This window comes from Exiguobacterium sp. SH3S3 (assembly GCF_004337115.1).
Taxonomy (GTDB): domain Bacteria; phylum Bacillota; class Bacilli; order Exiguobacteriales; family Exiguobacteriaceae; genus Exiguobacterium; species Exiguobacterium aurantiacum_A.
Genome location: NZ_SJUU01000001.1, coordinates 284,803 through 341,431, shown reverse-complemented (window position 1 = coordinate 341,431; position 56,629 = coordinate 284,803). Strand labels below are relative to the sequence as shown.

At 53.1% G+C, this 56,629-nt stretch carries 63 protein-coding genes (2 of these 63 running past the window's edge); 6 read left to right on the top strand and 57 right to left on the bottom strand.

What is annotated here, in order from left to right; all coding sequences use genetic code 11:
• The 5 genes from EVJ28_RS01735 to EVJ28_RS01715 form a co-directional block, all read right to left on the bottom strand.
• Positions 1–423, bottom strand: the 5' portion of a protein-coding gene (locus EVJ28_RS01735) for a 3D domain-containing protein (protein WP_131458596.1). The gene continues 285 nt to the left of window position 1, outside the view; only the first 423 of its 708 coding nucleotides appear in the window; the start codon lies at positions 421–423; its stop codon lies off the left edge, out of view.
• Between the two features lie 225 nt (positions 424–648).
• Positions 649–1,113: a GDYXXLXY domain-containing protein gene (locus EVJ28_RS01730; protein WP_131458595.1), complete on the bottom strand. Its 465-nt coding sequence runs from the start codon at positions 1,111–1,113 to the stop codon at positions 649–651.
• A complete protein-coding gene (locus EVJ28_RS01725) occupies positions 1,110–2,294 on the bottom strand; it encodes a DUF2157 domain-containing protein (protein ID WP_131458594.1) in 1,185 nt (394 codons plus the stop codon). Before EVJ28_RS01725 ends, EVJ28_RS01730 begins: the two co-directional genes overlap by 4 nt.
• Positions 2,295–2,311: 17 nt before the next feature.
• Positions 2,312–2,488: a DUF2187 family protein gene (locus EVJ28_RS01720; RefSeq protein ID WP_016509936.1), complete on the bottom strand. Its 177-nt coding sequence runs from the start codon at positions 2,486–2,488 to the stop codon at positions 2,312–2,314.
• 65 nt (positions 2,489–2,553) lie between these two features.
• Positions 2,554–3,180, bottom strand: coding sequence for an NUDIX hydrolase (locus EVJ28_RS01715; protein WP_131487865.1), 627 nt, complete (start codon positions 3,178–3,180; stop codon positions 2,554–2,556).
• A gap of 95 nt (positions 3,181–3,275) precedes the next feature.
• Here EVJ28_RS01715 and EVJ28_RS01710 point away from each other — a divergent pair, with 95 nt between their 5' ends.
• Positions 3,276–4,814: an FAD-dependent monooxygenase gene (locus tag EVJ28_RS01710; RefSeq protein ID WP_131468026.1), complete on the top strand. Its 1,539-nt coding sequence runs from the start codon at positions 3,276–3,278 to the stop codon at positions 4,812–4,814.
• A 34-nt stretch (positions 4,815–4,848) separates the two neighbouring features.
• Here the strand turns inward: EVJ28_RS01710 and EVJ28_RS01705 are convergent, their stop codons facing one another.
• The gene (locus EVJ28_RS01705; RefSeq protein WP_236633386.1) at positions 4,849–5,100 is read right to left on the bottom strand and encodes a hypothetical protein; all 252 of its coding nucleotides are present in this window, start codon (positions 5,098–5,100) and stop codon (positions 4,849–4,851) included.
• 94 nt (positions 5,101–5,194) lie between these two features.
• Between EVJ28_RS01705 and EVJ28_RS01700 the strand changes: the two genes are divergently transcribed.
• Positions 5,195–5,482 (top strand): hypothetical protein, encoded by a 288-nt coding sequence (locus tag EVJ28_RS01700; RefSeq protein ID WP_236634006.1) that lies wholly within the window; start codon positions 5,195–5,197, stop codon positions 5,480–5,482.
• 30 nt (positions 5,483–5,512) lie between these two features.
• On the opposite strand, the gene EVJ28_RS01695 is transcribed toward EVJ28_RS01700, so the two are convergent.
• From EVJ28_RS01695 to recU, 8 genes are all read right to left on the bottom strand, one after another.
• Entirely contained in the window at positions 5,513–6,088 is a 576-nt protein-coding gene (locus EVJ28_RS01695; protein ID WP_070327404.1) for a nuclease-related domain-containing protein, read from the bottom strand.
• 18 nt (positions 6,089–6,106) lie between these two features.
• The gene (gene gpsB, locus EVJ28_RS01690) at positions 6,107–6,403 is read right to left on the bottom strand and encodes a cell division regulator GpsB (protein WP_051121542.1); all 297 of its coding nucleotides are present in this window, start codon (positions 6,401–6,403) and stop codon (positions 6,107–6,109) included.
• A 5-nt stretch (positions 6,404–6,408) separates the two neighbouring features.
• Positions 6,409–6,954, bottom strand: a complete 546-nt coding sequence (locus EVJ28_RS01685; protein ID WP_131487863.1) for an SLOG family protein — start codon at positions 6,952–6,954, stop codon at positions 6,409–6,411.
• A complete protein-coding gene (locus EVJ28_RS01680) occupies positions 6,951–8,108 on the bottom strand; it encodes a ribonuclease H-like domain-containing protein (protein WP_131443307.1) in 1,158 nt (385 codons plus the stop codon). The genes EVJ28_RS01685 and EVJ28_RS01680 overlap by 4 nt, the downstream gene beginning before the upstream one ends.
• Positions 8,105–10,354 carry a DEAD/DEAH box helicase gene (locus tag EVJ28_RS01675; RefSeq protein ID WP_070327406.1) on the bottom strand — a complete coding sequence of 750 codons (2,250 nt, stop codon included), beginning with the start codon at positions 10,352–10,354 and terminating at the stop codon, positions 8,105–8,107. Before EVJ28_RS01675 ends, EVJ28_RS01680 begins: the two co-directional genes overlap by 4 nt.
• An 18-nt stretch (positions 10,355–10,372) precedes the next feature.
• Positions 10,373–10,933 carry a hypothetical protein gene (locus EVJ28_RS01670; RefSeq protein WP_236634005.1) on the bottom strand — a complete coding sequence of 187 codons (561 nt, stop codon included), beginning with the start codon at positions 10,931–10,933 and terminating at the stop codon, positions 10,373–10,375.
• An 89-nt stretch (positions 10,934–11,022) separates the two neighbouring features.
• Positions 11,023–13,623 carry a transglycosylase domain-containing protein gene (locus EVJ28_RS01665; RefSeq protein WP_131487861.1) on the bottom strand — a complete coding sequence of 867 codons (2,601 nt, stop codon included), beginning with the start codon at positions 13,621–13,623 and terminating at the stop codon, positions 11,023–11,025.
• Positions 13,624–13,643: 20 nt separating this feature from the next.
• Complete coding sequence (gene recU, locus EVJ28_RS01660; protein ID WP_083273961.1) at positions 13,644–14,240, bottom strand: Holliday junction resolvase RecU; 597 nt, start codon at positions 14,238–14,240, stop codon at positions 13,644–13,646.
• Between the two features lie 351 nt (positions 14,241–14,591).
• Between recU and EVJ28_RS01655 the strand changes: the two genes are divergently transcribed.
• On the top strand, positions 14,592–15,443 hold the full coding sequence (locus tag EVJ28_RS01655; RefSeq protein WP_083273962.1) for a DUF3800 domain-containing protein: 852 nt from the start codon (positions 14,592–14,594) through the stop codon (positions 15,441–15,443).
• Between the two features lie 41 nt (positions 15,444–15,484).
• On the opposite strand, the gene EVJ28_RS01650 is transcribed toward EVJ28_RS01655, so the two are convergent.
• The 15 genes from EVJ28_RS01650 to bshB1 all read right to left on the bottom strand — a co-directional run bounded on the left by EVJ28_RS01650 (position 15,485) and on the right by bshB1 (position 30,501).
• Positions 15,485–16,717 carry an MFS transporter gene (locus EVJ28_RS01650; protein ID WP_131469600.1) on the bottom strand — a complete coding sequence of 411 codons (1,233 nt, stop codon included), beginning with the start codon at positions 16,715–16,717 and terminating at the stop codon, positions 15,485–15,487.
• Between the two features lie 151 nt (positions 16,718–16,868).
• Positions 16,869–17,528, bottom strand: a complete 660-nt coding sequence (gene nth, locus EVJ28_RS01645; protein ID WP_131456097.1) for an endonuclease III — start codon at positions 17,526–17,528, stop codon at positions 16,869–16,871.
• Positions 17,528–18,115, bottom strand: a complete 588-nt coding sequence (locus EVJ28_RS01640; protein WP_070327409.1) for a DnaD domain-containing protein — start codon at positions 18,113–18,115, stop codon at positions 17,528–17,530. Before EVJ28_RS01640 ends, nth begins: the two co-directional genes overlap by 1 nt.
• 61 nt (positions 18,116–18,176) lie before the next feature.
• On the bottom strand, positions 18,177–19,478 hold the full coding sequence (gene asnS, locus EVJ28_RS01635; RefSeq protein ID WP_131456099.1) for an asparagine--tRNA ligase: 1,302 nt from the start codon (positions 19,476–19,478) through the stop codon (positions 18,177–18,179).
• Between the two features lie 20 nt (positions 19,479–19,498).
• Positions 19,499–20,686 carry a pyridoxal phosphate-dependent aminotransferase gene (locus EVJ28_RS01630; protein ID WP_131467745.1) on the bottom strand — a complete coding sequence of 396 codons (1,188 nt, stop codon included), beginning with the start codon at positions 20,684–20,686 and terminating at the stop codon, positions 19,499–19,501.
• A 22-nt stretch (positions 20,687–20,708) separates the two neighbouring features.
• The gene (locus EVJ28_RS01625) at positions 20,709–21,188 is read right to left on the bottom strand and encodes a hypothetical protein (RefSeq protein WP_131487859.1); all 480 of its coding nucleotides are present in this window, start codon (positions 21,186–21,188) and stop codon (positions 20,709–20,711) included.
• A complete protein-coding gene (locus tag EVJ28_RS01620; protein WP_016509977.1) occupies positions 21,185–21,370 on the bottom strand; it encodes a YpmA family protein in 186 nt (61 codons plus the stop codon). Before EVJ28_RS01620 ends, EVJ28_RS01625 begins: the two co-directional genes overlap by 4 nt.
• Before the next feature lie 64 nt (positions 21,371–21,434).
• Positions 21,435–24,245 carry an ATP-dependent DNA helicase DinG gene (gene dinG / locus EVJ28_RS01615; RefSeq protein WP_131440160.1) on the bottom strand — a complete coding sequence of 937 codons (2,811 nt, stop codon included), beginning with the start codon at positions 24,243–24,245 and terminating at the stop codon, positions 21,435–21,437.
• A gap of 116 nt (positions 24,246–24,361) precedes the next feature.
• Positions 24,362–24,745, bottom strand: coding sequence for an aspartate 1-decarboxylase (gene panD, locus EVJ28_RS01610; RefSeq protein ID WP_131456107.1), 384 nt, complete (start codon positions 24,743–24,745; stop codon positions 24,362–24,364).
• A gap of 5 nt (positions 24,746–24,750) precedes the next feature.
• Complete coding sequence (gene panC / locus EVJ28_RS01605; RefSeq protein WP_131456109.1) at positions 24,751–25,581, bottom strand: pantoate--beta-alanine ligase; 831 nt, start codon at positions 25,579–25,581, stop codon at positions 24,751–24,753.
• A complete protein-coding gene (panB, locus tag EVJ28_RS01600; RefSeq protein ID WP_070327416.1) occupies positions 25,578–26,414 on the bottom strand; it encodes a 3-methyl-2-oxobutanoate hydroxymethyltransferase in 837 nt (278 codons plus the stop codon). The genes panC and panB overlap by 4 nt, the downstream gene beginning before the upstream one ends.
• Before the next feature lie 214 nt (positions 26,415–26,628).
• A complete protein-coding gene (locus tag EVJ28_RS01595) occupies positions 26,629–27,591 on the bottom strand; it encodes a biotin--[acetyl-CoA-carboxylase] ligase (RefSeq protein ID WP_131487857.1) in 963 nt (320 codons plus the stop codon).
• The gene (locus EVJ28_RS01590; protein ID WP_131487855.1) at positions 27,564–28,703 is read right to left on the bottom strand and encodes a CCA tRNA nucleotidyltransferase; all 1,140 of its coding nucleotides are present in this window, start codon (positions 28,701–28,703) and stop codon (positions 27,564–27,566) included. Before EVJ28_RS01590 ends, EVJ28_RS01595 begins: the two co-directional genes overlap by 28 nt.
• Complete coding sequence (bshA, locus tag EVJ28_RS01585) at positions 28,700–29,821, bottom strand: N-acetyl-alpha-D-glucosaminyl L-malate synthase BshA (RefSeq protein ID WP_131456115.1); 1,122 nt, start codon at positions 29,819–29,821, stop codon at positions 28,700–28,702. The genes EVJ28_RS01590 and bshA overlap by 4 nt, the downstream gene beginning before the upstream one ends.
• The gene (gene bshB1, locus EVJ28_RS01580; protein WP_131487853.1) at positions 29,818–30,501 is read right to left on the bottom strand and encodes a bacillithiol biosynthesis deacetylase BshB1; all 684 of its coding nucleotides are present in this window, start codon (positions 30,499–30,501) and stop codon (positions 29,818–29,820) included. The genes bshA and bshB1 overlap by 4 nt, the downstream gene beginning before the upstream one ends.
• Positions 30,502–30,614: 113 nt before the next feature.
• On the opposite strand from bshB1, the gene EVJ28_RS01575 reads away from it, so the two are divergent.
• Positions 30,615–31,490 (top strand): YitT family protein, encoded by an 876-nt coding sequence (locus EVJ28_RS01575; protein WP_016509982.1) that lies wholly within the window; start codon positions 30,615–30,617, stop codon positions 31,488–31,490.
• Between the two features lie 60 nt (positions 31,491–31,550).
• Here the strand turns inward: EVJ28_RS01575 and EVJ28_RS01570 are convergent, their stop codons facing one another.
• From EVJ28_RS01570 to prsW, 27 genes are all read right to left on the bottom strand, one after another.
• Positions 31,551–32,015, bottom strand: a complete 465-nt coding sequence (locus tag EVJ28_RS01570) for a GreA/GreB family elongation factor (protein WP_131487851.1) — start codon at positions 32,013–32,015, stop codon at positions 31,551–31,553.
• Between the two features lie 50 nt (positions 32,016–32,065).
• Positions 32,066–32,749: a zinc metallopeptidase gene (locus EVJ28_RS01565; protein ID WP_070327422.1), complete on the bottom strand. Its 684-nt coding sequence runs from the start codon at positions 32,747–32,749 to the stop codon at positions 32,066–32,068.
• 38 nt (positions 32,750–32,787) lie between these two features.
• Positions 32,788–33,405 carry a DUF1405 domain-containing protein gene (locus EVJ28_RS01560; protein WP_131487849.1) on the bottom strand — a complete coding sequence of 206 codons (618 nt, stop codon included), beginning with the start codon at positions 33,403–33,405 and terminating at the stop codon, positions 32,788–32,790.
• A gap of 88 nt (positions 33,406–33,493) precedes the next feature.
• The gene (locus EVJ28_RS01555; protein WP_070327424.1) at positions 33,494–34,288 is read right to left on the bottom strand and encodes a menaquinol-cytochrome c reductase cytochrome b/c subunit; all 795 of its coding nucleotides are present in this window, start codon (positions 34,286–34,288) and stop codon (positions 33,494–33,496) included.
• Between the two features lie 33 nt (positions 34,289–34,321).
• Positions 34,322–34,993 (bottom strand): menaquinol-cytochrome c reductase cytochrome b subunit, encoded by a 672-nt coding sequence (qcrB, locus tag EVJ28_RS01550; protein ID WP_016509980.1) that lies wholly within the window; start codon positions 34,991–34,993, stop codon positions 34,322–34,324.
• Positions 34,994–35,009: 16 nt separating this feature from the next.
• Positions 35,010–35,513 (bottom strand): QcrA and Rieske domain-containing protein, encoded by a 504-nt coding sequence (locus tag EVJ28_RS01545; RefSeq protein WP_131465232.1) that lies wholly within the window; start codon positions 35,511–35,513, stop codon positions 35,010–35,012.
• Positions 35,514–35,623: 110 nt separating this feature from the next.
• On the bottom strand, positions 35,624–36,064 hold the full coding sequence (locus EVJ28_RS01540; RefSeq protein WP_236634004.1) for a DUF2487 family protein: 441 nt from the start codon (positions 36,062–36,064) through the stop codon (positions 35,624–35,626).
• A gap of 166 nt (positions 36,065–36,230) precedes the next feature.
• Entirely contained in the window at positions 36,231–36,764 is a 534-nt protein-coding gene (locus EVJ28_RS01535; RefSeq protein WP_016509965.1) for a ReoY family proteolytic degradation factor, read from the bottom strand.
• 24 nt (positions 36,765–36,788) lie between these two features.
• Complete coding sequence (locus EVJ28_RS01530; RefSeq protein WP_131487848.1) at positions 36,789–38,060, bottom strand: tetratricopeptide repeat protein; 1,272 nt, start codon at positions 38,058–38,060, stop codon at positions 36,789–36,791.
• A gap of 35 nt (positions 38,061–38,095) precedes the next feature.
• The gene (gene aroA / locus EVJ28_RS01525) at positions 38,096–39,346 is read right to left on the bottom strand and encodes a 3-phosphoshikimate 1-carboxyvinyltransferase (protein WP_131456125.1); all 1,251 of its coding nucleotides are present in this window, start codon (positions 39,344–39,346) and stop codon (positions 38,096–38,098) included.
• Positions 39,346–40,395, bottom strand: coding sequence for a 3-dehydroquinate synthase (locus EVJ28_RS01520; protein ID WP_131456128.1), 1,050 nt, complete (start codon positions 40,393–40,395; stop codon positions 39,346–39,348). Before EVJ28_RS01520 ends, aroA begins: the two co-directional genes overlap by 1 nt.
• Positions 40,389–41,552, bottom strand: coding sequence for a chorismate synthase (gene aroC / locus EVJ28_RS01515; protein ID WP_131465238.1), 1,164 nt, complete (start codon positions 41,550–41,552; stop codon positions 40,389–40,391). Before aroC ends, EVJ28_RS01520 begins: the two co-directional genes overlap by 7 nt.
• A 10-nt stretch (positions 41,553–41,562) precedes the next feature.
• Positions 41,563–42,342, bottom strand: coding sequence for a CheR family methyltransferase (locus EVJ28_RS01510; RefSeq protein ID WP_070327943.1), 780 nt, complete (start codon positions 42,340–42,342; stop codon positions 41,563–41,565).
• 117 nt (positions 42,343–42,459) lie between these two features.
• A complete protein-coding gene (ndk, locus tag EVJ28_RS01505; protein WP_131456130.1) occupies positions 42,460–42,876 on the bottom strand; it encodes a nucleoside-diphosphate kinase in 417 nt (138 codons plus the stop codon).
• Between the two features lie 91 nt (positions 42,877–42,967).
• Positions 42,968–43,903 (bottom strand): polyprenyl synthetase family protein, encoded by a 936-nt coding sequence (locus EVJ28_RS01500; RefSeq protein WP_236634003.1) that lies wholly within the window; start codon positions 43,901–43,903, stop codon positions 42,968–42,970.
• 30 nt (positions 43,904–43,933) lie between these two features.
• Positions 43,934–44,635: a demethylmenaquinone methyltransferase gene (locus EVJ28_RS01495; RefSeq protein WP_035386712.1), complete on the bottom strand. Its 702-nt coding sequence runs from the start codon at positions 44,633–44,635 to the stop codon at positions 43,934–43,936.
• A 20-nt stretch (positions 44,636–44,655) separates the two neighbouring features.
• Entirely contained in the window at positions 44,656–45,228 is a 573-nt protein-coding gene (locus tag EVJ28_RS01490) for a heptaprenyl diphosphate synthase component 1 (protein ID WP_131456134.1), read from the bottom strand.
• A gap of 127 nt (positions 45,229–45,355) precedes the next feature.
• The gene (locus EVJ28_RS01485; protein ID WP_198010937.1) at positions 45,356–45,631 is read right to left on the bottom strand and encodes an HU family DNA-binding protein; all 276 of its coding nucleotides are present in this window, start codon (positions 45,629–45,631) and stop codon (positions 45,356–45,358) included.
• A 107-nt stretch (positions 45,632–45,738) separates the two neighbouring features.
• Entirely contained in the window at positions 45,739–46,440 is a 702-nt protein-coding gene (locus tag EVJ28_RS01480; protein ID WP_201738317.1) for a hypothetical protein, read from the bottom strand.
• Positions 46,441–46,452: 12 nt separating this feature from the next.
• Complete coding sequence (locus EVJ28_RS01475; protein ID WP_233589594.1) at positions 46,453–46,632, bottom strand: DUF2768 domain-containing protein; 180 nt, start codon at positions 46,630–46,632, stop codon at positions 46,453–46,455.
• A gap of 101 nt (positions 46,633–46,733) precedes the next feature.
• Positions 46,734–47,777: an NAD(P)H-dependent glycerol-3-phosphate dehydrogenase gene (locus tag EVJ28_RS01470; protein ID WP_131456138.1), complete on the bottom strand. Its 1,044-nt coding sequence runs from the start codon at positions 47,775–47,777 to the stop codon at positions 46,734–46,736.
• 17 nt (positions 47,778–47,794) lie between these two features.
• The gene (gene der / locus EVJ28_RS01465; RefSeq protein ID WP_035386714.1) at positions 47,795–49,105 is read right to left on the bottom strand and encodes a ribosome biogenesis GTPase Der; all 1,311 of its coding nucleotides are present in this window, start codon (positions 49,103–49,105) and stop codon (positions 47,795–47,797) included.
• Positions 49,106–49,234: 129 nt separating this feature from the next.
• A complete protein-coding gene (gene rpsA / locus EVJ28_RS01460; protein WP_070327437.1) occupies positions 49,235–50,383 on the bottom strand; it encodes a 30S ribosomal protein S1 in 1,149 nt (382 codons plus the stop codon).
• Between the two features lie 141 nt (positions 50,384–50,524).
• On the bottom strand, positions 50,525–51,148 hold the full coding sequence (locus tag EVJ28_RS01455) for a lysophospholipid acyltransferase family protein (protein WP_131456140.1): 624 nt from the start codon (positions 51,146–51,148) through the stop codon (positions 50,525–50,527).
• Entirely contained in the window at positions 51,145–51,822 is a 678-nt protein-coding gene (cmk, locus tag EVJ28_RS01450; RefSeq protein ID WP_131487875.1) for a (d)CMP kinase, read from the bottom strand. Before cmk ends, EVJ28_RS01455 begins: the two co-directional genes overlap by 4 nt.
• Before the next feature lie 74 nt (positions 51,823–51,896).
• The gene (locus tag EVJ28_RS01445; protein ID WP_070327440.1) at positions 51,897–52,562 is read right to left on the bottom strand and encodes a flagellar brake protein; all 666 of its coding nucleotides are present in this window, start codon (positions 52,560–52,562) and stop codon (positions 51,897–51,899) included.
• A gap of 19 nt (positions 52,563–52,581) precedes the next feature.
• Entirely contained in the window at positions 52,582–53,238 is a 657-nt protein-coding gene (gene prsW / locus EVJ28_RS01440) for a glutamic-type intramembrane protease PrsW (protein WP_131456142.1), read from the bottom strand.
• Positions 53,239–53,346: 108 nt separating this feature from the next.
• Here prsW and EVJ28_RS01435 point away from each other — a divergent pair, with 108 nt between their 5' ends.
• Positions 53,347–54,318 carry an asparaginase gene (locus EVJ28_RS01435; RefSeq protein ID WP_070327442.1) on the top strand — a complete coding sequence of 324 codons (972 nt, stop codon included), beginning with the start codon at positions 53,347–53,349 and terminating at the stop codon, positions 54,316–54,318.
• A gap of 28 nt (positions 54,319–54,346) precedes the next feature.
• Positions 54,347–55,357 carry a YpdA family putative bacillithiol disulfide reductase gene (locus EVJ28_RS01430; protein ID WP_131456327.1) on the top strand — a complete coding sequence of 337 codons (1,011 nt, stop codon included), beginning with the start codon at positions 54,347–54,349 and terminating at the stop codon, positions 55,355–55,357.
• 76 nt (positions 55,358–55,433) lie between these two features.
• Here EVJ28_RS01430 and EVJ28_RS01425 read toward each other — a convergent pair whose 3' ends face one another.
• On the bottom strand, positions 55,434–56,629 hold the 3' portion of the coding sequence (locus EVJ28_RS01425) for a Glu/Leu/Phe/Val family dehydrogenase (protein WP_131456144.1). It continues 73 nt past the right edge of the window; 1,196 of the gene's 1,269 nt are visible here — the last part of the coding sequence; the start codon falls outside the window, past its right edge — the gene reads right to left on this strand; it ends in the stop codon at positions 55,434–55,436.

Sequence of the window (56,629 nt, the reverse complement as noted above, 5' to 3'; positions counted from 1 at the left end):
TGTCGACTCAGCTTGAATGACGCGCCCGCTGTTTGTCGAGACAGGTTTCGCCACAGCGTTTGTCGTGGCTTGCTCTGCTTTCGCTTCTGCCTGGCGCTTCGCTGCTTCTGCAAGTCGCGCTTTCTCAGCCGCGACCCGCTTTGCTTCCGCCAACCGTTTCGCTTCCCGCTCTGCCTGCTGCTTGGCTTTTTCTTCTGCCACTCGTTTCTCTTCCGCGAGTCGCTTCTCTTCCGCGAGTCGCTTTTCGCGCTCGATTTTTTGTTGGCGCTCAAGCTCGATCGCAATCCGTTCCAACTCCAGCGGGTTTTGTACGATTTTCTGTTCTGTTCCGATTCCAATTTGAGCGGCGTCGGCAGTCGTAGCAACTACGAACGTACCGGCGACGACAAACAGAAGCGTCATCATATATTTCAAATATTTCATAGTGATTAGGTCAGCCCTTTCTCGTCTTCTAACGAACAGGAGTAAATTTACCATGCCGTCTCGAACCCGAGAAGTGGTTTTGACGAAGTGAAATATTGCTGACATATGAACGAACGTTTAGTTACAGATTGTAACAATTGCCGAAAACGTTGCTATACAAGCGACCTAACAAAAAAATTACAGATCGGTTACAAACGTCCTCGTAACAAATCTGTAATCTGTTTGTCATTCTGTTTCAGCTGTAATCGGGCGTAAATCATGGGCCCGGACCATCCCCCAAGGCGCCACATCGACTTCAACTTCGAACGTTTTCGCACCTTCGATCACAGCTTTCTCGTCCTCGGCGACACGGTATGAACTCATGTCGGTGATGAAGACTTGGCGATCGTAATATTCAGCCCGCGTCCCACCAAAGAACGGTCGGGAGCTGACCCGGTCGATTGTGGCAAAACCAGCGTCATCCGTTTTGAATGAGACGTAGACCGTCCCGGAATCGACATCTTGTCGCCCTTGCAACGAATCAAACTCGAGATAGACGTAATCCCCAAAAAATGGGTCATACGGCTCGTACGACGTCGCTTTGAACGTATACGACTGGCCGAACCAAGACACCGCATAAACGAGCAAGATAAAACCGATGGCAATCAATACTTGTACGATCGGTACAAGCCAAGGAGTGATTCGTTTCATGTCCGAGCATCCCCTCTCGTACGGCTACGCCACCACAACGCGAGCGACAACGCGAATACGATCAACGCCCCGATCAAGAAGAAGAGCGAGATGTCGAGCCGATCCCAAACATAAATGAAATAAATCGTCATTTGGACAAGTAAGAAATAGATGAACGCCAAAACGATCGGTTTCCGCTCATGGTCTTGCATGATCAAGTAAGCGAGCGCCACCACTTCAAGCAAGATCGCGAGTAAGATACCTGAATCTTCGAATAGCGAGAACGGGATGACCGCGAGTAGGCTCACCCACAGCAAATCGGGGCGACGATGTGTCAAGTACACAGCCACGAGGACGACGGAAAGCAGCGTGGCCTCGATGACGGACGGCTGACGTTGAGACAACCAACCCTCGGTCGCATTGACCAAGTAACCGATGGACAAGATGGCAGCGACGAACAAGAAGAGATACTGCCACTGAGCCCGCTCCCGGTAGACGAGGAACAGGATATGCAGTGCTGCGAGTGCCCAAAGCGGCCAAAACCGTCCCTCGTAATCGATATACTGACCGATCGTGAGCAACAGTCCGTAAAAGCTGAACCAGGCGAAAATCCGGTCAAGCTCGTTATCACCGTAATGGAACCAAACCCACGTCACGAGCAGGCCGAACAGGATGAGTGTGATCCCGATTCCTTGAAAGCTGTTCGTGACCGCTAAAAAAGCGGCTAGCGCTGCGATGAACGTGAAGATCGGGTGCTTATAGATCAGTTTGTGCAGGACGGCGACAGCAAAGAATAGCCAAAACAGAAGCGGTAGTTGCGAGGAAAGATTATACGTTGTGAAGATGACAATCATCGTGGCGACGAAGAAAACGACGCCGAGGACGCGGAACAACGTCACATACCGAGGGGCTTTCACTTGAAGCCGCTCCGCTGCTACGTACATCCCGAGCATGAAGACAAGGAATATGGATACTTTGACGAGGTCTGGGATCGCTTGCCAGTTGGCGGCGACAAAACTGAATAGACTAAGGGCGAGCAGGATTGATCCGATAATGACAAGAATTGGCGGTTTGTGCTCACGTTTGTCACTAACCGCCAATTTCTTATATTCAAAATCAATCAACCGTTGACCGGTCGTTTCATCTAGCAAACCCGCCTCTTTCCATTCACGAACTTTTTTGTCAATGGACACCTGAATCATCCCTTTCGGTTAAAAGGTCAGCTGGCGCGTTCGATCAATTCCAATTCTTTTTTCAACAAAACTTGTTTCTCAAACTCGAGGCCGAGCTGTTGATATTCCTCCATGATGGAAACGTCCCCGATGACCGTATTCGTTAATACGGCAGTCACTTCTGCGACCCATCCTTCACGAGTTGACTTGACGATATCACCCACAGCGAATTCTAAAGACACACCCATTCACTTCCAATCTTAAATTTGTTTTTATCATTATAACTAAATTATATAGGTTTGAATACGTTTTCTTTTGTACATTTGATGAATTGTGACAAAATTTTTCCAGTCAATCCCCAAATAATGTAGTCTTCATGTTCGTAAAAAGGTTCTCTCATTTTAATTACCCGTTTTTCATACGCTTTAGCGTTCGCCATTCGGTCAAACGGAATATTTTGATCCGGATTCATCGTCCATTCCATCTCGCCGTGAAACGGATCAATTAACAGTAACGTTTCGACAGGAACGGTGAACAGATGATCGACTTCATCCGTTTGACGTACGTCCGGAACTGTCGGAATCATCCCGACGAACGGATAGATGAGTTGACGGTGCGGCGTGGCGAGCGGCTGTAAGCGACCGATGACCTCGATCGTCTCGAGCGGTACCTCGAGTTCTTCACTCGTCTCTCGGACCGCGGCCTCGACAGGTGTCTCCCCTCGCTCGAGCCGACCTCCCGGGAACGAGATCTCTCCAGGTTGGCGGCGCATCGTATGGGCCCGGACTTCAAAGACGACGTGCCAGACGTCATCGATTCGCGTCAACGGGATCAAGACGGAGGCGGTCTGTTCATAATTCTCTTCCATCGAGAAACTTTCTCGTAATTTCGCTTCAGTAACCCATGATTGTTTCATGATTTTCAACCTCGCTCTCTCTGTTTTACAGTTCCACCAGCGTCTCCTCGTTTAAACGTGGCAAATGTCGGAAATATCATTATTAATGATAGGAGATGGTGGAATTGGTTCAACAAGTTGATATATTGATCGTCGGGGCGGGGCCGACAGGACTCACACTCGCTTTGACATTAGCCAGATATGGAATCTCTTTTGAAATCATCGATCGAAAAACGACGCCTTCGAACAACTCACGGGCCATCGGGATTCAGCCGCGAACGATCGAAGTGTTTTCACGCCTTGATGTCGCCAAAGAAGTACTCAGTCGCGCCAGAACTATCGAAAAAGGAAACTTATACTTTTCTGGGCAGTGGACGGCCAAACTCGAGTTCTCACGTCTCGTCACGCCTTACCCGTTCGTCACGCTATTGCGACAAAACGAGACCGAGGCCATCTTAGAACAGGCGTTGAACGACCACGGGCACTACGTTCAACGCGGCGAGTCACTCGTCTCGTTGACCCACTATCCGACACGTGTGCTCGCCCATCTCGAATCCGACTCGAACCGTACGATCGAAGCCAAGTATATCGTTGCGGCCGATGGCGCCAACAGTTCGATTCGCCGTATGCTCGCGCTCCCGTTCAGCGGGAAGTCGTTCAAAGAGTCTTGGGTATTGGCCGATATGAAGGCGAAATGGAACATCTCCCGTGAAGAAGTACACATCTTTTTCTCGGACCGTGGCGTGTTAGAAGTGTTCCCGCTGACGGATGACACGATCCGGATTACCGGTAACCTCGCGAGCGACGAATCATTCAGCGAGGCCGAGTTGCACGAATTGGTCGAACAACGGAGCCACATGCCGGTAGAGATCGACGAGGTCGAATGGTTTTCGCTGTTTAGGGTGCACAATCGCATGGTCGACTCGTTCATCCATAACCGTGTCATCTTAATGGGCGACGCGGCGCATATCAATTCGCCCGTCGGCGGCCAAGGGATGAATACGGGCATCGCCGACTCGTTCAACCTCGGCTGGAAGCTTTGGCTTCATCTGAAAGCAGGGGCGCCGTTCAGTGTCGTCGACACGTACCGGGACGAGCGTGAACACGTCGCCAGAAACGTCTTGCAGACGACGAACGTCGCGACCGAAGTGCTCCAAACGACGCTCCCGATCTTATTGCCGTTTCAAGCAGTCGGAGCGGACGTGTTCACCCGCGTCAATTTGATTAATGAAAAGATCACCGAACGGATCGCCCAGCTCCACTTGTCTTACCCTGGACACTCACGTGTACCGTTCATCCGGGTCGCCGAAGGAAAGATCTTTCCCGAGATCGAGATGATCCGATCCGATGATGGCCTTCGTCAAAAGATCTCTGAAGTCGCCGATGGCCGCTTCCAAGTGCTCGTCCTCGATGACGGCAAACGTGACCCAAGTGAGTTATATGAGTACTTGAACGCTCATCAATCATTCTTCCAAATCATCACGTTGTCTAAAACAAGCCGTCCTTTCTTTGACCAAGGCAACGAACTAGCGAAATCCTTGTTCATGCGTCGGGGCGTCCTCGTCATTCGACCGGACGGATACCTGCTGCATAAACAGCGTCATATGCGACCTGAACCGCTACGTGACAAACTGTCGGTCTGGTTACCGTCTTAAGTCAAAAGCTCCACTCGTGAGAGTGGAGCTTTTGTCAGGATGGTGCATTGTAATAAAGTGTCCCCGGTTTCGATAGGGTCAAGTCATAAAACGCCTCGAACGCTTCCACGTCCTCTAATTTCCGAAAATCGACTTTGTCCGTCTGTTCGTTCGGAATCGCAACGATGATGCCATCGACCGTCGATTTGATCATGCCCGTCTGTCCGTTATGGATTCGAATGTAGAGCACGTGCTCACTTTGCAGTAATTTTACGGCTTCACGCCGTGATTGTATCGTCGTTTTCACAGTCATCCCTCTCTTCTTTTCGAGTATACGGTCCGCCGCTGTTGCTTTCAACCGTTTCCCCCTTTAAAATTGTGTAAAGAAGGGGTTGAATGTGTTGGAAACTATATTGATTATCGCGCTTGGCGCGCTGTTCGTCATCCTCGTGACAATCCGGACGATTCGTAACTTGCAATGGGTCCGCTTTGGTGAGGCGTTTGGGAAACAAGGTGAGGAGTTACTCGAGGATTACACCTACTTGACGGAAAAAGGCGTCACGTGCCGAATCGAACAGGGCTTGCCGACCGGGCGCTTGTTTAAACCGCTCGCCAAAAACCTTGATGACCGGGTCGCTTTGTTCGTGCACCGAAATGATGAAAAAAAAGCAAAAGAGCTACTAAAGTAAAAAAGGTGCCGCGGCACCTTTTTACTTATTTTACTTATGTAACTGGCGCTCTGAACAATAATAAGCGATTTGCTTGATTGTCGCCTCTGATAGGAGCTCGAGTTTCGTCTTGGCGATGACTTTGTCGATCGCTTCGAACGAGTCTTCACAGTTCGCTTTAACACGTTCGACTTTAAGACGTGACGCTTCTGGAAAAATTAAAAATGACGTGACCGGTACGGCCTTGCCGCATTCTTTTTTTAATAGGCTCCGAACTTGTTTCGTCATCTGCTCGAGTCCTTCGACTGGATGCGGATAGATGTTTTTCCACCCGAGTGAGGTTTCTAACCGACACTCTCGGTTCGTCACATGGACGGCCGTCGTCGTCCGATTGATTTGGACTAAAAAGACGCCTTTCGGTCCGACGAGCACGTAGTCGAGCACGTTGTCACCGATTTCGACCCGTTCAATCATCATCCAATCGAAGCGACACGTGTGCCGAATGATTTCTACGATCTCATCCGTATACGATTTCGGCGGCAAGATGACCTCTTCTTTCGTTCGGAACAATCCTTTCGTCTGTCGTTTCACCGGCTCTTTCTTGACGGCCGTCAACACTTGTAACATCTATTCCACCTCCTCTCGTTATTCGCTAGGTCCGACTTGTTTTCCGAAGACGGCCTTTTCTAAGTTTGAAATCCGACGCAACATATCGTAGTTCGAGGCGACAGGTTGGGCCGGTTTCACCGGCTCGGTCGGTTCGCTTGAACCGCGGCGCAACGATTCGTTTTCTTGTCGCAAACGTTCGATCTCTTTCGCCATCTTCTCATAGTCCCGGATGACGACGTCTAAAAATTGGTCGACTTCTTCTTGCGAGTAGCCGCGGAGGGCCGTCTTGAATTCTTGTTTATAGATTGCTTCGGCTGTTAATTCGGTTTGCATAGTCTTCACTCCCACTGTTGTTCCCACTGTTTTTCTTCCTCGATCACACGCAGGTCGTCTTGTGTGATCATGAATAGTTCCATCTGGTGTTTTCGTTTAGCCCCTTCAACGAGGAAACGGGGGCTTCCTCCCGTCTCTTCGTCATACAACGTAATTAATCCTGCTGCCTTGTCTAAAAAGACCGCTGTTTTTGCGCGCAGCTGACTCGGGTCTTCATAAGGACGTTGCGTGAGCGGTTCAAAAAAATCGGCTTCGAGCCGCAACTGGCTGAATAACTCTTGTTCATACGGCTTATACCGTTCTTCCATCTCTAAAAATGGCGGAAACACCGCGATTTTAATCGGGTGTGTTTCTCTTAACTCTAACAATACTTGTCCTGCCCACAATTCACAACCGTTCGTTCCACTGAAGATGAACCATTCGGCCCCGAGTTCGATTGCTTCTGTGATCTTTCGGCGGTACGCTTCTTGGATGATCTCGATGCCGGGATGGTCGGCTTTGAAGATCCCAAGCTCATGGGGCCGATACCCGGTAATCGCAACAACTTTCATAACCTCTTCCTTTCTAACCGAGCTAGACGATGGTTGAGCGCGTGTTGCTGTTTTTGGACGGTCTGTTTCAAGACCGTCTTTTGCTGTTCCACGATCGCAATCGCCTGCTCGGTATATCGAATGGCTGACACGACATCTTTTTGCTGATGTTCTGCATACTTGGCTAGCTCGACCAACGCCTCGGTCGTCCCGACTTCTTTGAAAAGAGGAAGCGCTTCGACGATGCGGCCGGTCCGCTTTAACAGCAGCGCTTGACGCATTTTCGCCCGTTTTGTCGGTTGCTCGATCCGTTCATACTGTTTGAGTGCCTCGTCCGTACTCCCTAGATCGTTCAACCAATGGGCCCGCTCTTCTCCAAACGTCGGCTCGTCTGCTTCGACGAGGTGACAGAGCCGCTTATAAAGCGACACGAGGCTCAAGCAATCGGCGTGATGGTGCTCGATGACCGGTTGTAAAATATCAGGGTCCCGCTCTTTGACGTATTGAAAGTAATGCATCGGGGCGAGAAAACCTGGCAGATCGTCCGTTCGGGCATGTCCAAAATGGGCCTCGACCGCTTTTAACGAGACCGACTCGAGTGTCGGCTTCAACAGACGCCTTGACGCATGCAACAGATCGACATGACCGACGGCGGGCAACGCCTTCACTTTCGTCCGGACGAACGTATGACGCGTCTTGATTTGCGGCCAATCGAACGATTTTCCATTGTACGTCACGAACCGGACCTCGTCGCCGATGTCATTGAGAAAGTGATAGTAGAACGCGGTCTCAAACGCCGGGTGCGGCAATACGTACTGAATCATCTCGAGATGGTCTGGCTTGAAGCGGGCGAACCCGATCAAAAAGATGGATGTCCCGGCACCACGGAGCCCGGTCGTCTCCGTATCCATGAACAACACTTGGTCATACGGCACGTCGACCGTGAAGAACGGATGGTCTGCCGTCCCGAGGGCACGTTTCGCCGCGTCGAACGTAAAGTCGTGATACGTTGCTTCAAGCGGGTAAATCTCTTTCAAGCGCACGCACCACTCGCTTTCAAACGTCAGGATCTCGCCACCTCGCGCAATCCACTTGGCTTGCTCCGCGTCATCTGGTGTGACCGTCGCTTGTTTCGGTTCATTTGTTTTGATGAGTCGTGATAGCTTCGCTTTCATATCGTTCCTTTCAATGCGGTCAACTGATTGACAACTTGGTCTTTAAAGTCACCGTAGCCGATCATCCCGACGCAACGTGGGCATCCGCTCACACACGGACAATCCTCGACCGTGCGGATTGCTGCGTCTAAAATTTCAGCGGCGTCTCGGAAGAGCGCTTCACTCAAGCCGATACCGCCCGGATAGCGGTCGTACAAGTAGACGGTCGGTTTATTCGTATGGGTCGCTTTCATTTGAATCGTCGTGAACAAGTCGAGCGTGTCGCACATCAAGTAGAGCGGGGCGAGCCGGCGCAACAAGTCGCTGACGGCCTCGAGCTGATCTTCCATATCGGCTTCCGAGTAAGCGAACCGGTCATCGAGCGTGAACCAAGTCGACGTCGTATGCAGCTCCCGTTCCGGCAAGTGGATCGGACCAGATCCGATATTCTCATGCGTCCCGAACTTGATCTTCTTGAACAGCGTCGCCATCGCGATGACCGACACTTCACCGAACGTCTTGGCACCGCTCGTCTTATTTTCTTCTAGCACCTTTAACTCCACGGCCAAGTTCGCGTCTGTGTAGTAATCGACATCGACGCGCCGCACGTACGCTTTCTTCTCTTCAAAATCGAGTTTCTCGACTTGATATTGCTCGGCCCCATGCAAATAGATCGCCTCGTCGTGAAGCAGCGTCATCGCACTGAACGTGTCCATCTCGCCGATGACTTGATGTTTCGCCGTCTGGTCGACGATGACGACGTTCTCTTGATCGCTCGTCCGCAGCGAGATGTCGTGGGCCGGGAAGGCGTCCGTCATCCAATAGTATTTATTAGCGCGCTCATGCAAGATTTGCGCGTCCGTCAAGAAATCAAGGATATCCTCGGTCTCGACCGTACCGAAGCGTTCCCCTTTTTGGAACGGGAGTTCGAAGGCGGCGCACTTCATATGATCGACTAAAATGATCAAGTTGTTCGGGTCAAGACGGGCCGCCTCAGGAGATCGCTCTAAAATCAGGTCTGGTTGCTCGACGACGAGTTGGTCGAGTGATGACGACGAGGCGACGAAGATGACGAGTGATTCCGACTGGCGACGGCCGGCTCTTCCTGCTTGCTGCCAGAGCGAGGCGACGGTGCCGGGATATCCGTTCAATACGCACGCTTCGAGTTGACCGATGTCAACACCGAGTTCGAGCGCGTTCGTCGAAACGACGGCTTTGATTTCACCGTTCCGGAGCCTGCGCTCAATCTCACGCCGTTCTGACGGAAGATAACCGCCCCGATAACCGACGATCGACTTCGGTCCGAGTTCACGTCTCGTCAATTCTTGCAAATACGTCAATAGCACCTCGACACGGACCCGTGACCGAGCGAAGACGATCGTTTGAATATCGGCCTCGACAAGTTTTGACGCGATCCGCTTCGTTTCGAGCGTGGCGCTCCGACGAATCCCGAGCGCTTCATTGACGACCGGAGGGTTATAGAAAATGAGGTGTTTCCTCCCTTGCGGGGCTCCATTATTGTTGACGAGCGTCACTTCTTCCTCGGTCAACAGCTCGGCCAGCTCGACCGGGTTCGCGATCGTCGCGGACGTCATGATCCATTTCGGATAACTTCCATAGTAGGCACAGATTCGTTTGAGCCGCCGAAAGACGTTGGCGACATGGCTCCCGAATACGCCGCGATACGTATGCAGTTCATCGACAACGATATATTCGAGGTTTTCAAACAACCGGATCCATTTCGTGTGATGCGGCAAGATCCCTGAGTGAAGCATATCCGGGTTCGTGATGACGATGTTGCCGGCGTCCCGCACTTTCGTCCGCGCTGCCGGCGACGTGTCCCCATCATACGTGAAGCATCGGAGGTCGCCTTCGAGCGCCTCGACCATCTCCATCAAATCGCTGTTCTGGTCTTGCGCGAGCGCTTTCGTCGGATACAGATAGAGGGCTCGTGCCGTCGGTTTCTCAATCATTCTAGACAGCACGGGCAAGTTATAGCAGAGCGTTTTACCAGAAGCTGTCGGCGTCACGATGACAGTCGAGTTCCCACGTGACGTCTGTTCGACCGCTTCGGCCTGATGCGTGTACAATTGCTCGATGCCGCGACTGTTTAACACCCGGACAAGATCGTCTGGGACGCTCGACGGGATCGCCGCGTATCTTGCAGGTTGTGCCTCGACCGTATGCCAGTGTGTGACATTGGCGGAAAAACTCGGGTCGGTCTTTAATGTCTTAATCATCTCTTCGACGGAACGTTTTTTCCGCATAGTGCTCACCAACTTATTTCATGATTTTGAAGGTGCAAGTCGCTCCACGATCGTCTTCACTTGACTGATTCGTTCGTCACGCAAGAGACGATGAACCGCAGGCAAGTGTAGCACCTCCATCGCTTTGAACGCCTCGGCGACATGCTCATTTTCTTCTTCAAGCCGCTCCATCGCATCCTTGTATAACAGGTGCGTCGAACGGCCGAACAAGACGATGGTATGTAACTTCGTGCATTTCGAATGGACTGCTTGCAAATGTTTCGTGTAACGTTGCACCGCTTTATGATAATCCTCGTGCGTCGTCAGCGCTTGGCGCTTACCGCGAAGAAGTTCTGGATAAAAAGATTCATCGCCGAGAAACATCGTCTCGACGCCGATCCGTTTCAAATAAGGATGGCCGATCGCCTCTGCCACGGCCGAATCATCGATCAATCGTCCGAACGGGATCGATTCTTCTAACAGAATGCGTCCCATCTTCAATCCATTGACGCCGTGAAGGGGTAGGCCAAGATCATCGTCTTGCAGTCGATCGATTACAAACAACACTTTCATCTTTCGCTTAAGAGAGAGTTGAACCATATGTCACCATCCTATTCGCTTTCTTTTCATTATAACAAACCACACAGAAAAACAGGGCGTTGATGTCGCCCTGTTTGAAGTAAGTCAATTTATTCGCGATTGTCATTTTCACGGTCTTGGTTTGATTCAGACGTGTCTGAGTTGGACTGTGATTCGAGCTCGGTCGAAGATTCTTCTTCCGGAGGGGTCTCTTCCGTCGCCGGCTCTTCAGTCGTCTCTCCTTCACCGCCTTCATTGTTCCCATTGCCATTTCCGTTTTCGCTGTTGCCGTTATTGTTGTCAGTCTCATTCGGTGGCGTTTCTTCAGCCGGCTCTTCTTCTGGAGGCGTCTCTTCCGTTGCCGGTTCTTCCTCTTCTTCAGCCGGTTCTTGACTGCGTTCGACCGTGTATTGCGTTTGGGCCGGACTCGACTGTTGCTCCCCTACGAGTTGGTTCGAAGCGGTCGCGACGATGGTGAACGTCGTCGTCCCGTTCCGGAGACCCGAAATAGCGATGCTCGTGTCTTCCGTCGTTCCGACGACACGTTCACTGCCGTCCGGACGTTTCTCCGTCACGGTGAACGAGAGACCTTGATAACCGTCCGCTTCGACCGCTTGACGATTATATGACCACGTCAACGTCCCGCTGTCGGACGGAATGTCATAATTGATCGACGCGCCGGTCGGTGCCGGAAGATTTTTTGGTTCTAAGTCTTTTGGTTTCGTCCCTTTGACGTATAGTTCATTGCCGAGCGATAGCACCGAATCTGGTTGCTGGAAGCGATCCGGACTTCCCGTCGCCTTCGTCACTTCTTGCATCATATAGTCGAAGTAGTACTGGGCGTGGTCCTCAGCAAGCGCATCCTTATCAGCTCCGGGTGCTTTCCCGGTCCAAACCGAGATCGAGTAGTCGGTCGTATAACCCGTGAACCACTTATCGTTTGGATTTTTATCTTTATCGTTCGTCGTCCCGGTCTTCCCGGCGACGTCGTATTGGAAGGGATCAGGCGCATACGTACCAGTTGGTGTGTTGACCACGTCACGGAGCATATCGGTCAACATATACGCGGTATAGTCTTCCATCGCCTGCTTCGCTTTGATCGGCGAGTTGATCGTCGATCCGTCGTTGAACTCAATCTTTTGAATCAAGTGCGGCTTCGTGTACATCCCGTTCGCACCGAGCGCCGCATAAGCGGCCGCCATTTGCGTCGTGCTCGCCTCGGCTGTACCGAGAGTGTTCGAAAGCAACAACTCGTCACCCGAGCGGGCCGGCTCGATGCCGACGTTCTCGACGAACGACTCGATCGCCTCTGGACCGAACTCGTCCTGTACTTCCTGGAAAGCGCGGACGGCCGGCGTGTTCCCGGAAATCGTCAAGTAGTAACGCATCGTGTTGGCGCCGCGATACCCCGTGTAATAGTTCTTCGGATTGAATTCGCCTTCATCAAACGGCGCATCCATCAAGATTTTTCCAGTCGACCATTGGGCTTTCTCGATCCCTGGACCGTAATCGAAGAACGGCTTCGCCGTCGACCCGATTTGGCGTTTCTCCCGCGAATAGTCGCGGTAGTTCTTGTCGCCTTGTTCCGCCTGTTGGCTGTCGATGACAGCGACGATTTCACCCGTCTTCGTGTTCAACACGGTCGCTCCCATGCGGAGATCTTTCGGGAACTCACCGTTTGGAATGTTCACGTTATCTGTCTTAATATCTTTATTGAATTTCGCGTGCAGCTCTTTATTGATCGACGTATATACTTTCAAACCCGTCCCGTAAATATCAGACTGCTCTAAGCCGTAGTCTTCTTCGAGCTCCGCTTGCACACGAGCGTAAATCGAACGGGTATACGATTCTTCTTCTGTCTGCGCACCCGGCGAGATGACGTCGGCAATCTCGACGTCGAGCGCCTCGTTATACTGTTGTTCTGTGATGTGACCGTCCCGCTTCATCGCTGAGAGCACTTGCTCTTGACGGTAACGCGTGAGTTCTTGGTCGCCAGCGATCGGATCATAAGCGCTCGGTCGTTGCGGGAGCCCCGCTAAGATAGCCGCTTCTTGATAGTTCACTTCTGACACCGGCTTATTGAAGTACGTCTTCGAGGCCGCTTGCACACCCCACGCCCCTGAACCGTAGTAGTTCTTGTTCAAGTACATCTCAAGAATCTGTTCTTTCGTGTACTCGCGCTCAAGTTTCACGGCGAGCCACTGCTCTTGCAATTTACGTTTTAATTTCTTGTCGGTCGACAAGAACGACTGTTTGACGAGCTGTTGCGTGATCGTCGAACCACCTTCAGACCCGAAACCGTCGGTCACGTTCGCGAGCACGGCACCGCCGATGCGGCGCACGTCGATTCCGTTATGCTCATAGAAGCGACGGTCCTCGATCGAGATGACCGCTTGCTGCATCACTTCTGAAATATCGTCGATGGACACGTACTCACGGATCTGACCGCTTTCTTCAAGCGGTTCGCCTTCAGCCGACAACAGCTGAATCGGGTACGTATCGACTAATTTCTCCTCATCGAGCGGCGGTGCGGTCGCAATCGCGTAGGCTGTGTAAGCTCCTCCGACGACCACTCCGACGATCAACAACAATCCTATAATAAGTAGGATGCGTCTCCACATCGGTTTCTTTGTTTGTTGTTTTGGTTTTTTCGTTTGTTGCTTTGGCTTTTTCGTCGTATCTTGTCGACGTGCCATCCGACTTCGTTCCATTCACGCTTCACTCCTTCTATTCAATCGAGCCACGCTTCAATCGCCGTCAAATAATCGATGGCTGGAAGGGCTCGTGTTGGAACTTCGATTGCCTCTTGTTCAATGTATGCGAGTGGGATCGACTTCCGTCCCGTCTCCCGCTGTTCCCACCAGTGTAATAATTGCTCCGTTGATAACACATATTGCGTATTATAGCGGCTAAACCGGATGATGACAAAACAAATCCCTCCGTGACGCTCACACTCGCGCATGTGATTGATTTGATGATCATGAAAGTTTCCGAGCGGGAACGACGTTTTATTGTTCGTCTCTTTCGCTTCAAAATCAATGTATTTCCCGCGATAGACCCCGTTGTAGTCGGTCGTCGAGGCTTGCTTAAAATACGCCTCGGTCACTTTGGCCGCGCTCCGTTTCGGGTAATCGACTTTGACGATTTGAAGCGGGGTCGGTTTTTTATGGATGACCGCTTTTCCGTGGAGTCGATAAAACTCGTTCGTATCGTTCAGAAGCGTCTCTAAATTCATGCCTCGATTCGCATACGTTGGCGGACTGGACTTTGCCGGCATCTCGGCCGCTCTCGGTTTCTTCCCGTTTGGATAATGGAACAATGTCGTCACCCCTAATTACTAGTTTAACAGGTTGATCCACTCGTTCCTTCCGTCTGAAGTCTGATTGTCGAGTTATGTCGCTCGACTCCTCCGTGGATTTTCCGCAATCCATATCGTACCAAACTCCCGTATGTTAAACTAGTGTGTAGTACATTGTGTATTCAAATTGACACGACCTTGTTACGGTGTCACTGAATACTTTTCTACAATAAGTCCTCTACTTATTAACCGAAATGTGAACAGGCTAAACGCTGATTGACGAGACTTTAAAAAAGTAAGCGATCGAGAGCGTTTCGCGAGGACTGGAAATAAACTAGGCGGCTTGGAATCCACATCCCTAAGCCCTGTTGGAGGAGTAAGATGGAGACACAAAAGAAGTATGTCATGTTCGTCGATGAGACAGGTACACCAAAAGGCAACACCCAGTTCAACTTGACCGGGGTATTGATGGAATACAAGTATGCGATTGACGCTGATGAGGCTGGAATGCCGTGCGAATTGAAGCGACGCTTACAAGCGTTCAAACGAGATGTCTTCAAAACGGAAAATATCCCACTGCATTTAAAAGAAATTTTAAAGGCCGAGCATCCATATGGAAAAGACGATGGGATCACAATCGATATGCTCCGTGATTTTTGGAACAAACTCCCAGACTTCTTGCGCGATATCAATTGCACGATCGTCAGTGTCGAGGTCGATAAACAGAAGCTTCACGATTTCTACTCGACGCCGAAAGACCCTTATGTCGTCGCTTTCGCCCATTTAATGAAATCGTTTTATGCATTTTTGGAAGAGACGGAAGCTGTCAGCGCCCGTGTCGTCCTCGAGTCGCGCGACGATTATCAGAACCTGCTCATTCAAAAAGCATTTTTCGATATCTTCAACTCCGGGACGGTCCATCTCGACGTCGAGAAGAGCCGACAAAAAATCAAAGGGTTCATCTTCTCAGAGAAACAAAGCACGATCTATCAATCTGGTCTTGAAATCGCTGACCTCGTCTGCCTGCCGCTCTCGCGCGTGCGCCGCGGCGTGATCGAAGTGAAACCACGGTTCGTCCATTATGGGGATGAAAACCGAATCTTCAAAGCCATCAAGGACAAGATTTACATTCGTAAAGACAGTCCAGACCAAGATTTCCGCAACTGGGGCTTCAAAAAAGTCCCAATCACGAAAAAACGTCGCGAATGGAGCGACCATCCCTGGAACCATTAAAAATCGCCTCGTAGCCATCTACGAGGCGATTTTTATGTTGCTCAATCTTGCGGACGAAGCCCCGGTAATGTCTCACGCAGTCTTTTGAGCGCAATCAGTCCAGCCATGAACGGGAGCAGTGCCACAATCCCGATTGCCCAATCAATTGACAGCACGTCGGTCAATAAACCAGCCAACAACGCCCCAAACGCATAGCCACTGTCTCGCCAAAACCGATAGACGCCCATCGCTGACGCTCGCCAGCTCGGCTCGGCCACGTCACTGATTGAAGCTTGGAGCGTCGGATAAACCATCGCCGTCCCGATGCCAAGCAAAACGGCGGCAAACATCCAGAGCGAATAGTCGTTGACGAGCAGGATCAGCCAAAGCGATCCCGCCTGGACCCACATCCCTCCGACAATCAACCCTTTTCGTCCGATGCGGTCACTCAACCCACCTGTGAACAGTTGGACCAACCCCCATGCGGCCGGATAGATGGCGACTAGTAGACCAATCTCCGATAGATTCAGCCCTTTATAGGCGAAGTAGATCGGGAACAACCCCCACGCCATGCCGTCCTTTAGATTCGTTGAAAGTCCTGCCAGCGTCAGGCTCGAGAGCGAACGGTCTTGCCAAGTCGTCGTCAAGAACACGTCTTTGGCCGAGAGTTTCTGTCCCGTTCCCACACCTGTTGACTGCAAGTGCAACTGTTGTCGCGTATCTTTGACAAAGATTGATAACGTGAACCCGATGACGACGATCAAAATCCCCACGTAAAATGGTTCCGGCCGGTTGCCGTACGTACTGGCGATGAATCCTGAGACCGCGGCCATGGTAGCGACCCCGACATAACCGGCAAATTCGTTCAAGCCGACGGCAAGCCCTCGTTCCATCGGTTTAGCCAAATCAATCTTCATGTTGACTGTCATCGACCACGTCAAACCTTGATTGATCCCTAGTAACACGTTGGCGACGATGATCATCCACCAAGACGTCGCAAAGATGACGAGTAACGGGACGAACAAACCAAGTCCCCAACCAACTAATAAGACTTTCTTGCGACCGAACCGGTCTGCGATCGCCCCGGCAAAATAGTTGACGATTGCTTTTGAGAAACCAAAACTGATAATGAATGACAGCGCCGCGCTTGTCGACACTAATCCAAAATCTTCTTCCCCGATTACAGGCAGGATGGTCCGTTCAAGACCGACCATCGATCCGACGAAGAAGTTCGTCACGACGAGCATGATAAAGTTCATCCGATTTTCATGTATGCCGATTCGTGTTTGAGTCATTAAACGTGCCCCCCTTGCCTTTCAGTCGATCTGTAGAATTGAACGATTGTATCGTTTCGATGTTGACTAGATCGAGTATAGCAAAAAATACCCCCATACGTATAAAAAGCGTCTTCCCGATTCAAAAATCAGGAAGACGCTTGCGTCATCATTATCCAGTCGCTTGCTGCGACTTCATCCGCTTCTTGCCTTCGCGGCACATATGCAAGAGCGGACACGTCTCGCAGCCGGGCCGTTGTGCCTTGCAGTGATACCGTCCGAAAAAGATAAACTGGTGGTGGAGCTGTGACCAGTCTTCACGGGGAAACTTCTTCATGAGCGTGTCTTCGACTTGACGGACGTTGTCTTTCCAACGGCAGATGCCGAGCCGTTTGGACACACGCTCGACGTGGGTATCGACCGCGAACGCCGGTTCATGAAAGGCGACCGACAAGACGACGTTCGCCGTCTTGCGACCGACTCCAGGCAGCGCCTCGAGTGATTCCCGGTCGTCCGGGACGATGCCTCCGTGCAGATCAAGAATTCGCATCGACAGCGCTTTGACGTTTTTGGCCTTGTTTCGAAACAGACCGATTCGTTTAATGAGCGACTCGATTTCCGCTACGTCAGCCGCAGCCATCGCCTCGACCGTCGGGAACGCCTCGAACAGTCCAGGCGTCACTTGGTTGACGAGCGCGTCCGTCGCCTGCGCGGACAGCGCCACGGCGACGACGAGTTCGAACGGGTTGCGGTGGGTCAGCTCACAATGGGCGTCCGGGAACATTTGCCGCATCGTCTCCGAGATTTCGTTCAATTGAGCTCTCGTCAACATCACTTTTTCCTCCGTTGATACTCGACCAAGTCTTCGAGTGACTCGACTTTATGGTCTTGCCAAACGCTCAAGATTTTATCCATGTACTTGAAGTTGCGGACGTTACGCAGTTTCGCCTCGCGGAGCGCGGCCAAAATGAGTTCTTCACTGAAACCGTCTTCGGTCAACCAGCCGACGATTTGCTCGATCTCAAACGGCGTGATCGTCCCGAACTCCCGCTCGAACGTATGGATGAGGTTCTCGTTTAGCGACTGCGTATTTTTTTCAGGGGCGCCGTCTTCTTCGAGTGCTTGGAAAAGAGGGAGCAGACTGTATCGCTCCACTTCCGCCGACGCATCGATGGCGACGAGCTCTTTTTGCAGCAGCCCGAGCAGAACAGAGCGTGCCTCGCTCTCGGGAACGTTCATCCGGTCGCCGAGCTCGCTCGGAAGCGGCATCTCGATGCCTTCTCCCGTCAACTCCAACAAGTGGACGACGAGACAAAACTCGACCGGGTTGAGATTGAGACGACGTGCATCGGTGAACAGCTTCCTCGGAACGACGACCGGACTTTGTTCAAACAGCTTGATCAGATTATGTGCATCCATGTCGCACATCCTTTCTAGACAAATCAATCGGGGAAGACAATTAGTCATCCCCGATTGGCGATTATGGGTGAATTCGGTTCAATAGACGTGGGAACGGAATCGCTTCACGGATGTGTTCGATTCCGCTGATCCAAGCGACGGTCCGTTCAAGACCGAGCCCGAAGCCCGAGTGTGGGACCGAGCCGTACTTACGCAACTCAAGATACCAGTCATATGCATCAGTCTCATCAAGTCCTTCTTTGGCGATCTCTTCTTTCAAGCGGGCATAGTCGTCTTCACGCTGCGAGCCGCCGATGATCTCGCCGTAACCTTCAGGTGCGATCAAATCGGCACAAAGGACGAGTTCAGGGTTCTCTGGGTCGACTTTCATGTAGAACGGCTTGATTTCTTTCGGCCAATGGGTGATGAACACCGGCAAATCATGCGCGTTGGCGATCGCCGTCTCATGCGGCGCCCCAAAGTCATCCCCGTACTCGATGTCATCGAAGCCTTCTTCTTTCAAGAACGTGATCGCGTCCGTATAACGAATACGTGGGAACGGCGCTTGAACTTTTTCAAGCTTCTCCAAGTCGCGTCCGAGCAACTCAAGCTCGTTCCGGCAATGGTCAAGCGCTGACTTCGCGATGTATGATACATAACGCTCTTGCAGATCAAGACTCATATCATGGTCGAAGAATGCCATCTCCGGCTCGATCATCCAAAACTCGATCAAGTGACGACGTGTCTTCGATTTTTCAGCGCGGAACGTCGGACCGAACGAGAACACTTTGCCGAGCGCCATCGCTGCGGCTTCCATATATAACTGACCTGTTTGCGACAAGTAGGCCGGCTGACCGAAGTAGTCCGTCTCGAACAACTCGGTCGTCCCTTCCGGCGCGCTCGACGTGATGATCGGCGGATCGATCTTGACGAATCCTTCTTGGTTATAGAACTCGTATGTGGCCCGGATCAATTCGTTCCGGACTTTCATGATCGCGTGCTGGCGACGCGACCGGAGCCAGAGGTGACGGTTGTCCATCAAGAACTCCGTCCCGTGTTCTTTCGGTGTGATCGGATAGTCGATCGATTCCGAGATGATTTCCATCGCTGTCACTTCGAGTTCGAAGCCGAGCGGCGTCCGGCCGCCGTCCGATTTGACGTTCCCCGTCACCCAGACTGACGTCTCTTGCGTCACGCCTTTTGCGAGGGCGAACAGTTCTTCCGCGACTTCTGCTTTGACGACGACGGCTTGGGCGAACCCGCTCCCGTCCCGGAGTTGAAGGAAGGCGATTTTACCACTCGAACGTTTGTTGGCGATCCAGGCACCGACCCGGACCGATTGTCCTTCATAATCTTTAAATTGGCTAATTGAAATAGTTGTCATGTTCATATCCATCCTTTCGCTTATCGAGCGCTACTCTTGATAAAGTTTTCCACTCGATCGAGCGCTTCTAGTACTCGCTTCAATTCTGTTGCATAAGACAAGCGGACGTAATCGTCCTGCCCAAAGCCCGATCCCGGCACGAGCGCGACGAATGCTTCACCGAGCACTGCTTCGCACCATGCGTCGACCGAGTCGTAGCCGCTCATCGACGCGGCTTGTTTGGCGTTGGCGTATAAGTAGAATGCCCCTTGCGGTTTTAGGCACGTGATGCCTGGTATGTTGATCAATCGCTCATAGACGATTTCAAGGCGCTCTTCAAATGAGACCCGCATCATCTCGACGTCATCTTGCGAGCCGTTGTACGCCTCGACGGCCGCCGCTTGGGCGATCGACGTCGGATTCGACGTCGAGTGCGATGCGAGGTTCGTCATCGCTTCGATGATCGTCTTGTCTCCGATCGCGTACCCGATGCGCCACCCGGTCATCGCATGTGACTTCGAGACCCCGTTGATGATGATCGTCCGCTCACGCATGTCAGGAAGCGTGGCGATCGAGACGAACTTGCTATCGCCATAGATGAGCTTCTCATAGATCTCATCACTGACGACGAGCAGGTCGTGGCGCTTGACGACTTCGGCGAGTGCGACCAACTCTGACTCCGTATAGATCATACCGGTCGGGTTGGACGGGCTGTTCAAGATGACCGCTTTCGTCCGGTCTGTGATGGCGGTTTCAAGTGACTCTGGCGTCAGCTTGAACGTCGTCGCCTCGGTCGTCTCCACATAGACCGGGACACCGTCGGCAAGTTTCACTTGTTCCGGATAACTCACCCAATACGGGACCGGGATGATGACTTCATCACCTTCGTCGAGAATCGCTTGGAACAAGGCGTATAACGCATGTTTCGCCCCTGAGGCGACCATGACCTCGTTACGCTCGAACGTGAGGTCGCTGTCGCGTTTCGTCTTCTCGATGATGGCATCTTTTAAAGCGACCGTTCCGCCTGAAGGCGTATACTTCGTATCGCCGTCACGTGCAGCCTTGCATGCGGCCTCAATAATTCGTTCAGGCGTATTGAAGTCCGGCTCACCGGCCCCGAGCCCGATCACGTCTTGTCCCGAGGCTTTCAGCGCTTTCGCTTTCGCCGTGATCGCGAGCGTCGTCGAAGGTGTTAACTGTTTTACACGTCTTGCCAATAGATGTTCCATCGATATCCTCCTCTAATCTCGTTCAGTTCGAATCCGCCAGTTGGACCCGTCTTACAAAGTCTCCGGTTTGAAGCGTGTAATAGGAATACGTATACGTCGCCCCTGATTTCGTCACGACTTCGATGAGCGCACGCTCATCGAACCCGTACTTACAACTGACGAGCGTACCACCGGTCTCCTCGAGCGAATCGGCACAGACTTGATCTAAGTCGACCGACGCGATCTCACGTGTCTCGATCGGTTGCTTGCTGTCGACCGGCACGAACAGGACACGGTCCGTCTCCTCGAAGACGACGTACGGTTCCGTCCCGTTAAAGAGCTCAGCCCGTTCGATCCGGACCGTCGGCTGTTCGGCCTCAAGACGATTGCGCGCTTCCGCGATCATGTTTTGTTTTGTCCGTTCCGTATGACCGACCGTGAACCAATAAATCCCACTAAACACGATGACGACACCGATGAGTGCCGTCATAAGAGCAACCACTACTTTTTTCTTCCGCGTCATTCTGTCCGATAGATGGTGAACACCATCTCTTCTTTCTTCGGATCATTCACTTTTTTCTCTAATGCAAGACCGAACATCAAATCTTGGCTCTTCAGTGTACGATTCAATAGGTCGACGATTTTGTACACGTCTGCCGTCGGCTCGATCCGAACGGTCGCGAGCGTCTCAATATTCGAATTCATGTTTACTCCTCCTTCAAAACACTATACCCATCATTATAAAGCGATAATTTCACGCTGCCTAGCGTTATCTCTGATTTCCTAGAGTCGTCTCTTCTTTCTCATCTAAAAACAGTTCGAGCTCGGCCAGTGACGTCTCGAGCGATCCTTCGATCCGGTCGACGGCCGGGAGACTATTGAGAAACTGTTTCCCGTAACGCGTCGTCTCGACACGGCGGTCGAAGACGAAGATGGCGCCGTAATCCTCTTTCGAGCGAATGAGGCGACCGACGCCTTGTTTGAAGCGGATGACCGCTTGCGGAAGTGACAGTTCAAAAAACGACGACTTCCCGGTCGCTTCAATTTTTTCGGACCGCGCCTGAATGACCGGTTGGTCGGGCGGGGCGAACGGGAGACGCACGATGACGAGGCAGGTGAGCGCCTCTCCCGGGATATCGACCCCTTCCCAGAAGCTGGCCGTCCCGAACAAAATCGACTGATCGATTCGTTTGAACTGCTTCGTCAAACGGCTGCGCGAGCCGCCGCTGACGCCTTGGGCAAGCAACGTATACGCGTCGTCTAGCTGATGTCTCACCGCCTCGTGCGTCAAACGTAACAGCTCGTTCGACGTGAACAAGACGAGCATGCGTCCTTTCGTCACGTTGGCAATCCGGGCAATCGAAGCGGCGATTTGATCGACGAAATGCGGCAACGGCACTTCGTTGATCAACGGGATATCTGACGGGACGAACAATTTCGCCTGTTTCTTGAAGTCAAACGGCGAAGCGAGGACGACTCGTCTCACGTCCTGCCCGTCGAGACCGAGCCTGCGCTCGATAAAGCCGAAGCGACCGGACACGGTCATCGTCGCCGACGTCAAAATCGTCGGTCGTTTCGCAAACAAGCGCTCATGGAGCAACGGTCCGATTTCGACCGGTTGCGTATAGACCGAGGTCAATTTGCGGTTGGCCAAGTTCAACTCGACCCAACTGACAGCGTCGTCGTCGCGGGTGAGCATCGTTTCATACAGCACGCTCTCAATCTCTCGCACGTCACCGATGAACGCCTTCAAGTCACCGATCACGGCGCGTTGCTTGAACGTCATATGCTCTTTATGCTCATCGAGAAGACGAAGCATCTGCCGGAGCGACATCCGAAGCGTCCGTAAACGGTTCTCAAGCCGCTTCGCCACTTCACGGATCGGTCGGAACACGTCACCTTCCCGTTCGAAGCGAACGGTTTGCCGTTGATCTTTTTTCTTGCCGAGCGACTGGAGCGCCGTCAACAGGTCGTCTAGTTCGACATCGACTTGGGCTAACGCCTGGTCGGTCTCTTTACTGAACGCTTCCGTCTCTTCGGACACGGACGTCAAGTCGGCAAGTTGCAGCAGCCGGGAATGGAACTTTCCGTCGGCCCCGTAGCCGAACCATTTGAATAAGCGATCGAACTGGATCGCGTCGAACGTGACGCCAAAATGATGCGAGGCGACCTCTTCGACTTGATGCGCCTCGTCCAAGATGAGCGGCGTGTCGGTCGGGAGAATCCCGGCCTGATGCTGCAGATCCGAGAAGAGCAACGCATGATTCGTGACGATGATATCCGCCTCTTTCGAACGCAGGACGGCCCGCGTGAAGAAGTCACGGCTATACCATGGGTCAAAGCGGCCGAAGTCCGTTGCCGCGTCGGCTTGAATGAGCCGTTTAAACGAAGCCGGCCCTTGTGTCGCCGCTCCAGGGAGTGACAACTCTTCCAAGTCCCCTGTCTCCGTCTCGGTCAACCAGACGAGCACCATCGCCTTGCACATCGCCGAGAGCATCCCGTCATTCGTCTCCTCGAGCACCATCTCAAACTTCCGGAGATCAATATAGTTGCGTCTTCCTTTCAGAAGCGTGAACTCGATTTCCGGGAAAATAGCTTTTAAGATCGGCAAGTCCCGGTTGAGCAGCTGTTCTTGTAATTGGATCGTATGCGTGCTGACGACGACCGGTCGTTTCGTCTCAAGGGCGTGATGCGCGCTCGGGATCAAGTAGGCTAACGTCTTGCCTGTGCCGGTCCCGGCCTCGATGAGAAGCGTCGCCTCATCGTCGAGCGCCTTATAGACGTGCCGCATCATCTCGAATTGACTTTGTCTCGGTTCGAATTGGTCGAACAGTGACGGAAGCGTCTCTTCGATCGTCCGATGAAGGAACGGTTCGAACGGTTCGCGCTCGACCGCCGGCTCAAACGAATCAGTCAGGCGACGGAGTGCGATTTTCCGGTGGATATCGTACGTCGTCTCGTCATCTGGCCGAATACCAATCTCGACGATGAGATCATCGAGCAACGGCTCGATGTTGCTCGTCCACGACTCGGACAGACGGCGCAACTGTTTTAGCGTCACGACCGGTAGCGTCCGCAGACGATTGAGTTGTTGAATAAACAACTCCGCGGTCGCCTCGGCATCGCTGAGGGCGCGGTGCGCGTCCGTGTGCACCAAGTCGAACGTGTCGGCGAGCGACTCGAGCGCATGGCTTTCAAGTGTCGGATACAAGATGCGCGCGAGTTCGACCGTATCGATGGCCCGCCCTTGGAAAGGTAAATATCCTGCCAGTTCTAAACTCTCATTTAAAAAATTCAAATCAAACGAAACGTTGTGGGCAACGAACACTCGCCCATCTAACATCTTCCAAATATCAGGGATGACGTCTTCAAACGCCGGAGCGGACGCCACATCCTGATCTGTTATCGTCGTCAACTGCGTGATAAAAGGAGGGATTGGACGACTCGGTCGAATCAGCGTACTATAGCGCTCAATCACTTCACTACCTTGTACGACCACCGCCGCGAATTCAATCAGTTCATCGCCGGATTTGACGGAATGACCGGTCGTCTCTAAATCCACTATCACATAAGTGTCCATAACATCCATCCCATCTTCGGCACGCTCGTGCTTTCTGTCTCTTTCTGTCTGTCTCATCTTACCATAGAACGATGCACGAAAAAACGGGGTTGCCTCTAAGGGCATCCCCGCTCTGTTCATAGAATCGTATGTGCGATTTCTTCATATAACAGTTGATCGACTTCGTTGCGATCGTTCAACACCGCAACTTTCGGACGATACGATCTCGCCTCTTCAGCCGTCATCTGACCGTAGGCCATGATGATGACGACATCGCCGACTTGGAAATGGCGGGCCGCCGCCCCGTTTAGGCAGATGACGCCTGAACCGCGCTCACCCTTGATGACGTATGTCTCAATGCGGGCGCCGTTATGGTTGTTCGTGATGTGGACGTGCTCATTTTCCATAATCCCGACCGCGTCCATCAAATCCTCATCAATCGTAATCGAGCCGACGTAGTGTAAATTCGCCTCGGTCACGGTCGCCTTGTGTAGCTTGGCGTGCATAAATGTTCGAATCATTTGATTCACCCTCTCTTCCAAATCGTATTATCAATCAAGCGGGCGCGTTCAAACTGCACCGCCACTGCAATCAACAGTTCTGTCGACGAGTCTGTCACGTGCGAAAGCGTCGGATAGTCGACTAGTTCGACATAGTCGATCGTACTGTTCGGGATTGCCGACAGCCGTTCGACGAGCCGTTCTTGTACCGACGTGATCGCGTCCCCTTCAGTCAACGCGTCACGCGCCTCGATGAGTGCTCGATTGATGTCGCTCGCGTCAATCCGTTCCGTTTCAGACAAGTAGACGTTACGCGACGACTTGGCGAGTCCCGAGTCCTCACGAATGATCGGACAGCGGATAATCTCGACCGGCACGAAATAGTCCCGAACGTATCCCTCGATCAGTGCGACTTGTTGGGCGTCCTTCAAGCCGAAGTAAGCACGCGTCGGCCGCACCAAGTTGAACAGTTTTGAGACGACCGTCAACACACCGTCAAAATGACCGGGCCGGCTGGCGCCGCATAAGACGTCGGCTCCGGTACGCACCGTCACGCGCGCCATATCGAGCGGATACATCGTCGCGGTATCCGGATAAAATAGTACGTCTACCCCCGCTTCTCGCGCCAACTGTTCGTCCCGTTCAAAATCTCTCGGATAACGATCAAGGTCTTCATTCGGCCCAAATTGGGTCGGATTAACGAAGATGCTCATGACGACGCGATCGTTCTCGCGTTTGGCCGCCTCGACGAGACTCAAGTGTCCTTCATGCAGGTAACCCATCGTCGGCACAAAGCCGACGGTCAACCCGTCGGACAGAGTTTCACGTAACGACATCGGATCGGTGACGATCCTCATGCTTTGCCACCGTACAACGTGTCGAGCAGCGTCTCATCCATCGTGAACGTGTGGCGTTCGAGCGGGAACGAGCCGTCTTTCGTCGCTTGAACGTAAGAGCCGATGGCACTCGTCGCGACCGCGTTCACATCGGCGTAAGCCTCGACGAATTTCGGGAGACGGTCGACCCCATACTTCAAGACGTCGTGATAGACGAGTACTTGGCCGTCGACGTCGGCACCGGCACCAATCCCGATGACCGGGATGTGAAGCGCTTCGGCGATTTTTTTGGCGAGTTGATGCGGCACGCACTCGAGGACGAGCATTTTGGCCCCGACCCGTTCGGCCTCGAGGCTGTCGTTGATCAGTTGCTCGGCATCCTCAAGTGACTTCCCTTGGACCTTATAGCCTTCGAGCACACCGACCGATTGTGGTGTGAGCCCGAGGTGGGCGACACAAGGCATGCCGACTTTCGTCAATCGTTCGATCGTCTCGAGCACTTCGCCCGCCCCTTCAAGTTTGATGGCGTCGGCATGTCCGTCTTGGAACAATGTCGCCGCCGCTTGAAGCGTTCGGTCGAAATCACCGTGATACGTCGCGAACGGCATATCGACGACGACGAACGTGTCCTTCGCCCCGCGGCGCACCGCTTTGGCATGGTGGACCATATCATGAATCGTCACCGGGATCGTCGAGTCGTAACCGAGCACGACCATTCCTAGTGAGTCTCCGACGAGGATGATGTCCACTCCCGCCGCTTCGGCCAGTTTCGCCGACGGATAATCGTAAGCGGTCAACATGACCAACTTCTCTTCTTGCTTCATCTTTTTCAATAATGAAGTCATCGTATGCATATGTTCTCCTCCTAAATGTGGAGACAGGAAAGGAAAAACGCCTTCTTACACGATTGGCAAGAAGGCGCACGAAAACAAACTCAAGGTTGAGTGTCCTTCTGTCCCTGTCAAAATGATCAAGGCAGACAATTAACTAAAACGACGGTCTGCAATTCCGGTACACTTCTTGCGATAGCGTCCGACACGTTCATTATAGACCACGAATACGTTTCCATCAATCATTCCAGACTGCGATTTCAGCGGAATAGATGGCTTCGATGGCACCATGACGCTCGAGCAGGAGCGCCCCCTGTTCTGAGATGCCGCGCACGATACCGCGTTTAGACTCCCCCGAGGCGGTCAACGTCACTTCTTCATTCAAATAAGCGGCGTGCTCTAGCCAGTTGTCGCGGACCGGGCCGAACCCGGATTCGAGCAACGCGTCATATTCGGCCTCGAGCTCGGCCAATAGATCGGCGAGCACTTCACTGCGGCGCAACGCGACGCCGGTCTCCAATTTGATCGACGTCGCCCGGTGAACCAGGTCAGTCGGGATCGACTCCGTATTGACGTTCAATCCGAAGCCGAGGATGACGGCTTGGATGCGGTCGCCTTCAGTTTGCATCTCGGTCAAAATCCCGCCGATCTTCTTCCCGTTCACGAGAAGGTCGTTCGGCCATTTGATAAATGCCGGGACGCCTTGTTGCCTTAGCGACCGGGCGAAAGCGCTCGCCGCCATGAGCGTCAGCTTCGACGCTTCCCGAATCGGCAGCGCCGGACGAAGGATGATACTAGCCGCGATATTGACGTGGCTCGGGTTGTGCCAACTGCGCCCGAGTTGGCCGCGCCCTGCCGTCTGTTCTTCGCTGATGACGAGCGTCCCCTCAAGCGCCCCTTTTTGGGCGAGTTCGTGGGCGATGCGCTGCGTCGTGTCGACTTGGTCGTAGGCGTAGACGTGTTGCCCGAACCGGCCGTGCCGGAACGAGACGAACGCCGGTTCATCGAGCCGGTCCGTCCGTCCGAACAGTTGATACCCTTTACGCGGGATCGTTTCGATGTCGTAACCGTCTTGTTTTAACGTCTCGATATGTTTCCAAATGGCGGTACGTGAAATATTTAATTGGCGGGCCAATTCCTGTCCGCTCCACACCGCCCCGTCTTGGAGCAAGTTTAAGACCTTTCCTCTCGTTGAAGCCACATGACCGCCTCCTCTCGTAACGTTTGTTCCTCGTTAGCTAACTCGCCGAGGACGACGCGCCGTTCGAGGTCGGCGAGCAAGTGCTTGATCCGTGCGCCGCTCGCCCCGACCTGTAGCGCATCGCGACCGTCGAACCGGAGCTCCCGCCGTGACTGGATCGGGAGCATACGTTTCAAGGCGTCGGACGATTCCGTGCTCCCGGTCATCCGCAAATACGTCTCGAGCGTCGCTTGATCCGTCTCATACACGGTGAACGTATCGAGCCCGGAGTCGAACAGGTTGGCCAATACGCCCGCTTCCCGCTTCAAGGCGTTCGAACGCTTCCATGGCGAGAGCCAACGGATGTCCCCGGCGTGATAGACGAATAGCGCCCAGCCTCCGACCGCGTTGACCGGTGCCCGCCTGTCGGCGATGACACGACGGACGAGCTGTTTGGACACGTCCGGTAAGTACTGATGGATGCCGAGCTCGACAAGGTCGGTCAGCGCCCTGCGGTAAGCAGGTCCCGTCATCAACTTCTCGAACTCGATGGCGATGCGTTCCATCGCGATGTCTTGCAATTTGTGGCCGAGCGTCCGCGCCGCGCTCCGCACATCATCAGCGAGCGTGAAGTCGAGCTGGGACATGAACCGAAACGCGCGCATGATCCGGAGCGCGTCTTCCCCGAACCGTTCGTACGGGCTCCCGACGGTCCGGATGATCTGCGCCTCGAGGTCGAGCCGGCCGCCGAACAAGTCGACGACGTTGCCGTCATGGAACGCCATCGCGTTCATCGTGAAGTCGCGGCGCAACATGTCCTCTTCGAGCGTGACGCCGAGCGAGACGTGGTCCGGGCGTCGCGAGTCCGAATACGTCCCTTCCGAACGGAACGTCGTCACCTCGAACGGATGATGGTCGAGGATGACCGTGACCGTCCCGTGATCGATTCCGGTCGGGACCGATTTCGGGAACAGTTTCATGACGTCTTCCGGCAACAACGACGTCGCGATATCGATGTCGTCGGGAAGCGTGCCGCGCACGTAGTCACGAACGGCACCGCCGACGATGTACGCCTCGCCCCCGTGGTCGTTGATTTTTTTTATGATTTGTTTTGCATATTCCCATTCTGTCATCGGCGCACCACCTGTTCGTATAGTCGTTCATATTGCGTGACGATGTCTTTAGACGCGAACTGTCTCGCTTTCACGAGACCGCCGGCACGCAGTTTCGCATGGAGCGCATCGTCGAGCAAGATCGCTTCGAGCGCGGTCGTGGCCGCTGTGACGTCGCCGCGCGCGACGACAAAACCGTCCGCTCCGTCCGTGATCACTTCCGGCAAGCCCCCGGCATCGCTGACGACCGATGGGACGCCTGTCGCTAACGCCTCTAGAGCGACGAGACCGAACGCCTCTTTGTCCGACAACAGAAGATGGACGTCACTGATCGACAACAACGCCGCGACTTGTTCTTGTTTACCGGCGAAGATGACACTGTCTTCGAGCGCCATCTCGCTCACGAGTCGACGCATCGCCCCCATGAGCGGTCCGTCACCGACGAGGAGCAACTTCTTGCCCGGGACGCTCATCCGCTGGAACGCCTCGAGCACGAGGTCGATCCGCTTCACTTGCCGGAAGTTCGAGATATGGATGACGACGCGGTCGGCTGCTGACAAGCCGTAACGTTCACGGAGCGACGGCTCGGCTTGCGGCTGATAAACCGATTCGTCGATAAAGTTATGGATGACATCGATCTCAAGGTTGGCATCGATCCGCTCAAGCGTCTCGCGCTTCAAACTGTCGGACACGGCCGTGATCGCGTCCGACTGGCGTAAACCGTACAGGATCGCCGGTTTCAATTCTTCATCTTCCCCGAGCACCGTAATGTCGGTGCCGTGGAGCGTCGAGACGATCGGCGTCTTGCTCTCGGCCATCTCGCGCCCGAGCGCGGCACAAACCGCATGGGGCACCGCATAGTGCGCGTGGATGACGTCGAGGCCGAACGCACGGATGACGCTCGCGATCTTCGAGGCGAGCGTGATATCGTACGGCGGATAGCGGAACACCGAGTACTGGTTGATCTCGACTTGGTGGAACGTGATGTTCGGATGATACGCGTTCAACCGGAACGGGATGCTCGACGTGATGAAATGGACGTCGTGCCCCCGGTCGGCGAGTTTCATCCCGAGCTCGGTCGCGAGGATGCCTGAACCTCCGACCGACGGATAACAGAGTACTCCGATACGTAGCTTCATGCGAGCTCACCCGCCCGCGTGACGACGTACGGTTTGACGGTCATGAGCCCTTCGGCGTAGTCCGTGCCGATCAAGCTACCGAAGTGACGGTCGCGCGCGACGACGCGGTCGACGTACGCATCGGTCAACGGTGTGTCGACGCCGTCAACAGGTGTGAACTGACTCGCGTATGACGTCAACGCGTCCACTTTTTTATCGATCGTCGCCGTGATGTCGATGCAGACGTCCGGTCGCACGTGGGCGTTGATCATGTATTGATAGACGCTGTCCGGACGGTAAGCCGGGACGTCGGACATATATTTGCGAATCCCGGCGTTGAACAGCGCCTCTTCGACGAGACGGGCGCACGCCCCGTGGTCGGGATGGCGGTCGACGCCGTACGGATAGAGCAGATGCGTCGGTCGTTCGGTCCGGATCAAGCGGACGAGCGTTTCAATTTGGTCGGCTGTCCCGAGCAGGCCACGGTCAGGGAAACCGAGATTGATGCGACGGACGCCAAGAATTCTATCGGCTGTCGCCGCTTCCTGTGCCCGCGTGACGACATCGCCGTTCGACGACAGTTCGGCCCGCGTCAAATCGACGTACAGGACGGAGATGTGATCACCCGTCCACTGGGCCGTCATGCCGGCGATCCCGATTTCGATATCGTCCGGATGGGCCCCGATTGCTACTATTTTCATAAAAAATCACCTCTTCTGTGAAAAGTATATCGGACTCACTGTCGAATGTCATATGTTCAGGGTAGGCAATCCACAGGTTTTTCGAGTACGCTTATGGATGGGAGGTGAACCACATGACGGTACAATTACCGATTCGGTTTCGCAATATATTCTTTATTCTCATCGGTTCATTCATTTTTGCATTCGGCGTGTTTCATTTTAACGTCCAAAACAACTTGGCCGAAGGCGGTTTCACCGGGATCACGTTGATTCTGCGCGGCTTGTTCGGTTGGTCGCCATCGATCACGAACTTGGCACTCAATCTGCCGCTCTTCTTCGTCAGCTACAAGCTGCTCGGGCGGACGACGTTCATCTATACGCTCGTCGGGACGTTCAGCTTTTCGCTCTGGTATGGGCTGATCGCCAAGTACTCGAACCTCGTCATCGATTTGACCGATGACATGGTGCTCGCGAGTTTATTCGCCGGTCTGTTCATCGGCGTCGGTCTCGGCATCATTTTCAACAACGGCGGGACGACCGGGGGCATCGATATTATCGCTCGCCTCGTCCAACGTTACGTCGGTTGGTCGATCGGCAAGACGTTCCTCGTGTTCGACTTTTTCGTCATCGTCCTCAGTTTGACGTATCTCGACATCCGCGAGGCGATGTATACGCTCCTTGCCGTCTATATCGGCGCCCGCGTCATCGATTCGATGCAGGAAGGCACGTATGCCGGTAAGGCCGCGATGATCATCAGCGACCACCGGACCGCCATCGCCGACGGCATCCACGCGACGATGAACCGCGGGACGACCCGTCTGCTCGCGAAAGGCGGCTATTCGAATAAAGAGCTCGAAGTGATTTACGTCGTCGTCGGACGCAACGAGGTCAACCGCCTCAAGACGATCGTCAAACAGATCGACCCGCACGCTTTCGTCACGTTCCATCACGTATACGAAGTCGGCGGCGAAGGATTCACGTTCGACGAGAATCGCGTACCGCTCAAATAAAAAAGACGAACACATTCCTAATTTGGGGATGTGTTCGTCTTTTTTGTGCGGACGCCCTCTCTATCGTTCGATCCGTTTGATTTCAAAGTAAAGGGCACCGCCCGGCGAATCGATACTAGCCGTCTCCCCGACTCGTTTTCCGATCAAGCCGCTTCCGAGTGGGGACGAGACCGAGATCGTCCCGTTCGCCAAATCAGCCTCGAGCTCACCGACGATCCGATACGTCTCGTCCTCACCGTCCGGCAGTTCCCGGATCCATACCTCCACTCCGAAACCGACGCGATCCGTTGGCGCATCTTCCTCGATCATCGCGTCGGCAAGCACGCGCTCGAGTTCAACAATTTTCGCCTCGATGCGCTCCTGTTCCCGGATCGCCTCAAAGTACGTCACGTCTTCTCTAAAATCACAAAATTTGCGCGCCGTCTTCACTCGTTCGAGCGCCTCAATCCGACCGCTTCCGCGGAGCGCCTCGAGCTGTTCGATGAGACGAAGACGGCCTGACTTCGTCAACTGTGGTTTTGCCATACAATTCCCCTCCTCATACAAAAAAATCCCGTCAGTCGACGGGATCGATTCTATTCATCGCGTGGCATAAAGACGATCAGTGCGAGACGGATCAGTTCGGCAACCGCGACAAGTGTCGCTGCGACATAAGTCCAAGCAGCCGCGTTCAACACTTTACGGGCACCTGACTCTTCCGTCGCGGTCACGATCCCGTGGCTCGTCAGTTCGGCCATGGCGCGTTTCGAGGCGTCAAATTCAACCGGGAGCGTGACGAGTTGGAACAAGACCGCCCCGAGCATCATGACGACACCGAGCTGGGCAAGTCCCATCGCACCTAAGAGGAAACCTCCTATGAGCAGCGGGAACGACAAGTTTGACGTGATGTTCACGACCGGCACGAGCCGATGGCGGACACGCATCATCTTATAGTCCGTCGCGTCTTGGACGACGTGACCGATCTCATGGGCCGCGATCGCTGCCGACGAGATCGTTGATCCTTGATACACTTCGCGCGACAAGCGGACGACTTTATGCGTCGGGTCGTAATGGTCACTCATCAAACCGTCGACCATCTCGATGCGGACATCGTGCACACCGTTTTGTTTCATGATGAAGTCAGCGACTTGAGCGCCGGTGACACCGCTTTGAAGTGGTTGTTGTAAAAACTTTTTGTACGTACTTTTCACTCGCATCTGGGCCCATAACGGGATGAGCATGATCAGTGCGAGATAGAAAATATAGCCACCTAATGACATTTTCTATATCACCTCTGCGTATATTTGATATCTCGATTTTACATTCTTATGAACTTATTATCAAGCGAAGCGCGCAGGATGAGTCGGTATCCCACAAAAAAACATATTCCCGTCAACCAGAACGACCCGTAGCCGATCCACATAATATGTTCGGCGAGCGACGGATAACGCGGCCATTGTCCGAGCACATAGTCGACGACGTCGTTATGGATGACCCAAATGAGCGTCAAGACGAACGACGACACGGTCCAACGCATGAACGGGGCGTATAGAAATGCCTGGACCGCCATCGCACCATGAGACAGCATGAGCATGACAGCCATGAGCACGATGAACGTATCCGCGTCGTCTCCTAAATTCATGAGGAAGAAGACGTTCATGACGACGGCCCAAACCCCGTATTTGACGAGTGTGATGAAGGCGAGTGTCTCGATGAGCGGTGAGCTTTTCTTGAGCAGCCACAGCGCTAGGACGATTGTGAAAAATAGTGACGCCGTCGGGCTGTCCGGTACGAACGGCCAATAGATGAGCGGCGTGTCGCGAAGCTGCGGTTCATACCAGACGTATCCGTAAATCGTGCCGAGCAGATTGACGATGAAGAGGAATGTTAACACGGCTTTATGTTTTAGAAAGGGAAGCAACAGCGTATAGTTCATGAAATCATTCCGTCCTTTTTTTCTTTATTGTAGCTTGCGTGACCGATAAGTAAAAGAGTGTAGCCCATAGGGGACTACACTCGATTGCTTACTGGTTATTTTCGCCGCCTTCACCGTATGAGGCGAGGAACTCGGACATGGCTTGGAGGTCTTCATCCGAACCGTCCCACTGACCGGCCGGCATCGTGCCGACACCGTTGACCGCGATCTCCGCGATCTCTTCAGCCGTGTAGGCCGTTCCGATGAGTCCTGGAGCCGCCGCCCCGCCTTCGAGGTTTTGACCGTGGCAGTTCACACAAGACTGGGCTGCATAAATCTCATAGCCAGGTGCGGCTGTGTCGATTTCCGGACCTTCACCCGGTACGACTAAGATTCCTTGCTCATGAACTTGATCCCAATGCGTCGTTTGAACAGATTCCCACGTCAAGTACATGATCGAGAGAATCCCGAGCAGCATGAAGCTGATCGCGACCGGTCGTTTGGCCGGCCTGCGCTCGATTCCTTGGTCGAGCCACGGTGCGATCAAGAGCGCCGTGAACGCGACCCCAGGCAAGATGACCGTTCCAAGAAGGATCCAGTCCCCCGCCGCGAATTGATACTTGAGCAATTGATACAAGAACAAGAAATACCAGTCCGGTAACGGAATGTATGACGTGTTCGTTGGATCGGCGATGTTTTGGAGCGGTGCTGCCTCGACGATCGTCAAGGCGATGAATCCGATCAAGAAGACCGAACCGACCATCCACTCTTTAAGCAAGAAGTTCGGCCAGAACGCTTCTGTGCGTCCTGGATATTCAGAATAGTCTTTTGCAATATTTTGTTTCCGATTCCCGATTCCTACTCGAGAGTCGGTTACAAATTTCATCCCTTTACCGCGATGCATATCGTTTCTCCTCCTTTTTGTCTTCGAATCGGCTTATAGCGGTCCAGATATTCCTTGTTTACGAATCATCAGGAAGTGGGCTCCGAGGAGTCCGAACAAGGCCGCCGGTAAGAAGAAGACGTGAATGGCGAAGAAGTTCGTGAGCGTCCGTGCCCCGACGATCTCACCACCGGCGAGAAGGGTCTTGGCGATTCCACCAATGACAGGAACACTTTCGGCAATTTGAAGCGTAACTTTCGTTGCGAACAACGCTTTCATATCCCAAGGTAACAAGTAACCTGTAAGACCGAGCGCCAAGACGACGAAGAACAAGAGGACTCCGACGACCCAGTTGAGTTCGCGTGGTTTCTTATACGACCCGGTGAAGAACACGCGGAGCGTGTGTAAGAACAACATGACGATCGCGACCGATGCGCCCCAATGGTGCATCCCACGAACGATTTGTCCGTGTGCGATTTCGTTCTGTAAATAATACACCGATGCGTGGGCATTGATGATATCTGGAACGTAGTACATCGTCAAGAACATCCCTGACAGAATTTGAATCACGACCGTGAAAAATGTCAGACCGCCGAAGCAATAAACAAATGCTGAAAAGTGATGGGCAGGGTTGACGTGTTCCGGTACTTCATGGTCAGCGATGTCGCGCCATAACGGCGTGATGTCGACGCGTTCATCGACCCAATCATAAATTTTTTGTAACATCGACTATTTCCCCCTCTCACAACTGTGCGACTGGACTGCCCAAGTATAGGAAGCCGTCTTTTTCTTCTTTTTCATAGCGTGCCAGCGGTGATGTCGGAGGTGTACCCGGAATGTTCGTTCCATCTTTTTCGTAACGCCCGAAGTGACACGGACAGAAAAATTCTGACGGTCTTGTCGGATCTCCACCATAACCTACTTGACAGCCAAGATGCGTACAGATAGGAGAGAGTGCGATTACTTCACCGTTCTCGTCTTTGAACACCCATGCTGAAAGTGTTTCTTCAAATTCATACCAAGCGTCTTGCGTTTGTTTTTTAAAGTCGACACGTTGCGGCTCAGTCGTGATGTCGTCAAGACTCATGACCTTCACTTTGTCGCCCGCACCCGATTTTTTCAAGACCGGATCGATCGCAAAGTTGACCATCGGACTGATCAATGTTGCCGCCATAAAGCCACCTACACCAGTTAACGTATACGTTAAGAACTGACGGCGTGTGACTTTTGACCCATTTTGAGCCATTTCGTTCCCCCCTCATTCGTGTGCATAACCCCATAATTCTTTATGCATTCTTCACAAAAATTTCTCACTCACCAAAATAGTATATCAATAAAACCTCTACGTCAACCGCTTCATGTCGCCATCCAACGGCCCGAAAGCTCTGTAATGACTTGTGTCGCAAAATTTTGGACCATCGTGTGCGACTGCTCCCCCGACATGCCTTTCAAGGCAAGCGGCGGAACGAATATAACCGGTAACTCGAACGCTTTGAAGCGAACGTCTGAAGAGATGAACAACACGTGGGTAAACCCGGCCGTCGTTGCTTTTGTCATGACTGCGCGTACAAGTTCATACCCGGCCTCGACATCGAGATAGCTAAGCGTCGGATTCAGCATCGTCCGTCCAGACAGCTGTCGTTCGGTTTCAAGCGCCACCGCTTGGACGACCTCGTAGCTTTCGGCTTTACGCACCATCTCCTCATCAAACGCCAGTTCGACGAGTGGGACGATGAGCGTATCGACGTATTGGCGTTCGGTCAGCGATTTCAACGCATCCATGCCATCGAACCTCATCTTCCTCCTCCTCTCTTTAGAAGACATACATCATCATGTCCATTGTAGCGTACCTACATTCGCTTCCTCTCGAAAGTTATGAACGAAATGTGAAATTATTGTGTATTCCTACGTCATTAATATACCAAAAAACAAGCGCTTCCCATAACGGAAGCGCTTGTTTTTTCTAAAATAATTTCGATGCTCTCACTTGATGAAGTTTGCTCGTCAAATTACGAAACAGCTTCTCGTCCCGGCGATCAAGCGCCTCGTCGATCTCGACGAGCAGACGCTCTTCCTCGAACTGGGCGACCGATGCTCGAATGACCGTCTGGGCCGAGTTCGTCACTTCGTCTTTAATCTCGGCGACAGGCTCAAACGGATTGAGCTCGACGATGTCGATCCAACTCTCATCAATCATCATCCCTTGAAAGTTAAGTTCGACATAAATCGTCCCGTCGTGGAGCCGAATGTCATGGTACGCCTTTTCCGGATTGACCGTGATGAGGTCACCTCGTCGGTAACGGAACGGTTCCCCTTCGAAGCCGTACGCCGTCATGACGAGGCTGCGCGGTGAAACCGAGGCGTTCGTCACGAAATGAACGTTCCCAAGTTTTTCAGGATGTCTAAGCCAATAATCAATGATCCATTTGGCCTCTCGCTTACGAAGCGTATGATGAGCGAGGAATCGCTTTAAAAAATTCTTTTTCCGCTCGACCATATGACCCCATCTCCTTTATATTGATTAATCGCGATCCGTCAACAAGTCGATCCGCTCTTCGAGAATTTGGCGGTCGATCATATCCACGGTGAGCGCAAGGGTTTGCTCGAGCACACGCTGCGCCTTGTCACGCTGTCCTTCTTCTACCAATAGTGTAGCCCATTCAGTCGAAAATGACACGTCCTCTTTATAAACTTGTTCGATCGAGGTGTATAGATTGACGGCCTGCTCATAGTCCTCGAGTTCATAGGCGGCTTTCGCCTTGTACCACGTCATGAGCGTCGACGTCGAGTGCTCCTCGAGCGCATCGATCGTCTCGAGCACGGCTTCCATGTCTCCCGCTTCGAACAAGATTGACAACAGCAGTTCGGTCGCTTGAAGCGATTCCGGGTTCAAGGCGAGCGCTTCGCGAAGTTCATTGACCGCTTCGTCTGTGCGGCCTTGCTTCAAGAACAGCTTCGCTTTGACGGTGCGCAGCTCATCGTTATAGTCGTCACGGTCGATCCCTTGATCGATCACTTCGAGCGCTTCATCGACGCGACCGAGTTCCTCGAGCGCTTCCGTATACGGCAAGTAAAGCGATGTAAAGTCAGGGTCCATCAAGCGGAGCTCTTCGAACTGTTTGATGGCGACCTCATCACGCCCGATACGGTGGGCCGTCATCGCATGTCCGAACACGGTGTTCAGATTGCGGTTCTCTGTCTTCTCGAATTCATCGAGCGCTTCTTCGAACGAGCCGATCATCGTCAGTGCTTCGGCGTAATCGGCTTGATAGTCGAGCTCTTCGGGCAATCGCAAGTGCGGTAAGCGCGCATAGAGCGGTACCGCCTGTTCAAACGAACCGATCGAGGCGTATAGTTCGGCCAGCCCATAGACGAGCAGCGGCTCGTCCGGATTCGCCTGTAACGCTTCCATCAATTTTTTGACCGCGACTTCGTCAAGTCCTTGTGATTGATACAAATCAGCTAACAAGACGAGACTTCTCATGTGCGCCTCTTTGTCGCTCGCATCGATCGGTTCAAGGACGGCAATCGCTTCTTCTTCCCGGTCGCTGTCGAGATACGCTTCAGCGAGCGACAGCGCCACGTGCGGGTTGCCCGCGTAGTCGACATACAGTGCTGCTAGTAAATTCACAGCCCGGTCGGCGAGGCCAAGTTCGAGATACAAGTCGGCAATCGCCAACCGATCTTCGTCCGAGCCTTCTGTCTCAAGCGCTTCAAGGTGCGCCAAGGCGTGCTCGGTCTCGCCTTTTTCGAGCATCTCGATTATATGGTTTAACACTGATTCGTCTAACATAATTAATTTCCTCCTACCACTTTCAGGTATTGCCGTTATTCTATCTCACGACCGAGCCGTTGTAAATCGTCACGAAAATGAGGGTAACTGATTTCAGAGGCTTCGATCCCGTCAATGATGACGGGTTCGTCGATCAGTAAAGCTGCCACTTGTAGCATCATCGATAGACGATGGTCCGAATGCGAGGACACATGACCAGCCTGAAGCCGGCTCGGGAAAACGCTGAACCCGTCTTCGGTCTCGCGGATATCGACACCGAGCGCCGCGAGCTCGCTCGCGACCGTCTTGATCCGATCGGTCTCTTTCACACGCAGTTCACCCGCATCCTTTACGACTGACGGGCTCGACGCCTGCGACGCGACGAGAGCGAAGAGCGGGAGTTCATCGATTTGTCGTGGGATTGCCTCGCCTTCGAGCGTCACCCCTTGAAGTTCGCTCGTCGTCACCGTCACATCTCCGACCGTCTCTTCCCCGAGTGGTCGCAGCCGAGTGATTTCGACGTTCGCCCCCATGCGCTCAAGTGTTCGTAAAAAGCCGATTCTCGTCTCGTTCAAACAGACGTCGGTCGTCGTCACACGGCTGTTTGGGACGATGGCGGCCCCAGCCCAGAAGAAAGCAGCCGACGACGGGTCGGCTGGCACGTCGACCGTCGCCCCGTCGAGGTGACTTGGCGATAGCCGGATCGTCCGCACGCCATCTTCGTTCGTGATCTCGACGCGTCCACCAAACAGTGGCAACATCCGTTCCGTATGGTCGCGGGACAGCATCGGTTCACGGACAATCGTCGTCCCGTCAGCGCGAAGACCGGCCAATAGGACAGCCGACTTCACTTGCGCGCTCGCGACCGGTAACGTGTAATCGATCCCGCTCAAGCGCCGACCCTTGATCCGAACAGGGGCGAATTCGCCGTCGATGTCGGCCCCCATCTGTCGAAGCGGTTCGGTGATGCGACGCATCGGCCGTTTCGAGAGCGAGTCGTCTCCGACGAGCGTGAACTCACCCGAGTACCCGGAGACGAGACCAGAGAGCAGGCGCATCGTCGTCCCCGAATTCCCGCAGTCAAGCGTGGCCGGAACGACTGACGCGACGCCTTCGATCCGGAGCCGCTCGTCGAGTTCTTCGACGCTTGCCCCGAGACTACGGACCGCATCGATCGTCGAACGGCAATCTGCCCCAAGGAGCGGATTCATGACGACCGTCTCCCCGCTCGCTATCGCACCGAATAAGATCGCGCGGTGCGTGATCGACTTATCACTCGGTACGCGAATCAATCCATTCAACCCCATCAGAACCACCCTTTCAACTGTATGTATGCTTCAGCAAGCCGCTCGGACGGCACCGCCTCAACGGTAGCCGCTTCACCGAGCAACACGAAACGGACTTGTCCATCCCGATTTTTCTTATCGAGCCCCATCACCGTCAAATACGTCTCGAACGGTTTCCATTCAACCGGGCTGACGCGGCGCGCCCGCATCCAAGCGGCGAGCTTACTGGCCCGATCCGTATCCCCTCCGACGAGAAAGGCGTATACCATGCCGTACAGCACCGCCTCCCCGTGCGACAGCCGATACCGTTCGACCGACTCTAAAGCGTGCCCGAACGTATGACCAAAATTGAGCCACGCCCGGACACCGTGTTCCCGTTCGTCTGCCTCGACGACGACACGTTTCACTTCAATCCCGCGCGCAAGCCACATTTCCCAGTCTAGCGCACCACCGGACAACGCCTGAAACAGTTCGTCCTCGAATGAAGCAGCGAGGACGTAACGTGACAAGTAAGCATGTTTAATCAACTCACCGAGCCCGCTCAAGACGTCACGATTGCTCAGCGTCTCGAGACGGGACACGTTATAATGCACACCGATCGGTTGATAAAACGCACCGATCGCATTTTTAGACAACGGGTGGTTGACGGCGACTTTGCCGCCGATCGCTGAATCATGGGCGAGCACCGTCGTCGGTACTTGGATGTAACGGACCCCTCGCATATACACACTCGCGAGAAAACCGGCCAAATCCCCAATCATGCCCCCGCCAAAAGCGACGACGAGCGTGTCGCGGTCACAACGTGCGGTCAACCCGTCTGTCACGAGTTTTTCAACGGTCTCGAGTGATTTCGAGCCGTCACCCGGCGTGACGACCGACCAAACGATCTGCGGATGGATGCCGGCTAGGCGTTGTTTGAACACCTTACCGTGTAGCGCATCCACCGTCCGGTCTGTAATGACCCATACCGTCGAGCAGGCCGTGAAATAATCCACGCGGTCCAACCAGGCGTCGCTGTGTTCAATCGACACGTCATAAGGGACTGATGCGTCAACATGAATCGTCACCACGACCGGATTTCCTCACGATACGACTCGACCCGCGACTGAATTCGTTTGACGGTGTCGTGTCCGAACGTCTCACACAACTCACGCGCGAGTTCGAACGCGACGACCGCCTCGACGACGAGTGACGCAGCCGGGACGGCACAAGCGTCACTTCGTTCGATTTGAGCGAGGAACGGCTGTTTCGTATCGATATCGACCGATTGCAGCGGTTTGTAGAGCGTCGGAATCGGCTTCATCACGGCACTGCAGACGATCGGCATCCCGGTCGTCATCCCTCCTTCAAAACCGCCTAAATGGTTGCTCAGTCTCGTATACCCGGACTCGTCATAGGCGATCGGGTCCATTACTTCCGATCCTGGACGATACGCCATGTCAAATCCATCGCCAAAGGCAACCCCTTTGATGGCGTTGACGCTCATGACGGCGCGGGCGATGGCCGCATCGAGCTTGCGATCATATTGAACGTAAGAACCTAACCCTGGGATGACGCCATGCACTTCGGTGCAGACGACGCCACCGAGCGAATCCCCGGCCGCTTTCGCTTCATCAATCAAACGCATCATCGCTTCACCGGACGTTTCGTCAGTCGTGCGTACAGGTGACGCTTCGATGACGGTCCGAAGTTCTTCGAGTGCTGCGTAGTGCTTCGGCGCGGACTCGATGCCGCCGATCACTTTCACATAGCTGACGAGCGACATGCCGACTGCGTCGAGCAACTGCTTGCTGAGCGCACCGACAGCGACGCGGGCCGCCGTCTCCCGGGCACTCGAACGTTCGAGCACGTCCCGAAGGTCTCGGTGGTCATACTTGAGACCGCCGACAAGGTCAGCATGTCCCGGACGAGGCCGCACGACCCGGCGCTTGATTTCAAACTCGTCGTCGACCGGCTCTGCCTGCATGACGTTCCGCCAATGCGCATGGTCTTTGTTTTCAATCCAAAACGAAACAGGGGCTCCGGTCGTCATCCCATGACGAACCCCAGCCCTCACCTCGATTTTGTCTGATTCAATTTGCATTCGGCGTCCACGGCCGTAGCCCGACTGACGTTTCGCCAACTCGCCGTTGATTGCCTCGACGTCGACGCTTAAGCCGGCCGGGACTCCTTCGATGATGACGGTCAATCCCGGTCCGTGTGACTCTCCCGCTGTCAAATAACGCATATGCGCCACCTCACTCCTCAAATTTTTCGTAGAAGAAACTTTGTTTCATCTTGTATCCGTAACGCTTCGGCTGGAAGATTTGTTCAGTCCCTCCGACGAAGAGGACCCCGCCCGGACGAAGCGAGCGGTGGAACGACTTGTACACTTTCTCTTTCGCCTCTTCCGTAAAGTAAATCAAAACGTTTCGACAGACGATCAAGTCAAAGTTACGTTCGTAGACGTCAGCGAGCAAGTTATGCTTTTTGAACGTCACGAGTTTTTTAATCTCGTCCGAGACAAAATAGTCGTCATCTCGACGGGTGAAATAACGATCTCGAAACTCAGGCGGCAAATCGACGAGCGCCCGTTCATGATACTTGCCTTGTTTCGCTTTTTCGATCACCAAGTCATCTAGGTCAGTTGCTGTGATCGTGAACTGGGCGGGTGACAAATGCTTCGACAATAACATCGCAAGTGAATACGGTTCTTCTCCCGTCGAACAAGCCGCGCTCCAGACCCGGAGTTTCCCTTGGCTTCTGCGAATGAGCTCAGGCAACACATCCGTCTCGAGCTGTTGCCAGCGGACCGGGTTTCGATAAAACTCGCTGACGTTGATCGTCATCCGGTCTAAAAATTCGTCGTACAAACCTCGGTCTGACTCCATCGCTTTAAAATACTCGATAAATGTGGCGTAGCCCTTCTTCTCGCGGAGCGCGACCATTCGTCTTTTCATTTGTGCTTCTTTGTATAAATTCAAGTCGATTCCAGACTTTAAATAAAACTTTTTTACGAAGATCGCATAATCATTTATCACCAGTTCTAACCTCAATTCTTTCTCTTATCCTAGATCAGGTCGTGCCCGAACATACGAAAGCGCTTTAATGCAAATAGAAAAAGGGACAGGAGGCCCCCGTCCCTTTTATCGTCATCAAACGTGTGATGTTTCAGTGGCGAACCAGAGCGATAATTCTCTCTCGGCACTTTCCACGCTGTCTGAACCATGGATGACGTTTTGTGACATTGTCGAGGCCAGGTCGCCACGAATCGTTCCCGGTTGCGCATCGAGTGGGTTCGTCTTGCCGATCATCAACCGAGACACGGCGACGACGTTCTCGCCTTCCCACTCCATCGCGACGACCGGACCTGACGTCAAAAAGGCGACGAGCTCTCCAAAGAACGGTTTTTCCTTATGTTCCGCATAGTGTGATTCTGCAACCTCAACTGACGGCGTCAGCATTTCGAGACGGTTCAACGTGTACCCCTTTTGCTCAAAACGTGTGATGATTTCCCCAATCAAACCACGTTTCACCCCGTCAGGTTTTACCATTAAAAATGTCTTTTCCATACCCCTAGTCCCCCTAAATCAATGTGTGTACCATGTACTTTATCAGTTTACACGGTCACCTTCATTTTTGAAAGGGGTTACAAGGCGTGAATCACCATTTTCGCTTGCCGATATATTCGGCAATCTCAATCAACGACCGTTTGTCCTGAATGTCCGGCAGTGAATCGAGACGCTGAATCGCCCGGCTCACGTAACGATCGATCGTGCGTTGACTTCGCTCAAGCGTCCCGTTCCGTTGCACTTCGCGGACGAGCGTCCGGGTCATCTCATCGTTCGAGGCGTTCGTGACTTGCTGTAACCGCTCATAAAACACAGGATCTTCTGATGAATAGAAGAGCGGCAATGTTTTATGCCCATGCTTCAAATCCTCACCGACGGGCTTACCGAGTTGAAAACTCTTCGCCGTGAAGTCGAGCAAATCATCCGTCATCTGAAACGCCATCCCGATATCGTAGCCGAACAACCGAAGTTGTTTGACGACGTCAGGTGACGCCCCGGAGACGACGGCCCCGGCCGCGCAACTCGTCTCGATCAAGAGTGCCGTCTTCCGGGCGATCCGGTCCAAGTACCGCTTCGGGGATTGCGCCCAGTCATATTGGTCTTGAATTTGATTGATCTCGCCGATACAGATCAGTTCCATCGTCTCCGCCATGATTTGCATCACTTCCGGGGAATCGACTTCGGACACGAGCCGAATCGCTTCCCCGAACAACGTATTACCGGTATACATGGCGACGCTCTCGTTATAACGTTCCATCACGGTCGGTTTTCCGCGGCGCAGCGTCGCGTCATCGATCACATCATCGTGAACGAGCGACGCCATATGAATCAGCTCGAGGCTGGCCGCAACTTTCGTCAGACGAATATCATTCCCAGTCCCAAATCCGGCACTGAGCAATACGAACGCCGGACGGATCCGCTTCCCCCCGGCATCTAGCAATTGTTTCGATGCGGCTTCGATCACCGGATGTTCCGTGTGGACCCGCGTCGACAAAAACCGATCAATCTGTTCGATTTCTCGGTTCATGTGGCGATAAAGTCGCTTTAAAGACATCGTTCACCACTTCTTTCCTAGGTGCATGGCGCACGCACCACCGGAAAACGCCTTGACTTCGACTTGCTCGAACCCGGCTTCTTCAAACATGCGCTTTAACGTCAACCGGTCGGGGAACTGATCCGTCGATTCTTGCAGCCACTTGTATTGATCATACGACCCGGCAAACACTTTGCCGAATAGCGGCATGACTGAACCAAAGTAAAATTTATAGAGCCCGCTGAATAGTGGTGCCGTCGGTTGGCTCGTCTCGAGACAGACCACGGTCCCGCCCGGTTTTAAGACGCGGTGCATCTCCCGGAGGACCGTCATATAATCAGGTACGTTCCGAAGGCCAAATCCGATCGTCACATAGTCGAATGAATGATCTCCGAACGGCAACTCCATCGCGTTCCCGTGAATGAGTTCGATCATCGGATAATCAGCCACTTTCTCGTGTCCGACAGCAAGCATATTTTCAGAAAAATCGAGTCCTTTGACGACCCCGGTGTTTCCGGCCGCCTCGGCGAGTTGAATCGTCCAATCGGCCGTCCCGCAGCAAACGTCCAAACATTTCGCGCCCGGGAACACTTGCATGCGCCGCATTGTCGCTCTGCGCCACCATTTATGCAGACGGAAACTGATGATCGAGTTCATCGTATCGTAGCTTGGCGAGATCGTTTGAAATACTTCATATACTTTTTGCTCTTTCTCTTTCGGTTGCAACACGTAACACCCTTTCCGTTCTAAGCGACAGCATGCTCGAGTAGTGTCGATAGCTGTTCTCTTTTTTCTTGGCGCAGTTCTGTTGCCTTCTGTCCGATGATTTCTTTCCCGTACGATGTCAAATAAGATTGACCTAGCAGTTCGGAAAACGTTTTGATTAATCCGAAGTTCGCTTCCATCCACGTCACAACAGCGACGTCCGTCCCCAAGGCGAGTGTGCACTTCGCGCCATTCACAAGCTGCACGGTTCGACCGAAACGGTTGCTATAGTCCGCTGGAAACATCGCCAATATTTTATAAAATTGAGCCGAGGCGTAATCTCCGGCGAGCACTTTAAGTTGCCGTTCAAGGGACCCGTTCGGGCACTCCTTCACTTGATCGTGCAGCTCGAGTGCTTGATGGGCAAAATAAGTCGCAAGCACGAGCTGTCGATGTTGATGCGATTCGAGTTCAATCATGTCGATCATCCAACGAAGTAAAGGCATGTCGACTGCGGGTACAATCTCGTGTCTCGTCAAATACGGATGAGTCATACGTTGTTCGATTTGACGAGCAAGGTCGGTGACAACGCTTTCGTTTGTCAACTGTTCCATGCTATCCCCCCTCGTCCTCTTCGTTGTCATTCTGACATAGTATAGCACATTTTTGTCACATTCACGCCATGTGAACTTGCTTTCAACTACAAAAAAAGCCGCCTCTCGGCGACTTATGTATTGCTCATTATTTGACCGCATCTTTAAGCGCTTTACCTGCTTTGAAGGCAGGAACTTTGCTTGCAGGGATTTCGATATCTTCTTTCGTACGTGGGTTGCGACCTTTACGGGCAGCACGTTCACGAACTTCAAAAGTACCAAAACCGATCAATTGAATTTTCTCACCGCTTTGGAGTGCTTCAGTGATTGATTCAAACGTTGCTTCTACGATTTTCGTTGCGTCTTTTTTAGACACATCTGCTTTCTCGACAACTGCGTTGATCAATTCAGTTTTGTTCATCACGATTCACCTCCTCTCACAGAGAGTTTACGGGATTAATCATATCGTACAAACGTTGATATGACAACATTTTTTAAGCGAAAAGGTCAGAAGCGGACACCTTGCTCGACTCAATTGTTTAAAAACTCGACCTCACCTTGATCATTAATCGTATACCCTTGCGAATAAGCCGGGGCGAACGGTGCGTCATCGTAGAGCAAATAACGAATATCCTCTCCTACTTTCGGCTCTGCATCCGTATTCTCAAGCGCGGCTTCGATATCAGCCCGGTAATCGACGAACAATTGACCAGTCCCATCCACATAGATCGGCAACTCGTTTTCTGTGTATGGGCTAGGGATGAACGGTTCTTCGGAGACGAAAACGAGGTCGTAATCGATCGTAAACTGATTCTTGCCGAGCGATCCTTTGAACGGATATTTCCCTTCTTTGACTCGGAACGAGTTGATATTCGTCTGCAGTTGTTGGAGGCGCTCGGTCACCCGCAAGTCAATCAGTTTGACCGTCGGCTCTGTCTCGGCGTCGACAAGGACGTATAAGAACAAGCCGCCCCCTTCGAAGCTGTTTGCCGGCGGGTCTGCCAAATAACCAGGGACGAGGCGGCTAAACTCGATCGGGTAACGTTCCATCAGCGGCGTCTCGGCCGGCTTTGTTTTGATCGGTAAGACACCGGTCGTCTCTTTGAACGAGTCGACCGCCGTCTGGACCGATTGCAACTGGTCCTCATACGGCACGTTGTCGACTCGGTTTGTTTCCGGGAACATGCAGCCGGCGAGCAGCGTCGCCGCTGCCAAACTGACGACTAAAAACATTCGTTTCACGGTTTACCCTCCTGTCGGTCCAGAAGCGACCACATAAATCATAATGATCGTTCCGAATAGAAAAATCACGAATGCGACGACTCGAATGAGCACCGCAAACCAGCCTGAAAGTTTCGTGTGGCTGACTGCCACCATGAGCGCAGCGACGGCAAATGCCCCAATCCCCGCAAATGAAATCCACATCTTGATGAGTGACGGTGTCACGTCTATCCCCTCGACTTTCTCTATAAATCTTACTCCGTAATTTAGTGTAGCAAAAAAAACAAAGGAACTGAACGAAAACGTCAGTTCCTTTGTTCTTCATCGCCCTCAAAATGGAAAACTTCTTCCATTTCATGTTTTTGCGGGCGTCTCATCAACTTTTTCACTTCATCGTGCGGACTTTTTCCTTCGAACAGCACGTTGTAGAGCGCTTCCGTGATCGGCATGTCGACGCCGGCTTCGCGGGCAAGTGTATGCGCCGCTTCACAGGCACGCACACCTTCGACGACCATACCCATCTGATCGAGTACGTCTTCAAGCTTCTCTCCACGTCCGATGGCGTTACCAGCTCGCCAGTTTCGGCTGTGCTGTGACGTCGCGGTCACGATCAGATCACCGATCCCGGTCAAGCCCGAGAACGATGCCGGGTTGGCGCCGAGTTTGACACCGAGCCGGGCGATCTCGACGATGCCACGCGTCATGAGGGCAGCTTTCGCATTGTCGCCGTATCCGAGCCCGTCCGTCATCCCGGCGGCGAGGGCGATAATGTTTTTAAGCGCGCCCCCGTATTCCGCTCCGATGACGTCAGAGTTCAAATAGACTCGGAACTGATCGTTTGTGAGCAGTTCTTGAATCTCATCAGCGACAAATAAATCCTCACACGCGATCGTGATCGTCGTCGGTTTGCGGACGGCCACTTCCTCGGCGTGGGTCGGGCCCGTCAAAACACCGATGGCTCGACGTTTTGACGGATCGATCTCTTCAGCGATGATCTCAGACAACCGCTTATGCGTCTTCGGTTCGATCCCTTTTGCGGCATGAACGATCGTGACCGGTTCCGTGAGCAGATCGTTCACTTCACGGGAAACCGGACGAATCGCCGAGCTCGGGACGACGAGGAAAATAATCGAGCGACCGAGAACCGCCTCTTTCAAATCGGTCGTTGCCCGGATCGACGCCGGAAGCGGCACATCTTTCAAGTAAGTCGAATTCGTATGCGACGTGTTGATCTCATGGACGTGATCTTCCTCACGTCCGTAGAGCATGACGTCGTGTCCATTGTCAGCGAGGACGAGCGATAATGCCGTTCCCCAGCTTCCTGCACCAATGACAGCTACTTTTGCCATATGAGGCACCCCCATTACTAATTTTTCTGACGAGCCACGATGTGAATCGGTGTACCAGTAAAGTCAAATGCGCGGCGAATCTGGTTATCTAGATAACGTTTGTACGAGAAGTGAAGCAACTCGGGATCGTTGACGAACAACACGAACGTCGGTGGCTCGATCGCCACTTGCGTCGCATAGTTGATCTTGAGTCGTTGTCCTTTGTCCGTTGGTGTCGGGTTCATCGCGACCGCGTCGACGATGACATCGTTCAACACGCTCGTCGAAATACGCTGACGGTGTGATTCGGCAACTTGATTGATGACAGGCAGAAGCGTTTGCAACCGTTTCGACGTGAGTGCCGATAAGAATACGATTGGCGCATAGTCGAGGAACAGGAATTCCTTGCGGATCTTCTCTTCCATCTTCTTCATCGTCTTGTCGTCTTTCTCGACAGCGTCCCATTTGTTGACGACGAGCACGATCGCTTTCCCTGCTTCGTGGGCAAGTCCTGCGACGCGTTTGTCTTGCTCGATGATGCCTTCTTCACCGTCGATGACGACAAGGACGACGTTCGAGCGTTCAATCGCCTTTTGGGCACGCATGACACTATAACGTTCTGTCGATTCATATACTTTGCCGCGCTTACGCATACCGGCCGTGTCGATGATGACGTACTCTTGGCCGTCACGTGTGAACGGTGTATCGATCGCATCGCGCGTCGTTCCGGCGATCGCCGAGACGATGACACGCTCTTCACCGAGAATCGCGTTCGTCAAACTCGATTTCCCGACGTTCGGGCGACCGATGAGCGAGAACTGAATGACATCTTCGTTGTATTCGTAATCGTCTTTGTCCGGCGCGAGTTCGAGGACACGATCTAACAGATCGCCAAGACCGAGCCCGTGTGTTCCCGAGATCGGGAACGGGTCGCCAAACCCGAGCGAGTAGAACTCATACATGAGCTCACGCATCTCGAAGTTATCGACTTTGTTGACGGCTAGCACGATCGGCTTGTTCGAACGGAACAACAAGTTCGCGACTTCTTCATCCGCTGCCGTGATCCCTTCACGACCGTTTACCATGAAGACGATGACGTCCGCCTCATCGATTGCGAGTTCGGCTTGATGACGCATCTGAACGAGAAGCGGCTCATCACCGACCTCGATCCCGCCTGTGTCGATCAAATGAAACTTTCGGTTCAACCACTCACCCGTACCGTAAATACGGTCGCGTGTAACTCCCGGTTTGTCATCGACGATCGATACGCGATCACCGATGATCCGGTTGAAAATCGTGGATTTCCCAATATTCGGGCGGCCTACGATGGCCACTGCTGGAATTCCCATATAAACACCTCTTTAACTTTCATTCAAAAAATTATCGTTCTTATTTGCAACTGTACAATTATAGCACAGTCGAATATTAGTGACTATACAAAAAGAAGCGGGAGTATGACTCCCGCTTGAAGGACCGTCTTATTTAGAATCGTCCGAGGCGTTTTCACCTGTCAGTTCAGATACAGAGAATCCGCCTTGATCGCTATATTCGTCAAGCAGCGACTGCTCTTCATCATCGCGTGAACCGTCTTCTGATTCGAGTGCACGCATCGACAATGAGATTTTCTTCTCATCGAGATGGACGTCGAGCACTTTCACTTTCACTTCTTGTCCTTCAGACAAGACTTCAGATGGCGTCGCGATGTGTCGGTTCGCAATCTGAGAAATATGGAGCAACCCTTCGACTTGCGGCGCGACTTCGACGAACGCACCAAACGTGACGATGCGTTTGACTTTCCCCGCGATCACGTCCCCAGGTTGAATCTTGCCTTCAACCGATTCCCACGGTCCCGGTTGCGTCTCTTTGATCGACAATTTCACTTTTTCATTGTCGAGGTCAAGACCAAGTACTTTCACTTTCACTTTGTCACCTTCTGTGACGACATCACTCGGTTTTTCAACACGACTATGAGCCATCTCAGAAATATGGACGAGACCGTCGACGCCGCCGATATCGACGAACGCACCAAAGTCAGTTAGACGTTGGACGGTTCCTTCGATAATTTGACCGACTTCGAGCGATTCAAGCGTTTCCGCCTTCTTCGCACTCATCTCTGCCTCTGCCACTGCTTTATGCGACAAGATGACGCGATTTTTTTCACGATCCATCTCGACGACTTTAACTGTAATCGGCTTGTGCAAGTATGATGAGAAATCTTCGACGAAGTGGTTTTCTACGAGTGAAGCCGGGATAAAGCCGCGGATGCCGATATCGACGACAAGACCGCCTTTGACCTTATCTTTCACCATGACTTCAAATACTTCGCCCGATTCGAATTTTTCAACGATTTGATCCCAAGCTGCCTCGGCATCTACGTCTTTCTTCGATACGACAACCTCTTCATCCGTGACCTTTTTCACTTTGACACGGATTTCGTCGTTGACATGGAGTGATTCGTTTAAATCGTCTAAATGCATGCTTGATACTTCGCTGATTGGCAAAATCGCCTCGGTTTTGTAACCGATATCAATTAACGCTTGCTTGTCCTCGATTTTGACGACGATACCGGTCACGATTTGACCTCGATTAATTTCAAAATCAGGCATATCTTTCATTTCTTCGACCATTCCAACACTACCCCCTCACGATGAGTACAAAAAGGAGCGCCCTAAGGCGCTTAACACCTAGTATAAACTTCTTATAATTCGACAGATTTGTCAAGGTGTTATCAGGTTTGTTCCTCTCATTGCAACAGATTAAACCTGAAATTAGCGAACGTTCTGTGAATGGGTCATGTACAGTTCGGCGATTGTCGCCATGATCAAATCGGCGGCGTCTTGGGCACTCGCTTTGTCCGCTTTCAGTTGCGAGAAGTCGACCGGTTTGCCAATGACGACCTTCAACTTCGAACGGAACTTGTATTTACCGATGATCGCGATCGGAAGGACGGCAGCGTTTGAACGGAGGGCGAAAAAACCGACACCAGCCTGCGCCTTACCGAGCGATCCGTCTTTCGAACGGGTCCCTTCCGGAAAGATCGAGATGACCTCGTCCTCTTTCAACTTCTGAAGAACAGTACGTAGCGCTTGACGGTCTCCTTCCCCGCGTGACACCGGGATTTGCCCAGAGCGTGTCAAAATCCGTTTTAAAACCGGGACATCGAACAGCTCTTTTTTTGCAAAAAAACGAATTGGCCGTTGCTTCGGCACGGCACTGGCCAACAAGACGGGGTCCCAGTTCGACTGGTGGTTCGAACAGACGATGATCGAGCCGTCCTCAGGTACATTCTCACGACCGACATACTCGACGCGGAAGCTGAGCAGACGCATGATTCGAACGACGCCGACCGTTAACCGATACATCCCGAACGGGCCGTTATTGAGCGGCTTCATCGTTCGACCACCTGTTCCATGAGCTGTTCAACAGCCGTGACGACACCATCGATCGACAAATGGGTCGTGTCGAGGAAGTGGGCGTCATCCGCTTGACGGAGTGGAGCGACGACGCGCTCCGAGTCCCGCTTATCACGCAAGGCGATCTCTTGTTTCAATTGTTCGAAATCGCTCGGAAGACCTTTTGACACGTTCTCCTCGTGGCGACGACGGGCACGTTCCTCGACGGTCGCGGTCATGAACACTTTCAAGTCTGCCTCAGGCAATACGTGCGTTCCGATGTCGCGGCCGTCCATGACGATGCCGCCGTCCCGAGCCAAGTCACGTTGTAAATCCATAAGTGCGTCCCGGACCTCAGGCTGCCTTGCGACGAAACTGACGTTGTTCGTCACTTCACTCGTCCGAATGACTTCGGTCACTTCCTCGTCGCCGTCAAACACGCGTTGCCCGCTCTCGCTCGGGACGAGACGTAACTCCATCTTGCCGATCATCTCAGCGAGGGCGGGGCCGTCTTCTAATCCGACGTGCTGCTCGAGCGCGCGATATGTGACAGCCCGGTAGATTGCCCCGGTATCGATGTACACGTAACCTAACTTTTTAGCGAGCGTTTTAGCGATCGTGCTCTTGCCGGCTCCTGCCGGCCCATCTAATGCGATTTGTAGCGGTTTAGTCATAAAAATTGGGTATCGGCTCATTCCGATACCCACCTCCTCTCGGTCGTTTGTTCCGAGAACATCATACCAGTTTTTTAACGTGAAGAAAATACGGAGCCGGTCCGTTTTCTGGCTTCGAGCTGGGCCCGGAAACAATAACGTAAAATCGTCTCCTGGTCACGAGGCGTCAAGTCCTCAAAACAAAGTGACAGCTCGTGCTTTACGGCCTGCTCTTGAACCCGGACGAGACGGCTCTTGACGCGGAACGTCTGGGGCGTCCCTCGCTCGTCCTCGATGCGGAATACGACGATGACCGACTCATCGACGTCGACCGGCGAACGGTTCGCCACGACACGCATCCCGCCGGCCGATACGTCTAGTGACGTCGTCTCGAATGACGGAAACGCTTCGCCGTCTGCCGCGAGCACCGTCACGTTGATCATCTCCGGCACGCGCAAGTACTCGCGACGTTGGACCCGCTTGATTTTTTTCTCATCCGGCAAGTTAAACGCATAGCGAAGCGTCAGCTGGGCGTCACTGATCCGTTTCGTGACGACTGAATCGAAAGCGTACAGTTGATCTTCGCCTTTGAAAAAGTACAATCGCATCGGTTCATCCTCATGCAAAAAAAACGTCTTTAACGTCGCAATCTCGCTCGGAGATTCGATCCAGACGACACCACCGTTAATGGCAGCGATTTTCGTCTTCCCTTCGTTTCTCCCTTCAACTTCAACTCGTAACTCTTGACCAACTTTTAACATGAACCCGTTCCCCTTTTATCTATTTGTATTGACGACGATTTGATCGATTTGCAGTGCGGACGAGCAAGAGCGCGACCATCCATAGAATGACGATATAGAGGACGGCCGGCATCTTATCCGTCGATTCAACGAGTAAGATATAGTCAAACATTCCGTGCAGCAACGTTGCCGACATGACAGCGGTGAACAGCCAAAACCGTTCATGCGCGGAGTGTTTGGCCCGACCGAGACAAAAGCCCATCGCCACGGCGAAGAGCGCATGGCCGCTCACCGGCAAGACAGCTCGCCAAATCGCAATCTCGAGCGAGTCATAAACCCACAAGTATAGAAAATTCTCCAACGTGGCAAAGCCGAGTGAACAGGCGACCGCATAGAGAATCCCGTCGTAGTAATCATCAAAAACTTTATGTATGTATATTGTATAATAGATCATGAACCATTTAAAAAATTCTTCTAATAGAGCGGTGGCGACGAACGCTTGCCAAAACGGGCCGACAAGGACCCCTTCTTCCACAAACGCATATTGGACGAACATGATCGGAAAGACAAGAATGGCACCGGCGACAAACGAACGAATCACATAGCCGAGCGGTTCCGCTTCCAACTCATGCCGTAAATAGAAGTAGGAAAGAAGGGCGAATCCTGGCGCAACCGCAGACAAGGCGATTGCTATCATGATGCATCTCTCCTTTCTATCGTTAAGCATACACTGAATAAGCCGAAAGAAAAAGTAGCTAACGCCTAGAAAATGGAAGAAAAGGACAAAAAAAGTTGGAGGTCGACTATGAATCATCTATTACTCATCCATACCGGCGGCACGATCGCGATGTCGCAGACCGGTTCGGGCCACGTCTCACCAAGTGAGGTCAATCCGATTGACGCGACGTTGCCGAAAGCGACCGACATCGCAAAAATTACGACGAAGCACTTCTCAAACATTCCGTCTCCTCATATGACGCCCGAGAAGATGCTCGAGCTCGCCCAGTTCATCGCGCAGCAGTTGACGCAAGACACGTACGACGGCGTCGTCATCACCCACGGGACTGACACGCTCGAGGAGACGGCGTACTTCCTGCAGATCACGCTCGGTGCCCCCGTGCCGATCGTCTTGACGGGAGCGATGCGCTCGTCGAACGAGATCGGATCGGACGGCGAGTTCAATCTTATAACGGCGCTCCGGGTCGCAAGGAGCGAAGCCGCACGTGGCAAAGGGGTGCTCGTCGTCTTCAACGGCGAGATCCACTCGGCGTTCAACGTCACGAAGACGCACACCTCTTCCGTCGACACGTTCAAATCGGTCCACTTCGGAAACGTCGGGATGGTGACGAAGGACCACGTCCTCATCTACAGCCAACCGACAACGAGACAGCCGAAGATGATTCCAGCGATCACGAAACGGGTCGCCGTGTTGAAAGTTGTCGCCGGCATGGAACCCGACTTGCTAGAAGCCGTGCTCGACCTCGGCTACGACGGGCTCGTCCTCGAAGTGCTCGGTCAAGGAAACGTTCCACCGTCAATCGTCCCGGCACTCGAACGACTCGTCGACCACATCCCGGTCGTCATCGTCAGCCGCTGTTTTAACGGTATCGTTCAAGACGTGTACGGGTATGAGGGCGGCGGTAAACAACTGAAAGAGATGGGTATCATCTTCTCGAACGGTCTCAATTCGCAAAAAGCACGGCTCCGTCTTCTCGTCGAGCTCGAATCAGGCTCGTCGCAACCGGTCATGGAACACAGCTTCAGCTTCCAGCAGTGACTTGCCATCTCAGCCTTCGTTCCATACAATGAGGGATGAGGTGATTTCATTGGACAAACACGCGATCATTGTCGGTGCCGGCCCGTGCGGCCTGTCGGCGGCAATCGAATTAGAACGGGTCGGTATCTCGTGCACAATCATCGAACGAGGCAACATCGTCGATGCGATTTACCGCTATCCGACCCATCAGACGTTTTTCTCATCAGCCACTTTGCTTGAAATCGGGGACATCCCATTCATCTGTAAAGACTTAAAACCACATCGCCAAGACGCGCTCGTCTATTATCGTGAAGTCGTGAGCCGGACCGGGCTTGTCGTCAAACCGTTCGAGACGGTCGAATCGGTCGACCGTCGTGCCGACAAATTCATCGTCCGGTCCCGTCACGACCGCCACGGCGTCACAGAACGCCTTGCCGACTTCGTCGTTCTCGCGACCGGGTATTACGGACGACCCCGCAAGTTAGACGTCCCGGGAGAAGAACTCCCGCACGTGACCCATTATTTCAAAGAAGCACATCCGTTTTATCGGCAACACGTCACCGTCATCGGCGGAAAGAACTCGGCGGTCGATGCGGCCATCGAACTCGAGAAAGCCGGGGCATACGTCACGGTGCTCTACCGCGGTGACGGCTATAGCCCATCGGTCAAACCGTGGGTACTACCCGCTTTCGACTCCCTCGTTCGTCATGAAAAAGTACGTCTTGAGCTCGAGGCCGAAATCATTCGCATCGAACAGGACCATGTCGTCTATCGACAACACGGCGAAGAGAAACGGGTCGCAACGGACCACGTCCTCGCCATGACCGGTTACTTGCCTGACCACGGGCTGTTCTCGGCAGCCGGTGTGCTCGTCGACGACGAGACCGGCGTCCCGCAGTTTGACGAGGCGACGTATGAGACGAACGTCGATAACCTGTTCATCGCCGGCGTCGTCGCGGCCGGAAACGATGCCAACAAAATCTTCATCGAAAACGGCCGTTTCCACGGCCAAGCGATCGCCGAAGCGCTTCGGGAGCGTATCGGTGTGACATCGTCATAAACTTGTTCAACTAAAATGAGGAAGGACCCGGCTGCGGGTCCTTCCTCATTTTGCGATGTTCATCGGCAAGTCGCTATCATACCCAGCCACGGAAGCGCGAGGCCTCCGCCATTTTACGGACACCGACCATATAGGCAGCGAGACGCATGTCGACTTTCCGGGCTGATGACGTGTTGTATACCGTATTGAACGAATGGACGAGCACTTTTTCAAGCTTCGTTTCGACTTCTTCTTCCGTCCAATAGTAGCCTTGGTTGTTTTGGACCCATTCGAAGTAAGAGACTGTCACGCCGCCGCTTGAAGCGAGAACGTCAGGGACGAGCAAGATGCCGCGTTCTGTCAAAATACGCGTCGCTTCGTTCGTCGTCGGTCCGTTCGCCGCCTCGACGATGATCGACGCTTTGATGTTATCGGCGTTATCTTCAGTGATCTGGTTCTCGATTGCGGCCGGGACTAAAATATCACAGTCGAGCTCGAGCATCTCTTTGTTCGAAATCGTGTTCTTGAACAGTGTCGAGATCGTCCCGAACGAGTCGCGTCGATCGAGCAAGTATGGGATGTCGAGTCCGTTCTCATCATGGATCGCGCCATATGCGTCACTTACAGCGATGACTTTCGCTCCCACATCGTGCATGAACTTCGATAAGAAGCTGCCGGCGTTACCAAATCCTTGGACGACGACGCGCGCGCCTTTCAACTCGATCCCCCGGCGAAGCGCTGCCTCCCGGATCATGATGGCGACACCTTTTGCCGTCGCCGTCTCGCGACCGTGTGAACCACCGAGTACGAGCGGCTTACCGGTGATGAAGCCCGGTGAGTTGAATTCATCGATACGGCTGTACTCATCCATCATCCATGCCATGATCTGCGAGTTCGTAAACACATCAGGCGCCGGGATATCTTTGGTCGGACCTACGATTTGGCTGATCGCCCGGACGTAGCCGCGGCTCAACCGTTCGATTTCACGGAAACTCATCTCACGCGGATCGCAAACGATGCCCCCTTTACCGCCACCGTAAGGAAGATCGACGATCCCAGCCTTCAAGCTCATCCATATCGACAGCGCCTTGACTTCTACTTCCGTCACGCTCGGGTGGAAGCGAATCCCACCTTTCGTCGGGCCGACGGCATCGTTATGTTGCGCCCGATAGCCAGTGAAGATCTTCGTCGAACCGTCGTCCATGCGGACAGGGATACGCACGGTCAACATCCGAAGCGGCTCTTTCAACAGCTCGTACATCTCTTCTGGATAACCGAGTTTCTCGAGCGCCT

Coding starts and splice junctions, on each gene's coding strand:
- EVJ28_RS01430 (WP_131456327.1), top strand. CDS start 54,347: ATGAGGGATGAGGTGATTTCATTGGACAAACACGCGATCATTGTCGGT.
- EVJ28_RS01480 (WP_201738317.1), bottom strand. CDS start 46,440: ATGTTTTTAGTCGTCAGTTTGGCAGCGGCGACGCTGCTCGCCGGCTGC.
- EVJ28_RS01695 (WP_070327404.1), bottom strand. CDS start 6,088: ATGTTACAAGTGTTGACGGCCGTCAAGAAAGAGCCGGTGAAACGACAG.
- EVJ28_RS01530 (WP_131487848.1), bottom strand. CDS start 38,060: ATGTTAGACGAATCAGTGTTAAACCATATAATCGAGATGCTCGAAAAA.
- bshB1 (WP_131487853.1), bottom strand. CDS start 30,501: ATGAAAATAGTAGCAATCGGGGCCCATCCGGACGATATCGAAATCGGG.
- EVJ28_RS01560 (WP_131487849.1), bottom strand. CDS start 33,405: ATGAACTATACGCTGTTGCTTCCCTTTCTAAAACATAAAGCCGTGTTA.
- EVJ28_RS01590 (WP_131487855.1), bottom strand. CDS start 28,703: ATGACAGAATGGGAATATGCAAAACAAATCATAAAAAAAATCAACGAC.
- EVJ28_RS01650 (WP_131469600.1), bottom strand. CDS start 16,717: ATGACTCAAACACGAATCGGCATACATGAAAATCGGATGAACTTTATC.
- EVJ28_RS01655 (WP_083273962.1), top strand. CDS start 14,592: ATGGAGACACAAAAGAAGTATGTCATGTTCGTCGATGAGACAGGTACA.
- rpsA (WP_070327437.1), bottom strand. CDS start 50,383: ATGGTCGAAGAAATGAAAGATATGCCTGATTTTGAAATTAATCGAGGT.
- nth (WP_131456097.1), bottom strand. CDS start 17,528: ATGTTGACGAGAGCTCAATTGAACGAAATCTCGGAGACGATGCGGCAA.
- EVJ28_RS01670 (WP_236634005.1), bottom strand. CDS start 10,933: ATGGTTCAACTCTCTCTTAAGCGAAAGATGAAAGTGTTGTTTGTAATC.
- EVJ28_RS01575 (WP_016509982.1), top strand. CDS start 30,615: ATGACGGTACAATTACCGATTCGGTTTCGCAATATATTCTTTATTCTC.
- aroA (WP_131456125.1), bottom strand. CDS start 39,346: ATGGGGTTGAATGGATTGATTCGCGTACCGAGTGATAAGTCGATCACG.
- panD (WP_131456107.1), bottom strand. CDS start 24,745: ATGATTCGAACATTTATGCACGCCAAGCTACACAAGGCGACCGTGACC.
- EVJ28_RS01490 (WP_131456134.1), bottom strand. CDS start 45,228: ATGGAACAGTTGACAAACGAAAGCGTTGTCACCGACCTTGCTCGTCAA.
- EVJ28_RS01475 (WP_233589594.1), bottom strand. CDS start 46,632: ATGTGGATTTCATTTGCGGGGATTGGGGCATTTGCCGTCGCTGCGCTC.
- EVJ28_RS01715 (WP_131487865.1), bottom strand. CDS start 3,180: ATGAAACAATCATGGGTTACTGAAGCGAAATTACGAGAAAGTTTCTCG.
- qcrB (WP_016509980.1), bottom strand. CDS start 34,993: ATGTTACAAAAAATTTATGATTGGGTCGATGAACGCGTCGACATCACG.
- asnS (WP_131456099.1), bottom strand. CDS start 19,478: ATGACAACTATTTCAATTAGCCAATTTAAAGATTATGAAGGACAATCG.
- EVJ28_RS01535 (WP_016509965.1), bottom strand. CDS start 36,764: ATGGTCGAGCGGAAAAAGAATTTTTTAAAGCGATTCCTCGCTCATCAT.
- EVJ28_RS01685 (WP_131487863.1), bottom strand. CDS start 6,954: ATGAAAGTTGTTGCGATTACCGGGTATCGGCCCCATGAGCTTGGGATC.
- EVJ28_RS01675 (WP_070327406.1), bottom strand. CDS start 10,354: ATGCGGAAAAAACGTTCCGTCGAAGAGATGATTAAGACATTAAAGACC.
- EVJ28_RS01710 (WP_131468026.1), top strand. CDS start 3,276: ATGGTGGAATTGGTTCAACAAGTTGATATATTGATCGTCGGGGCGGGG.
- panB (WP_070327416.1), bottom strand. CDS start 26,414: ATGCATACGATGACTTCATTATTGAAAAAGATGAAGCAAGAAGAGAAG.
- EVJ28_RS01545 (WP_131465232.1), bottom strand. CDS start 35,513: ATGGCTCAAAATGGGTCAAAAGTCACACGCCGTCAGTTCTTAACGTAT.
- EVJ28_RS01445 (WP_070327440.1), bottom strand. CDS start 52,562: ATGTTAAAAGTTGGTCAAGAGTTACGAGTTGAAGTTGAAGGGAGAAAC.
- EVJ28_RS01500 (WP_236634003.1), bottom strand. CDS start 43,903: ATGAACCGAGAAATCGAACAGATTGATCGGTTTTTGTCGACGCGGGTC.
- EVJ28_RS01640 (WP_070327409.1), bottom strand. CDS start 18,115: ATGGATGCACATAATCTGATCAAGCTGTTTGAACAAAGTCCGGTCGTC.
- EVJ28_RS01565 (WP_070327422.1), bottom strand. CDS start 32,749: ATGTCATTAGGTGGCTATATTTTCTATCTCGCACTGATCATGCTCATC.
- bshA (WP_131456115.1), bottom strand. CDS start 29,821: ATGAAGCTACGTATCGGAGTACTCTGTTATCCGTCGGTCGGAGGTTCA.
- panC (WP_131456109.1), bottom strand. CDS start 25,581: ATGAGGATCGTCACCGATCCGATGTCGTTACGTGAAACTCTGTCCGAC.
- EVJ28_RS01540 (WP_236634004.1), bottom strand. CDS start 36,064: ATGAGGTTCGATGGCATGGATGCGTTGAAATCGCTGACCGAACGCCAA.
- EVJ28_RS01630 (WP_131467745.1), bottom strand. CDS start 20,686: ATGGAACATCTATTGGCAAGACGTGTAAAACAGTTAACACCTTCGACG.
- der (WP_035386714.1), bottom strand. CDS start 49,105: ATGGGAATTCCAGCAGTGGCCATCGTAGGCCGCCCGAATATTGGGAAA.
- ndk (WP_131456130.1), bottom strand. CDS start 42,876: ATGGAAAAGACATTTTTAATGGTAAAACCTGACGGGGTGAAACGTGGT.
- EVJ28_RS01555 (WP_070327424.1), bottom strand. CDS start 34,288: ATGCATCGCGGTAAAGGGATGAAATTTGTAACCGACTCTCGAGTAGGA.
- EVJ28_RS01725 (WP_131458594.1), bottom strand. CDS start 2,294: ATGATTCAGGTGTCCATTGACAAAAAAGTTCGTGAATGGAAAGAGGCG.
- cmk (WP_131487875.1), bottom strand. CDS start 51,822: ATGACTAAACCGCTACAAATCGCATTAGATGGGCCGGCAGGAGCCGGC.
- dinG (WP_131440160.1), bottom strand. CDS start 24,245: ATGGACACTTATGTGATAGTGGATTTAGAGACGACCGGTCATTCCGTC.
- EVJ28_RS01730 (WP_131458595.1), bottom strand. CDS start 1,113: ATGAAACGAATCACTCCTTGGCTTGTACCGATCGTACAAGTATTGATT.
- EVJ28_RS01435 (WP_070327442.1), top strand. CDS start 53,347: ATGAATCATCTATTACTCATCCATACCGGCGGCACGATCGCGATGTCG.
- EVJ28_RS01665 (WP_131487861.1), bottom strand. CDS start 13,623: ATGGAACGAAGTCGGATGGCACGTCGACAAGATACGACGAAAAAGCCA.
- prsW (WP_131456142.1), bottom strand. CDS start 53,238: ATGATAGCAATCGCCTTGTCTGCGGTTGCGCCAGGATTCGCCCTTCTT.
- EVJ28_RS01620 (WP_016509977.1), bottom strand. CDS start 21,370: ATGAATTCGAATATTGAGACGCTCGCGACCGTTCGGATCGAGCCGACG.
- aroC (WP_131465238.1), bottom strand. CDS start 41,552: ATGCGTTATTTGACAGCGGGAGAGTCACACGGACCGGGATTGACCGTC.
- EVJ28_RS01470 (WP_131456138.1), bottom strand. CDS start 47,777: ATGGCAAAAGTAGCTGTCATTGGTGCAGGAAGCTGGGGAACGGCATTA.
- gpsB (WP_051121542.1), bottom strand. CDS start 6,403: ATGCAAACCGAATTAACAGCCGAAGCAATCTATAAACAAGAATTCAAG.
- EVJ28_RS01455 (WP_131456140.1), bottom strand. CDS start 51,148: ATGAAGCCGCTCAATAACGGCCCGTTCGGGATGTATCGGTTAACGGTC.
- EVJ28_RS01625 (WP_131487859.1), bottom strand. CDS start 21,188: ATGACGCGGAAGAAAAAAGTAGTGGTTGCTCTTATGACGGCACTCATC.
- EVJ28_RS01570 (WP_131487851.1), bottom strand. CDS start 32,015: ATGGCAAAACCACAGTTGACGAAGTCAGGCCGTCTTCGTCTCATCGAA.
- EVJ28_RS01680 (WP_131443307.1), bottom strand. CDS start 8,108: ATGAAAGCGAAGCTATCACGACTCATCAAAACAAATGAACCGAAACAA.